51 protein-coding genes, 1 tRNA gene and 1 pseudogene (2 of these 53 cut by a window edge) are annotated in these 57671 nt (G+C 62.9%); 30 read left to right on the top strand and 23 right to left on the bottom strand.

What is annotated here, in order from left to right:
- The 5 genes from ROS217_RS10230 to ROS217_RS10210 form a co-directional block, all read right to left on the bottom strand.
- Positions 1-1327, bottom strand: partial view of an acyltransferase family protein gene (locus ROS217_RS10230; RefSeq protein WP_009817653.1) — the 5' portion only. The gene continues 671 nt to the left of window position 1, outside the view; the window shows 1327 of its 1998 coding nt (coding positions 1-1327); the start codon lies at positions 1325-1327; its stop codon lies beyond the left edge, outside the window.
- Positions 1324-2613: a glycosyltransferase family 4 protein gene (locus ROS217_RS10225; RefSeq protein ID WP_009817652.1), complete on the bottom strand. Its 1290-nt coding sequence runs from the start codon at positions 2611-2613 to the stop codon at positions 1324-1326. Before ROS217_RS10225 ends, ROS217_RS10230 begins: the two co-directional genes overlap by 4 nt.
- 10 nt (positions 2614-2623) lie before the next feature.
- Positions 2624-4018, bottom strand: coding sequence for a membrane protein (locus ROS217_RS10220; RefSeq protein ID WP_009817651.1), 1395 nt, complete (start codon positions 4016-4018; stop codon positions 2624-2626).
- 224 nt (positions 4019-4242) lie between these two features.
- The gene (locus ROS217_RS10215; RefSeq protein ID WP_009817650.1) at positions 4243-4932 is read right to left on the bottom strand and encodes a sugar transferase; all 690 of its coding nucleotides are present in this window, start codon (positions 4930-4932) and stop codon (positions 4243-4245) included.
- An 857-nt stretch (positions 4933-5789) separates the two neighbouring features.
- Positions 5790-6656: a branched-chain amino acid aminotransferase gene (locus tag ROS217_RS10210; protein WP_009817649.1), complete on the bottom strand. Its 867-nt coding sequence runs from the start codon at positions 6654-6656 to the stop codon at positions 5790-5792.
- A 166-nt stretch (positions 6657-6822) separates the two neighbouring features.
- On the opposite strand from ROS217_RS10210, the gene ROS217_RS10205 reads away from it, so the two are divergent.
- The 4 genes from ROS217_RS10205 to leuC all read left to right on the top strand — a co-directional run bounded on the left by ROS217_RS10205 (position 6823) and on the right by leuC (position 10365).
- Positions 6823-7320, top strand: a complete 498-nt coding sequence (locus ROS217_RS10205) for a MarR family winged helix-turn-helix transcriptional regulator (RefSeq protein ID WP_009817648.1) — start codon at positions 6823-6825, stop codon at positions 7318-7320.
- Positions 7317-8018: a response regulator gene (locus tag ROS217_RS10200; RefSeq protein ID WP_009817647.1), complete on the top strand. Its 702-nt coding sequence runs from the start codon at positions 7317-7319 to the stop codon at positions 8016-8018. The genes ROS217_RS10205 and ROS217_RS10200 overlap by 4 nt, the downstream gene beginning before the upstream one ends.
- Before the next feature lie 159 nt (positions 8019-8177).
- The gene (locus tag ROS217_RS10195) at positions 8178-8684 is read left to right on the top strand and encodes a hypothetical protein (RefSeq protein ID WP_009817646.1); all 507 of its coding nucleotides are present in this window, start codon (positions 8178-8180) and stop codon (positions 8682-8684) included.
- Between the two features lie 277 nt (positions 8685-8961).
- Entirely contained in the window at positions 8962-10365 is a 1404-nt protein-coding gene (gene leuC / locus ROS217_RS10190; protein WP_009817645.1) for a 3-isopropylmalate dehydratase large subunit, read from the top strand.
- Between the two features lie 50 nt (positions 10366-10415).
- Here leuC and ROS217_RS10185 read toward each other — a convergent pair whose 3' ends face one another.
- Positions 10416-11024, bottom strand: coding sequence for an isopropylmalate isomerase (locus tag ROS217_RS10185; protein WP_217623014.1), 609 nt, complete (start codon positions 11022-11024; stop codon positions 10416-10418).
- A gap of 87 nt (positions 11025-11111) precedes the next feature.
- On the opposite strand from ROS217_RS10185, the gene leuD reads away from it, so the two are divergent.
- From leuD to leuB, 4 genes are all read left to right on the top strand, one after another.
- A complete protein-coding gene (gene leuD, locus ROS217_RS10180) occupies positions 11112-11717 on the top strand; it encodes a 3-isopropylmalate dehydratase small subunit (protein WP_009817643.1) in 606 nt (201 codons plus the stop codon).
- Between the two features lie 370 nt (positions 11718-12087).
- Positions 12088-12900: a hypothetical protein gene (locus tag ROS217_RS10175; RefSeq protein ID WP_009817642.1), complete on the top strand. Its 813-nt coding sequence runs from the start codon at positions 12088-12090 to the stop codon at positions 12898-12900.
- 8 nt (positions 12901-12908) lie between these two features.
- Positions 12909-13955: an endonuclease/exonuclease/phosphatase family protein gene (locus ROS217_RS10170; protein WP_009817641.1), complete on the top strand. Its 1047-nt coding sequence runs from the start codon at positions 12909-12911 to the stop codon at positions 13953-13955.
- 78 nt (positions 13956-14033) lie between these two features.
- Entirely contained in the window at positions 14034-15140 is a 1107-nt protein-coding gene (leuB, locus tag ROS217_RS10165) for a 3-isopropylmalate dehydrogenase (protein WP_009817640.1), read from the top strand.
- Between the two features lie 405 nt (positions 15141-15545).
- Here the strand turns inward: leuB and adh are convergent, their stop codons facing one another.
- Positions 15546-17066 (bottom strand): aldehyde dehydrogenase, encoded by a 1521-nt coding sequence (gene adh, locus ROS217_RS10160; protein WP_009817639.1) that lies wholly within the window; start codon positions 17064-17066, stop codon positions 15546-15548.
- A 122-nt stretch (positions 17067-17188) separates the two neighbouring features.
- On the bottom strand, positions 17189-18055 hold the full coding sequence (locus ROS217_RS10155; RefSeq protein ID WP_009817638.1) for a GAF domain-containing protein: 867 nt from the start codon (positions 18053-18055) through the stop codon (positions 17189-17191).
- A 262-nt stretch (positions 18056-18317) separates the two neighbouring features.
- On the opposite strand from ROS217_RS10155, the gene ROS217_RS10150 reads away from it, so the two are divergent.
- Positions 18318-18394: transfer RNA gene (locus ROS217_RS10150), tRNA-Pro, on the top strand.
- A 121-nt stretch (positions 18395-18515) separates the two neighbouring features.
- On the opposite strand, the gene ROS217_RS10145 is transcribed toward ROS217_RS10150, so the two are convergent.
- From ROS217_RS10145 to ROS217_RS10135, 3 genes are all read right to left on the bottom strand, one after another.
- On the bottom strand, positions 18516-20867 hold the full coding sequence (locus ROS217_RS10145; protein WP_009817637.1) for a DUF6851 domain-containing protein: 2352 nt from the start codon (positions 20865-20867) through the stop codon (positions 18516-18518).
- A 347-nt stretch (positions 20868-21214) separates the two neighbouring features.
- Positions 21215-23980 carry a [protein-PII] uridylyltransferase gene (locus ROS217_RS10140; protein WP_009817636.1) on the bottom strand — a complete coding sequence of 922 codons (2766 nt, stop codon included), beginning with the start codon at positions 23978-23980 and terminating at the stop codon, positions 21215-21217.
- Positions 23981-24026: 46 nt separating this feature from the next.
- Positions 24027-25202, bottom strand: coding sequence for a penicillin-binding protein activator (locus ROS217_RS10135; protein ID WP_009817635.1), 1176 nt, complete (start codon positions 25200-25202; stop codon positions 24027-24029).
- Positions 25203-25287: 85 nt separating this feature from the next.
- Between ROS217_RS10135 and rsmI the strand changes: the two genes are divergently transcribed.
- The 4 genes from rsmI to ROS217_RS10115 are packed head-to-tail and all read left to right on the top strand — an operon-like array spanning position 25288 to position 28476.
- Complete coding sequence (rsmI, locus tag ROS217_RS10130; protein ID WP_009817634.1) at positions 25288-26166, top strand: 16S rRNA (cytidine(1402)-2'-O)-methyltransferase; 879 nt, start codon at positions 25288-25290, stop codon at positions 26164-26166.
- A gap of 3 nt (positions 26167-26169) precedes the next feature.
- A complete protein-coding gene (locus ROS217_RS10125) occupies positions 26170-26604 on the top strand; it encodes a YraN family protein (protein WP_009817633.1) in 435 nt (144 codons plus the stop codon).
- A gap of 58 nt (positions 26605-26662) precedes the next feature.
- Positions 26663-27601 (top strand): glutathione synthase, encoded by a 939-nt coding sequence (gene gshB, locus ROS217_RS10120; protein ID WP_009817632.1) that lies wholly within the window; start codon positions 26663-26665, stop codon positions 27599-27601.
- Positions 27598-28476 (top strand): alpha/beta hydrolase fold domain-containing protein, encoded by an 879-nt coding sequence (locus ROS217_RS10115; RefSeq protein ID WP_009817631.1) that lies wholly within the window; start codon positions 27598-27600, stop codon positions 28474-28476. Before gshB ends, ROS217_RS10115 begins: the two co-directional genes overlap by 4 nt.
- On the opposite strand, the gene ROS217_RS10110 is transcribed toward ROS217_RS10115, so the two are convergent.
- Positions 28463-29977 (bottom strand): YifB family Mg chelatase-like AAA ATPase, encoded by a 1515-nt coding sequence (locus tag ROS217_RS10110; RefSeq protein WP_009817630.1) that lies wholly within the window; start codon positions 29975-29977, stop codon positions 28463-28465. The genes ROS217_RS10115 and ROS217_RS10110 overlap by 14 nt on opposite strands.
- 155 nt (positions 29978-30132) lie before the next feature.
- On the opposite strand from ROS217_RS10110, the gene rpiA reads away from it, so the two are divergent.
- The 8 genes and pseudogenes from rpiA (at position 30133) to ROS217_RS10070 (ending at position 38919) form a co-directional block, all read left to right on the top strand.
- Entirely contained in the window at positions 30133-30921 is a 789-nt protein-coding gene (rpiA, locus tag ROS217_RS10105) for a ribose-5-phosphate isomerase RpiA (RefSeq protein WP_040650512.1), read from the top strand.
- A gap of 9 nt (positions 30922-30930) precedes the next feature.
- A pseudogene (gene gor, locus ROS217_RS10100) lies at positions 30931-32287 on the top strand (glutathione-disulfide reductase).
- Between the two features lie 69 nt (positions 32288-32356).
- Positions 32357-33505: an FtsH protease activity modulator HflK gene (gene hflK, locus ROS217_RS10095; protein WP_009817626.1), complete on the top strand. Its 1149-nt coding sequence runs from the start codon at positions 32357-32359 to the stop codon at positions 33503-33505.
- Between the two features lie 4 nt (positions 33506-33509).
- Positions 33510-34388: a protease modulator HflC gene (gene hflC / locus ROS217_RS10090; protein ID WP_009817625.1), complete on the top strand. Its 879-nt coding sequence runs from the start codon at positions 33510-33512 to the stop codon at positions 34386-34388.
- Complete coding sequence (locus ROS217_RS10085) at positions 34385-34582, top strand: DUF2065 domain-containing protein (protein WP_009817624.1); 198 nt, start codon at positions 34385-34387, stop codon at positions 34580-34582. Before hflC ends, ROS217_RS10085 begins: the two co-directional genes overlap by 4 nt.
- 198 nt (positions 34583-34780) lie before the next feature.
- Positions 34781-36190, top strand: coding sequence for a Do family serine endopeptidase (locus ROS217_RS10080; RefSeq protein ID WP_157046682.1), 1410 nt, complete (start codon positions 34781-34783; stop codon positions 36188-36190).
- 216 nt (positions 36191-36406) lie between these two features.
- A complete protein-coding gene (locus ROS217_RS10075; RefSeq protein WP_009817622.1) occupies positions 36407-37750 on the top strand; it encodes a mechanosensitive ion channel family protein in 1344 nt (447 codons plus the stop codon).
- The gene (locus tag ROS217_RS10070; protein WP_009817621.1) at positions 37747-38919 is read left to right on the top strand and encodes a TIGR03862 family flavoprotein; all 1173 of its coding nucleotides are present in this window, start codon (positions 37747-37749) and stop codon (positions 38917-38919) included. The genes ROS217_RS10075 and ROS217_RS10070 overlap by 4 nt, the downstream gene beginning before the upstream one ends.
- On the opposite strand, the gene ROS217_RS10065 is transcribed toward ROS217_RS10070, so the two are convergent.
- From ROS217_RS10065 to leuS, 4 genes are all read right to left on the bottom strand, one after another.
- Positions 38895-39482, bottom strand: coding sequence for a glutathione S-transferase family protein (locus tag ROS217_RS10065; RefSeq protein WP_040651310.1), 588 nt, complete (start codon positions 39480-39482; stop codon positions 38895-38897). The two genes, ROS217_RS10070 and ROS217_RS10065, sit on opposite strands and share 25 nt — an antisense overlap.
- A 218-nt stretch (positions 39483-39700) precedes the next feature.
- Positions 39701-40729 (bottom strand): DNA polymerase III subunit delta, encoded by a 1029-nt coding sequence (holA, locus tag ROS217_RS10060; protein ID WP_009817619.1) that lies wholly within the window; start codon positions 40727-40729, stop codon positions 39701-39703.
- Positions 40726-41229 (bottom strand): LPS assembly lipoprotein LptE, encoded by a 504-nt coding sequence (gene lptE / locus ROS217_RS10055; protein WP_009817618.1) that lies wholly within the window; start codon positions 41227-41229, stop codon positions 40726-40728. The genes holA and lptE overlap by 4 nt, the downstream gene beginning before the upstream one ends.
- Positions 41216-43885, bottom strand: a complete 2670-nt coding sequence (leuS, locus tag ROS217_RS10050) for a leucine--tRNA ligase (RefSeq protein ID WP_009817617.1) — start codon at positions 43883-43885, stop codon at positions 41216-41218. The genes lptE and leuS overlap by 14 nt, the downstream gene beginning before the upstream one ends.
- Before the next feature lie 149 nt (positions 43886-44034).
- Between leuS and ROS217_RS10045 the strand changes: the two genes are divergently transcribed.
- The gene (locus ROS217_RS10045; protein ID WP_009817616.1) at positions 44035-45276 is read left to right on the top strand and encodes a glycosyltransferase; all 1242 of its coding nucleotides are present in this window, start codon (positions 44035-44037) and stop codon (positions 45274-45276) included.
- Here ROS217_RS10045 and ROS217_RS10040 read toward each other — a convergent pair.
- Positions 45237-45689: a MerR family transcriptional regulator gene (locus tag ROS217_RS10040; RefSeq protein ID WP_009817615.1), complete on the bottom strand. Its 453-nt coding sequence runs from the start codon at positions 45687-45689 to the stop codon at positions 45237-45239. The genes ROS217_RS10045 and ROS217_RS10040 overlap by 40 nt on opposite strands.
- A gap of 73 nt (positions 45690-45762) precedes the next feature.
- On the opposite strand from ROS217_RS10040, the gene ROS217_RS10035 reads away from it, so the two are divergent.
- Positions 45763-46401, top strand: a complete 639-nt coding sequence (locus ROS217_RS10035) for a cation transporter (protein WP_040650510.1) — start codon at positions 45763-45765, stop codon at positions 46399-46401.
- Here the strand turns inward: ROS217_RS10035 and ROS217_RS10030 are convergent.
- The gene (locus tag ROS217_RS10030) at positions 46382-46885 is read right to left on the bottom strand and encodes a DUF3576 domain-containing protein (protein ID WP_009817613.1); all 504 of its coding nucleotides are present in this window, start codon (positions 46883-46885) and stop codon (positions 46382-46384) included. The two genes, ROS217_RS10035 and ROS217_RS10030, sit on opposite strands and share 20 nt — an antisense overlap.
- A 112-nt stretch (positions 46886-46997) precedes the next feature.
- On the opposite strand from ROS217_RS10030, the gene ROS217_RS10025 reads away from it, so the two are divergent.
- Complete coding sequence (locus ROS217_RS10025) at positions 46998-47651, top strand: YggS family pyridoxal phosphate-dependent enzyme (protein WP_009817612.1); 654 nt, start codon at positions 46998-47000, stop codon at positions 47649-47651.
- Here ROS217_RS10025 and ROS217_RS10020 read toward each other — a convergent pair.
- Positions 47642-48145 (bottom strand): L,D-transpeptidase family protein, encoded by a 504-nt coding sequence (locus ROS217_RS10020; RefSeq protein ID WP_009817611.1) that lies wholly within the window; start codon positions 48143-48145, stop codon positions 47642-47644. The two genes, ROS217_RS10025 and ROS217_RS10020, sit on opposite strands and share 10 nt — an antisense overlap.
- 167 nt (positions 48146-48312) lie before the next feature.
- Between ROS217_RS10020 and ROS217_RS10015 the strand changes: the two genes are divergently transcribed.
- Entirely contained in the window at positions 48313-51171 is a 2859-nt protein-coding gene (locus ROS217_RS10015; RefSeq protein ID WP_009817610.1) for a type I secretion protein, read from the top strand.
- 57 nt (positions 51172-51228) lie between these two features.
- Here the strand turns inward: ROS217_RS10015 and ROS217_RS10010 are convergent, their stop codons facing one another.
- Positions 51229-52128 (bottom strand): alpha/beta fold hydrolase, encoded by a 900-nt coding sequence (locus ROS217_RS10010; protein WP_254656400.1) that lies wholly within the window; start codon positions 52126-52128, stop codon positions 51229-51231.
- A complete protein-coding gene (locus ROS217_RS10005) occupies positions 52049-52648 on the bottom strand; it encodes a 2-hydroxychromene-2-carboxylate isomerase (protein ID WP_040651304.1) in 600 nt (199 codons plus the stop codon). Before ROS217_RS10005 ends, ROS217_RS10010 begins: the two co-directional genes overlap by 80 nt.
- A 101-nt stretch (positions 52649-52749) precedes the next feature.
- Here ROS217_RS10005 and ROS217_RS10000 point away from each other — a divergent pair, with 101 nt between their 5' ends.
- The gene (locus tag ROS217_RS10000; protein WP_009817607.1) at positions 52750-53766 is read left to right on the top strand and encodes a ribose-phosphate pyrophosphokinase; all 1017 of its coding nucleotides are present in this window, start codon (positions 52750-52752) and stop codon (positions 53764-53766) included.
- Between the two features lie 36 nt (positions 53767-53802).
- Positions 53803-54705, top strand: coding sequence for a DMT family transporter (locus ROS217_RS09995; protein WP_040651302.1), 903 nt, complete (start codon positions 53803-53805; stop codon positions 54703-54705).
- A 217-nt stretch (positions 54706-54922) separates the two neighbouring features.
- On the opposite strand, the gene ROS217_RS09990 is transcribed toward ROS217_RS09995, so the two are convergent.
- Positions 54923-55615 (bottom strand): NUDIX hydrolase, encoded by a 693-nt coding sequence (locus ROS217_RS09990; RefSeq protein ID WP_009817605.1) that lies wholly within the window; start codon positions 55613-55615, stop codon positions 54923-54925.
- Between the two features lie 21 nt (positions 55616-55636).
- A complete protein-coding gene (locus tag ROS217_RS09985) occupies positions 55637-56026 on the bottom strand; it encodes a DUF983 domain-containing protein (RefSeq protein WP_009817604.1) in 390 nt (129 codons plus the stop codon).
- A 223-nt stretch (positions 56027-56249) separates the two neighbouring features.
- On the opposite strand from ROS217_RS09985, the gene ROS217_RS09980 reads away from it, so the two are divergent.
- The 3 genes from ROS217_RS09980 to ROS217_RS09970 form a co-directional block, all read left to right on the top strand.
- Positions 56250-56726 (top strand): EF-hand domain-containing protein, encoded by a 477-nt coding sequence (locus ROS217_RS09980; RefSeq protein WP_009817603.1) that lies wholly within the window; start codon positions 56250-56252, stop codon positions 56724-56726.
- Positions 56727-56799: 73 nt separating this feature from the next.
- Positions 56800-57393 carry an RNA polymerase sigma factor gene (locus ROS217_RS09975; RefSeq protein ID WP_009817602.1) on the top strand — a complete coding sequence of 198 codons (594 nt, stop codon included), beginning with the start codon at positions 56800-56802 and terminating at the stop codon, positions 57391-57393.
- Positions 57377-57671: the 5' portion of a hypothetical protein gene (locus ROS217_RS09970; RefSeq protein WP_254656399.1), read on the top strand. It continues 68 nt past the right edge of the window; 295 of the gene's 363 nt are visible here — the first part of the coding sequence; the start codon lies at positions 57377-57379; its stop codon lies off the right edge, out of view. Before ROS217_RS09975 ends, ROS217_RS09970 begins: the two co-directional genes overlap by 17 nt.

Here is a 57671-nt window from a genome sequence, read left to right as displayed (position 1 = left end):
GGCGGTTCGCGGCGTGGGCGGCGGTCTCCAGCCCTTCCTTGATGGCGCGCAGGTGGCTGTCGCCCCAGATCAGCACCTCGGGCGCGCCATCGGGGCCGATGGGACAGGTTTCCACCCCGGCAAGGGGGCCGGTGGTGGGGACGGTGCAACGCGACCAGTCCTGATTGAAATCACCGGAGGCGGCGATATGGGTGCGCAATTCGGGGGCAAAGCGGGCGGGCAAGCCATCGCCGCGCCAAAGCAACAGGCCGACGGCCAGCAGCGCCAGTGAGGCCAGCGCTGTGCCCGAGACGAGCGCGCGGGTGCCGGCCTGTGTCTGGCGCACCGGGCGTTCGATATAGCGCCATGAGAGGGTGGAAAGGGCAAAGGCGAGGGTAAGCCAAGCCCCAGCCTCGACGGGGCCAGAATAGCCATCGCGCCAGTAGGAGGAGAGCACGAAGACCGGCCAATGCCAGAGGTAGAGCGAATAGGAGATGAGGCCGATGAACACCGGCGCGGGGCGGGTCAAGGCGCGGTTGACGGGGTTGGCATCGCGTCCATTCATCAGGATCAGGAGCGTGCCTGCGACGGGCAGGATCGCCTGCCAGCCGGGAAATCCCTCGGCGCCGATCAGGGACACGGCGGTGAGGATCAGCGCCAGACCGGCCCATGAGAGCGCCGGGTGGAGGGCAAAGCGCCAGCCCCGTTCCTGCCCCGCAATGGCGAGAAGAACGCCTGCCAAAAGCTCCCACGCGCGGAAGGGGAAGAGGTAAAAGGCGCCTGAGGGCGAGCGGGGCGTGAGCCAGAGGCAGGCGGCGAACGAGAGCGCGGCGAGGGTCGCAAGGATCACCGGCAGCGTGGGCCGCCAGCGGGCGAGGGTGAGCAAAAGGAAGGGCAGGACGATGTAGAACTGTTCCTCGACCGCCAGCGACCATGTGTGCAAGAGCGGCTTTTCCTCGGATATGCCGTCGAAATACCCGGCTTCGCGGTAGAAATGGATATTCGAGAGATAGACCGTGGCGGCGATGAGGGATTTGCCGAATTCGCGGAATTCGAACGGCAAGAGGATGAGCCAGCCCATGATCAGCGTCGCCGCCGCCATGGCGAAATAGGCGGGGGCCAAGCGGCGCAGACGGCGCAGGTAGAACCGGGCAAGGCGGATGCGCCCGGTTTCGCGCAGGTCCGTCCAGAGGATGCCACCGATCAGAAAGCCGGAAATCACAAAGAAGATATCCACGCCGACAAAGCCGCCGGGGATGCCGGGCAGCCCGAAGTGGTAGAGCACGACCGACAGCACCGCGATGGCACGCAGACCGTCGATTTCGGGGCGATAGGCGGCGGCGCTCATGCGGCAAAGACCTCTGGCAGCGGGGTCTTGGCCAGCAGGGCGTCATAGACGGTGCGGACCTGCCGCGCCTTGGCGGCCCAAGTGGCGTGCTCCAGCACCCAATCGCGGCCCGCCTGCCCCATGGCGGCCAATGTGGCGCGGTCTTGGGAGAGCGCATCCAGCGCCGTGGCAAAGCCTGCGATGATCTCGGTCCGGCTGCCCAAGGGCACCTTGACCCCGCGCGATGCTGTGACCAATTCGCCGGGGCCTGCGTAATCGACGATGAGCGGCGGCACGCCCAAGGCCATCGCCTCGAGCACCACGCCGCCGCCGAATTCACGGATCGAGGGGAAGACGAAGAGGTGGCAGGTGGCCAGCACATCCTGCACACGGGCATGGTCCAACCAGCCGTGAAAGGTAATGTGCCCGGCCACGCCCAAGCTGTCGGCCTGCGCGCGCAGGGTGGGCATCATCGGCCCGTCGCCCACCAGATCAAGATGCAGACGCCCGGCGCGCAGGAGGGGCGCTGCGGCCTCGATCAGCATGTCCGGGCCTTTGTAGGGTACCAACCGCCCGACGAAGGCCGCATGCAGGGGACCATCCGGCGCAGGCGTGGCGATGTGGGAAAAGCGGATGGGATCAATCGCGTTTTCGGGCAGATAGACGGTTTTGGCGCGGGCAAAGCTGGGCATTTCGCCTTGGGTATGGCGCGAGCCTGCGAGGATGGCAGCGGCGTGGCGCAGGGTTGCGGTGCGGCCCGGCAGTGCCTTGTAGGCGCTGCGCAGGTAGCTGAGATATTCGCGCTCGCGCCGCCGCTCGGCGTCAAAGCCAGCGGGCCACGGCACGCCGCCATTCAGCGGCCCAAGCACAAAGGGGGCGCCCGCGCGGGCGCATTTGCCCGCCAGCGACGAGGAAATCGTCGGGCTGAGCGGGGTGATGCGGTGGACGATGTCATAGCGCCCGGAGCGGATGGCATCGCCAAACTGTCGCCACACAAGATGCTCGAACCACGGATAGCTCATGGCGTTGATCACTTGCAGCGTCGTCCAGCCCCTGCCCTGCCCCATGCGCAGCCGCTCGCCAAGCGCCCAGAGGGGGCGGGCAATCGCCTCGGAATCGATGGCGGTGAAGTCCTGCCCCTCGATCAGCCCCGCGCGCAGGAATGCGTCGCGGTTGCGAACCTGCGTGACGATATGCACCTCGGCCACCTCGCGCAGCGCGGTGGCCAGAGACCAGCCCACCAGCGGCACGCTGACCCATTCGGGATTGGCGGCCTCGGCAATGGCCAGCACGCGGGGGCGGGTCATCAGGGGTGTCTCACATGATCGGGCGCCAGCCCAGCGGGCGGCGGCGAGCTGTCACGGGGTGCTGGTGGCGCGCCGCCTCGGCCAGCCCCAGCACCGCCCCGGCAAAAAGCCATGTCAGCGGCGTGAGCGTGGCATTGGGCAGCATGTCGATCAGATTGATCGCGAGCAAGAGCGCCACTGGCCCGATCAGACGCACATGGGCGGCATTGCCCAGACGGCGGCTATAGTGCCACAGCATCAGGACAGGCAGGGTGATGAGACCGAATTCGGCCAGATAGCCGACCCAGCCGAAAATACCGATGAGGATGATCCAGCGCCCGTCCGTTACGGTCTCGATCACGCCGGTGACGGGATTGAGGATATGGTTGCGTCCCCAACTGCCCCAGCCAAACAGCGGCTTTTCAAGGGCGCGTTCCATCAGAATATCCTCGTTATCGAGACGGAATCGCAGGGAATTGGCGCGTTCAGGGTCAACTTTGCCTGCCTGTTCGAGAATCCAGTCGACCGGGATCAATCCCGCCCCCTTGAGCACCGGATAGCTGATGGCCATCACGGCCATGACCCCTGCAATGCGGATTTGCATCCGGGGGGGTAGGAACAGCGCCAGCGGAGCCAGATAGACCCCGTAAAGCAGGGAGCCCAGCGATTTGCAGAGCACAAGAACCACCCCGAGATAGAGCGCCGCCACCAGGAAGAGGACACGCCGCCTCGCATCCGCTTCGCGCGCCAGCGCGAGCGCGCAGGTCATCGCCATGACGGTGAAAAACGCGACCCAAAGACCATGATACATAAAGACGATGGGCCGGAACCCGCCCGAGCGCATCATCTGCTCGAAACTGTGCTGGAAATAGCCATAGATCCAGATGTTGAGCTGTGGCGAGAGCCGGACCTCAAGCAACATGGGCAGAGAATAGATCAGCCCACCCAGCATCAGCGCCATCACCAATTCACGAAGCCCATTTGGCGTAGCCAGATGCTGCCGCGCGAGGAGAAATGGCAAGAGGAGGATGAATTGCAAGAGGACGAGCGCCACCATGTCCTTGAGCCCCAGCGAAGGCAGGCCGATGCGCCCATAGAACACCGGGTCGCCATTGGTGAGGACCGTGGCCACGGGGCTGAGGACGAAGAGCGCGACGAGGACACGCCCCGGCAAGCTCTGCGGCAGGAGCGGCGCACGGCGGCCCGCGTGAATGAGGCAAATGACAAAGGTGGCAAGGCTGGGCAGCGATTCCTTGGTCAAGGGCGGCATCAGGGGGAAATCAAAGGCGGCGGGCGGCGGCGGCAGGACCATATAGGCGCCCAGGAGCGACCAGATCAAAGCGCGCTCGATCGGCCACCACCGGAACATCGCCAGCGTGATCAGCGGCCAAGCCGCAAGCATCAGATAGGCCGTAGCATTGGGCATGACGCGCCGGGCACCTCGTTGACTGTTTCGCCGGTCTTGCCGCAGAGTGCGGCACGACCCTCAGGGGCCGCCTAGCAGGGCCAGCCTAAGTGCCAAAGCCCATGAATTTCAACAATTTCGCGATTTTACGACGGGATTTTGGCCGCGAGGTGCATCAATGCGCCAGTCCGGGGCCAATTGTCCCGCGCGAGAGCAGTTCCCGCGCGGGCAATCGGTGCAGTCGCTTAACAGCCGGTGCCGGTGAGAACCACGCGGAAGGTGCAAGCCATGACGCGCAGGTCAGTCCAGAGCGACAACTCGGTCAGATACTTTGTATCAAATTGCGCGCGGGCAGCAAAACTGCTCTCGTTGCGCACGGAAATCTGCCAGTAGCCCGTGATGCCAGGGCGCAGGGCATAGTAGCCGCGACCGGGATAGAGCGCCTTTTGGCAGGGCATCATCGGGCGCGGGCCGACGATGGACATATCGCCAATCAGCACGTTCCACAGTTGCGGCAACTCATCAAACGATGTCTTGCGGATCAGCCGACCGATCCGGGTGATCCGCGGGTCGTGACGCAGTTTCTGATGTTGGTCCCACTCCAAACGACGCGCAGGATTGGCTGCGAGATAGCTCTCGAGGAGCGCGTCGGCGTTGACGACCATGCTGCGGAGCTTCCACATCCGAAAGATGCGTCCATTCTTGCCAACACGGTCTTGGGCGTAGAACGGCGACGCCCCATCACGGGCGATGAGAACCGCCAAAATCGCCACGATAATCAGCACGGGTGGTGCGACGATCAGAACAATAGCGACGTCCAACACACCCTTGAAAATGACCGAATAGATCTGAGATCGTTTCGGTGTGATTGAAGAACTTTGAATAAAGTCCGCGTCCTTCTGGCGCAATGGCACCGGAACTGTTTGAAACGACATGGCAGCACTCCCCAGAAGCTCTAAACCCAACTAACCGTTTAAACGTCACACATGAGCCCGTTATTTTTCAGTTCGCCGCATCGAGTGACAAACCAGTCTCAAATATGCCCGAAATGTGGCACAACTCGTGCAACATTTCGGCATGCTCGGATACACGTAATCCAACACACTATGCATATGACTTCGGTCAGGCTTACTCACCCCATGAAGATAACAGGCCAATGCCCCCACTGCCTGTCAGCCCAAGATTTTATAGGTATTAAGCTAACTTGATTGAAAATGCTCTCTTGTCTTGAGCAAGTCAATGACCTCAGGAAAATACAACCCTGACGTGTAATGCCCTTAGAGGGTAGCCTGTCGCTGATTGCAATCAGACCGTGAGTGTCCAAATTCTGCCGCAAAGACCCACGTCATCTTTCGTCACCTGTGGCCACTTTTGGCCACATTTTAACCACAAATCCAACCCTCCACTCTTGGCATCACACGAAGAGAACCAGGGCTCTTTCAGGCGCATTGTCCCGACACCCGAAACAACGCTTCGATATGAAGACGATTGCCATCCATCTCGGGCAAAATGCCGGACTCGGTCGCAGGGGAATATCGCGAGATGGGATACGACCTCGCCCCACTCGCGGGAAATGCGTCGGGAGCGGCCAGACGACGGGGGTCAAACAGAGCTCCGCCACAATTATGACACGTTTAAGGAGAGCGGCCTTGCCCGCTCGACGTGACGATCGCGGTGGCTACGCGTCATTTGCCACCGAATCACTCAAAGAATCGCCGGCCAGAGTCGCGCATTTGACAGAAAAATGCCGCCCGGCGGAACCGGACGGCGGATCGTTGAGACTATATGTAAATCAGGCGCGCACGAGCGCCTCATAGGCCTGAGAGACCTCTTGGGTCATCGCACCCACGTCGAACGTGTACGCCCCGATCTGACCCACAGGCGTCACCTCGGCGGCAGAGCCAGTGAGCCAGCACTGTTCGAACCCTTCAAGTTCCTCGGGCATGATGTGGCGTTCATGCACCTTGATCTGACGGTCCTTGAGCATGCCGATCACGGTCTGACGGGTGAGGCCGTTTAGGATCGCGTCGGGCAGCGGTGTGTGCACCTCGCCATCCTTGACGAAGAAGATGTTGGCCCCCGTCGCCTCGGCGACATAGCCGCGATAGTCGAGGAACATGGCATCCGAACAGCCCTTGGCCTCGGCGGCGTGTTTGGACATGGTGCAGATCATGTAGAGACCGGCGGCCTTGGCAGCGACGGGGATTGTCTCGGGGCTGGGGCGCTTCCATTTGGCGATGTCGAGCTTTGCGCCTTTCATCTTGGCATCCCCATAGTAATTGCCCCATTCCCACGCGGTCACAGCCATGCGAATTGGATTGCGCGCGGCGGCCACGCCCATGTCGGGGCCAGCACCGCGAAAGGCGACGACGCGCACATAGGCATTGGTTAACCCATTTGCGTCGAGGACCGCACGCTTGGCGGCTTCGATTTCATCCACCGAATAGGGGATTGCCATATCCATAAGTTCGCCCGATTTCAGCAGGCGTTCGGAATGGGCGCGGCTCTTGAATACTTTGCCGTCATAGCAGCGCTCGCCTTCAAAGACCGAACTGGCATAATGGAGCGCATGTGTCAGGATATGCACATTGGCGTCGCGCCATTCCACAAGTTTGCCATCCATCCAGATTTTGCCGTCACGATCATCATAGCCAGACATTTTCTGCTTCCTCTTAGCATGGTTTGCATTTATTGCGCAAAATATGTCCACCTCGGACATAAAATTGCGCAAAAACTGACATTCGCTAGCAGTTTGATCTTGGAATGTCAACAAAGCTGACTTAATGTGAAATACAAGGCGCGTAGATTGTGAACGGAGCGTGGGCATGGCCGAAATGCATGGCGGCGAAAACCTGTTGTTTCTCACGGATGAGCAGCTGCGTCAGGGCATTGAGGCAATGTTTTTTGCCTATCGCGGGTTCACCGCCGATCCCGACCGCATTCTGGCAACGATGGCCTATGGCCGGGCGCATCATCGGGCGATTCATTTCATCGCCCGCAGCCCCGGAACCACGGTGAACAACCTTCTCGCAATCCTTGGTGTGACCAAGCAATCGCTCAACCGGGTGTTGCGGACGCTTATCGAGGACGGGCTGGTCGAGAGCCGCGTCGGCACCACCGACAAGCGCGAGCGTCACCTGACGCTGACTGAGTCTGGGGCCGCTCTGGAACGTAAACTGTCGGATGCACAGCGCGCACGGATGCGCGCCGCCTATCGCGCTGCCGGGCCACAGGCCGTTGCGGGATTTCGTCAAGTGCTTGAGGCAATGATGGAACCTGACCTGCGCCGCCGCTATCACGCCATTCGGGAGACTGACACATGACCGAGCCCGCCCCGCACCTGCTGATTGTCGATGACGACGAGCGTATTCGCGGCCTCTTGCGCAAATTTCTGATGCGGCATGGATTTCTGGTGTCGGTCGCGCGGGATGCGGGGCATGCCCGCCGGGTGCTGGCGGGGTTGGATTTCGACCTCATCGTGATGGATGTGATGATGCCGGGCGAGAGCGGGGTCGAGTTGACCCGCGCTCTGCGCGAGACGCATACGACACCCATCCTGCTGTTGACCGCCAAGGGCGAAACGCCCGACCGGATTGAAGGGCTGGAGGCGGGGGCGGATGATTACCTGCCCAAACCGTTCGAGCCGAAGGAGTTGTTGCTCAGGATCAATGCAATCCTGCGACGCATGCCCGAGCCGGAGCCGGAGCAGACACAACCTAAGATCGTGCATATGGGCCCCGTGCGCTATGATATCGAGCGCGCCGAATTGAGCCGTAGCGGCCTGCCGGTCCGTCTGACCGCCACCGAAGTGCAGTTGATGCGGATCTTTGCCGAGAACCTGCGCAAGCCGGTGAGCCGTACCAAGCTGGTTGAGGATTTGGGCCGTGATGGCGGACAGGCACAGGAGCGTGCGGTCGATGTGCAGATCACCCGGTTGCGCCGCAAGATCGAGAGCGACCCCAAGCAGCCGCGCTATCTGCAAACCGTGCGCGGAGAGGGCTATATGCTCGCGTGCGACTGAGGGGTGGGGCGCGCGACACATTCCGAAATCACGATGTTTGCACGCATAAGTGACTGGATGAAACCAAACAACCGTTGAGTGTGTGGCACCTGCGTGAAAGGCTCTGGCTGTTGGCACCGGCAACCGGGCAACAGAGGTATTTTCGCAGGAGAACCGCACATGATCTTTACCCAGAAGGCAAGAGGCCTGGCCGCGCTGACCGCCACCGCTCTGATGCTGACAGGCGGGGCGATGGCCGCGCCCGTGGCTGTCACCGCCGTGATGGATCCGCAAGAGCAAATGCGTTTCGAGATGGGCGACGGCACGCCGCATTTCGTCCTCGCCGTGCGTCGCGAAGGCGTGTCCGAGGGCGAGGGTGTGCTGGCCGGGGCCAAGGTCACGGAATTCGGCTGGCATGACATTCAGCCGCCCTTGGGGGGCGATCCACGCGGCTATCTGCGGTTCGAGGCCGAGAACGGCGATGTGGCGATTATCAAGTTCACCGTGCGCGCGGTATTCATGAAAGGTGCGGACAAGCCCGCCTTGCATGATGACGGATTTTGGGAGTTGGTCAGCGGCACCGGGCAATTCGCGGACAAGCGCGGGGTTGGCGCGCTCAAGATCGAACCGGCGGGCGATCCCAAGCGGCTTTTCTCCCTGACGGGCGAGATTGGCGAGAAGCCCTGAGCGAACAGAGGCGTAGGGGGCACGCCCCCCTCTGCCCCAAGGTGTTTTGGTCAAAGCTCGCCGGGGCCAAGTGGCCTTGCGGCACGTGACCCTCTTGATAGAGCGGCTGCGGCACTGTATCTGCGGTGCATGACACGGGTTTTCGACATGGATGATCGCGCGCGCCTGCCCTGGAGGTTTTTCGGGGCGATGTGCAGCATAACCGCGCGCCTATGAGGCGCGCCGCCTTTTCGTGACGTCTCTTAGCCAATCCAACCAGCAAAACGGGAGAGGACGCATGTCCCCCAAGACACTCTATGACAAGATATGGGATGCCCATGTGGCCCATGAGGCCGAAGATGGCACCTGCCTTCTGTATATTGACCGTCACCTCGTGCATGAGGTGACGAGCCCACAAGCCTTTGAAGGGTTGCGTATGGCGGGGCGCGCGGTACATGCGCCCGACAAGACCATTGCCGTGCCGGATCACAACGTGCCGACCACGCTGGACCGCGCCAAGGGAATCGAGAATGAAGAAAGCCGCATTCAGGTCGAGGCGCTGGACAAGAATGCCAAGGATTTTGGTATTCATTACTACCCGGTGTCGGATGTGCGGCAGGGGATCGTGCATATTGTCGGGCCTGAGCAAGGCTGGACCCTGCCCGGCATGACCGTGGTTTGCGGCGACAGCCACACTGCCACGCATGGTGCCTTTGGCGCGCTCGCGCATGGCATCGGCACGTCTGAGGTCGAGCATGTGCTGGCGACGCAGACGCTCATTCAGCGCAAGGGCAAGAACATGAAGGTCGAGATCACCGGCAAGCTGCGCCCCGGTGTAACCGCCAAGGACATCACCCTGTCGGTGATCGGAGAGACCGGCACCGCAGGCGGCACCGGCTATGTGATCGAGTATTGTGGCGAGGCCATTCGCGATCTGAGCATGGAAGGCCGCATGACGGTCTGCAACATGGCGATTGAGGGTGGTGCGCGCGCAGGTCTGATCGCGCCGGATGAAAAGACGTTTGAGTATGTCAAAGGTCGTCCGCATGCGCCCAAGGGCGCGCAGTGGGAAGCGGCGCTCAACTGGTGGAAAACGCTCTATTCCGATGATGACGCGCATTGGGACAAGGTGGTGACACTCAAGGGCGAGGATATTGCCCCTGTGGTCACATGGGGCACCAGCCCCGAGGACGTTTTGCCGATCACCGCAAGCGTGCCTGCGCCTGAGGATTTCAAGGGTGGCAAGGTCGATGCGGTCAAGCGCGCGTTGGAGTATATGGGCCTCAAACCCGGTCAAAAGCTGAGTGATGTGGAGATCGACACGGTCTTTATCGGCTCCTGCACCAATGGCCGGATCGAGGATCTGCGCGCGGCGGCGGCAATCCTGAAGGGCAAGAAGGTCAAGGCGGGCTTGCGCGCCATGATCGTGCCGGGCTCTGGCCTTGTGCGTGCTCAGGCCGAGGAAGAGGGGCTGGCGGATATCTTTATCGAGGCCGGATTTGAATGGCGTCTTGCTGGGTGTTCGATGTGTCTGGCGATGAACCCGGATCAGTTGTCACCGGGTGAGCGCTGTGCGGCAACATCGAACCGCAATTTCGAGGGTCGTCAGGGCCGCGGCGGGCGTACCCATCTGATGAGCCCGGCCATGGCGGCGGCGGCGGCAATCACCGGCAAGCTGACAGATGTCCGGGAGATGATGTGATGGCAGGAAACTGGCCGATAAGGTCAGATCTCGTGCCGCATGTTACACGTTCAAGGCTTCGATCCCTGCGAGCCATCCGGCTTCAGGGATCGCAAGTGCTGACGCGATCCATAGGCCCAAATGGCATTCACAAAGATCAAAGCAATCCCAGACAGTTCGAGCGCCCAGTTCATGCGGACGTTTGCCACGGTCATGCCGATGATCCTGTCGAAATGGTGAAATCCAACTGCGCGGATGGCGATGAAGGTCAGCAGAATTCCAAGGCCGCACAGCGCTATGCCGATACGACCGAGATGGCGACGCAATCTGACGAGAGCGATCACCATGATTGCGACGCTAGCGGCCAGCAGTGCGAGGATGAAGCCAAACTGGACCGAGCCTCGGTTTTCGTACCACCCTTGCATTTGGGAAACACAGCGGCCCGTGGCCGTGAGTGCGGATTGCAGATCAAGCTGTTTGTTCACAGCGAGAAAGAGCAAGACAATGGACAGAATTGTCCAGAACCGACGGTCCTGCACACGGACCCGCGCAGTTGCAAAGCAAAGAAATCCCGTAACCGCGTAACCGCCAACAGTAATCCAACCCATGACGGATGGGTCGCCAATGCGCGGCGACCAGCGATGCGAGATGCAATCATAAAGCGTCGCGATGTCAATCATGTCCATGGGATGAGGTTACACATGTCTGCTTGTTTGCCAATAACGGAAAGCCGGATCGACGGGCTTGGCCGAGGATAGGAGAATAGAATGGAAAAGTTTGAGAAACTCAGCGGTATTGCCGCCCCCCTGCCCCTGATCAATGTCGATACCGATATGATCATCCCCAAGCAGTTTCTGAAGACCATCAAGCGGTCCGGTTTGGGCGTCAACCTCTTTGATGAGATGCGCTATGATGATGACGGCAAGGAGATCCCTGAGTTCGTGCTGAACAAGCCGCAGTATCGCGACGCGCAAATTCTGGTCGCAGGCGATAATTTCGGCTGTGGATCAAGCCGCGAGCATGCGCCTTGGGCGATCAAGGACTTTGGTATCCGCTGCGTCATTGCGCCGAGCTATGCCGACATCTTTTACAACAACTGCTTCAAGAACGGCATCCTGCCCATTGCCCTACCGCAGGATCAGGTCGATGTGCTGATGAAAGAGGCCGAGAAGGGCGCCAATGCGCGCATCGAGGTCGATCTCGAGGCGCAGACGGTGTCGACATCGGAGGGGGTGGTATTCGCCTTTGAAGTCGATGCGTTCAAGAAACACTGCTTGCTCGAAGGGTTGGACGATATCGGTCTGACACTCGAAAAGGCGAGTGCCATTGAAGCGTTTGAATCGAGCGCAGCACAGGCGCGCCCCTGGGTCTGACCAAGACTGGGGAAGACATTGAAGCGTCGCGGGCTTGCTCGCGGCGCTTTCTCTTTGACCAGCCCCTCTTGTGGTGCCTTGGGTGAAATCCACAAGATACAGTGTTTACAGCATCTTAGGTCACAAAGCTGCTGCAAGTTTGATGCAATCCTGCACCAGTTGCACCCTCAATCGGCCTTAAATCTTTCTTCTTATTAACCAAAGGCTTGTGGTGAAGGGTGAAAGAAGGCAAAAATTGGGCAAGATTGAGGCAGCCCGCCACAAAGCGCGGGACCAAGTTGGCACAAGGGCGCGGCACTGTACCGCGACCGACCAAGTTGTAGGGGAACGGGCAGTGTTTTCACTGATTCCAGGCGCGCTTGCGCGGGCGATGCTTATTGTAATTCTGGTGGCAACACCCTCTCTTGTCGTGCCATCGACAGGGGCGGACACGGCGCAGATCGTGATCGTCTTGTCGTTACTCGCGGGGTTCATGACCTTTATCGAATATTACGGCAAGTATCCCAGCATCATCGAATTCCGCTTTGCGCCCCCGTTAAACCGGTGCAAGTTCTTTGCCTTGGCGACCATTCTGTTTTCACTGTCGATGATCGTGCGCGGAACGACCGATCCGACTGGATGGACTGACGGGTTGACGCAGTTTGGACGTGGGTTGGGCGAAGCGATTGATTTTCCCTATTCCCCCGTGCGTCTGGTTGTACTGATGATGCCAGCCAATGCCGATGTCGCCCTGATCGACATGGTGCGGATTGCCTCGGGTATTTCCTATACGTTCTCGCTGGCGATGATCCTCTATTTCGTGACGCTGGTGCGGTTTTTGGGATGGCCTGCGCGTTCGGGTGCATTCAACGTCTGGGTCAACCTGCCGCTGTTTGACCCCACTGGAGGTGGCGATGTGCTGCACCGCTTGCGCCGGGATGCGGGTCTTAACATTGTATTAGGATCTTTGCTGCCATTCTTGATCCCGGCGGCGGTCCGTGCCGCCTCGAACGCGATAGACCCGATCTCCATCGCGAACCCGCAAACCTTGATCTGGACGATGACCGCATGGGCCTTTCTTCCTGCCAGCATGTTCATGCGCGGGATCGCGATGAGCCGGATCGCCGATATGATCGAGGACAAGCGCCGCCGTGCCTATGCCGAAGGCGATGCAATGACGGGCAAAGGGTTGCAAAGCGCCTGATTGCGGCGGTGCTGGTGCTGGCGTTCTGCACCCTGCCCGCGCACTCTGAGACCCTGCGTCTTGCAAGTTGGAATGTGAAACTGGACCGCGCCGGACCGGGGCTGCTCTTGCGGGATATTCTGTCAGGGAGCGATCCGCAGATCGAGGCCGTGGCAGGGGTGCTGTTGGTCGTTCGGCCCGACATTCTAGTGTTGCAAGGTGTCGATCACGACCTTGATTTGCTTGCCGTCAAAGCATTGCGGGACCGGATCGCGCAGGGCGGCGGGCCGCGATATGATCATCTCTTTGCGCCCCGCCCCAATAGTGGGATGGCAACGGCGCTCGATATGGATGGCGACGGGCGACGTGGCGGGCCACGCGATGCGCAGGGGTATGGCGACTTTGCGGGTCAGGGCGGCATGGCGCTCTTGTCGCGCTATCCTGTGGATCAGACTGAAGCGCAGGATTTCAGCACGCTCTTATGGCGCGACCTACCCGGCGCGCTCTTGCCGGTGCGGGATGGCCTGCCGTTTCCCTCAGAGGCCGCGCAGGCGGTGCAACGGTTGTCATCCAATGGACATTGGATAGTGCCGGTGATGCTCGCGTCGGGACCGATGCTTGTGATGACATTTCACGCCACACCGCCGGTGTTTGACGGGCCGGAGGATTTGAACGGGCGGCGCAACCATGATGAAATCCGGTTCTGGCAGCTATACTTTGATGGGGTGTTCGGGCCGCCGCCACAGGGGCGCTTTGTGCTGATGGGCGATGCCAACCTGGACCCCGAGGCCAGTGACGGGCAGCACCAAGCGATCCATGATCTGCTGGCCGATCCACGCCTGCAAGATCCGCGCCCGATGCGCCCCGAACCGGGGCCGGATGCCATGCGCCTGCACACCGTCCATTGGCCACCGCCCGGCCCTGGCGCACGGCGGGTGTCCTATATCCTGCCCTCTCGTGATCTCAACGTGGCAGGCGCGGGCGTGCATTGGCCGCCCGAGGACACGCCAGAGGGGGATTTGGCGGCCACGGCCAGCCCTCATCGTTTGGTGTGGGTCGATCTGAGTCTGCCGTAACTTCGGGGTTTCTTGACCATTCCAGGGCTTGCGTATAGGCCAACGGGCAACAGCAAATGCAACCCGAGGAAACGCCCCATGAGCAACCCATCGCTTCTTATTCTGCCCGGTGACGGGATCGGCCCCGAGGTCATGACCGAAGTGGTCAAGATCATCGACTGGTACGGGGCCAAGCGGGGGCTGGCGTTTGACGTGTCCGAGGATCTGGTGGGCGGGGCCGCCTATGACAAGCACGGGGTCCCGCTGCATGACGACACGATGGCGAAGGCGCAAGAGGTCGATGCCGTGCTCTTGGGCGCCGTGGGCGGGCCGAAATACGACAGCCTCGATTTCAGCGTCAAGCCAGAGCGCGGCCTCTTGCGGCTGCGCAAGGAAATGGACCTCTTTGCCAACTTGCGCCCGGCGCAATGCTTTGACGCGTTGGCGGATTTTTCCAGCCTCAAGCGCGATGTGGTGGCCGGTCTCGACATCATGATCGTGCGCGAATTGACGTCTGGCATCTATTTCGGCGAGCCGCGCGGCATCTTCACCGAAGGCAACGAGCGCGTGGGCATCAACACGCAGCGCTACACCGAGAGCGAGATCGACCGCGTGGCGCGCGCTGCGTTCGAGCTGGCGCGCAAGCGGGGCAACCGGGTCTGCTCGATGGAAAAGGCCAATGTGATGGAATCCGGCGTGCTCTGGCGCGAGGTCGTGCAAAAGGTGCATGACGCGGATTACCCCGATGTGGAGCTGAGCCACATGTATGCTGACAACGGGGCCATGCAGCTTGTCCGCGCGCCCAAGCAATTCGACGTGATCGTGACCGACAACCTCTTTGGTGACGTGCTCAGCGACTGCGCGGCGATGCTGACCGGCTCTTTGGGCATGCTGCCCTCGGCCTCGCTTGGTCTGCCGATGGCCAATGGTCGGCCCAAGGCGCTCTATGAGCCGGTGCATGGCTCTGCCCCCGATATTGCCGGTCAGGGCAAGGCCAATCCGATCGCCTGTATCCTGAGCTTTGCCATGGCGCTGCGCTATTCCTTTGATCAGGGGGATGAAGCGACGCGGTTGGAGAAGGCCGTGGAACAGGTGCTCGCCGATGGGCTGCGCACCGCTGACCTCTTGGGCGAAGAGGGTGTGACGCCGGTGTCTACCTCGCAAATGGGCGATGCGATTGTGGCGGCGCTTGACGCGAGTCTCTGAGGCAAAGTTTCGTTAAAGCCCGAAAGGCCCGCCAATTGCGCGGGCCTTTTTCGTTGGAGGGGGGCGCAGGTTTGGTTAGGTGGGCGTAGCGTTCTTTGGTCAAACGCGACGCAAATGACATGATTTGCCTGATGCTGACCTTGGCCACAATCGGTGAGCTGCGCGGTCGCTGGGCCGGGGACGAGCGATGCGACGGTGGGAACTGTCGCTTTATCCCTGCAAAGTCCGTATGACGCCAAAGTGTTACATGCCCCATCAAAATCGCTAGGCCGCGGGACGGCCCAGCGATCGCGCGGCGCCCTTCGGGCTTGTTCCGCGCGTGGACGCTTTGGGTAAGCGTCCGCCCCACAAAACAAAACCGCCGGGGAAGACCCCGGCGGCTTGCGCTCTTTAACCTGCGAACCCTCAGAAAAACCCGAGCTTGTTGGGGTTGTAGCTGACCAGCATGTTCTTGGTTTGCTGGTAGTGATCCAACATCATTTTGTGGTTTTCACGCCCAATGCCCGACTGTTTGTAGCCGCCAAAGGCGGCGTGAGCCGGGTAGGCGTGGTAGTTGTTGACCCAGACGCGGCCCGCCTCGACTGCGCGGCCAAAGCGGTAGGCCCGTGTGCCATCGCGGGTCCAGACACCGGCACCAAGGCCGTACATCGTGTCATTGGCGATGGCGAGCGCTTCGGCCTCATCCTTGAAGGTGGTCACAGAGACCACGGGGCCAAAGATTTCCTCCTGGAACACACGCATCTTGTTGTGACCCTTGAGGATAGTGGGCTGGATGTAATAGCCGCCCGCAATCTCGCCATTGAAGCGTGCGGCGTCGCCGCCCACCAGCACTTCGGCCCCCTCTTCCACCCCGATGGTGAAATAGGACATGATCTTGTCGAATTGCTGTTGGCTGGCCTGTGCGCCGACCATCGTGTTCATCTCGCGCGGGTCGCCCTGCTGGATCGCCTTCACGCGGGCGATGCAGCGCGCGATGAATTCCTCGTAGATGTCTTCTTGAATCAGCGCGCGGCTGGGGCAGGTGCAGACCTCGCCCTGATTGAAGGCAAAGAGAACAAAGCCCTCGACCGCCTTGTCGAGAAAGGCGTCATCGGCGGCCATCACATCCGAAAAGAAGATATTGGGGGATTTGCCGCCCAGTTCCAGCGTGACGGGAATGAGGTTTTCAGTGGCGGCCTGCATGATCTTGCGGCCCGTCGCGGTCGAGCCGGTAAAGGCGATCTTGGCGATCCGGGTTGAGCGGGCAAGCGGCGAGCCCACTTCGGCCCCCATGCCGTTGACGATGTTGAGCACGCCAGCGGGCAGCAGATCGGCGATGAGTTCAGCCAGCACCATGATCGCGGCGGGCGTTTGCTCGGCCGGTTTCAGCACGATGCAATTGCCTGCGGCGAGGGCCGGGGCAAGTTTCCAGGCCGCCATCAGGATCGAGAAGTTCCACGGGATGATCTGGCCCACAACGCCCAAGGGTTCGTGGAAATGATAGGCGACCGTGTCATTGTCGATCTCGGACATGGTGCCCTCTTGCCCGCGCAGGACACCCGCGAAATAGCGGAAATGGTCGATGGCAAGCGGGATGTCGGCAAATGTGGTCTCGCGGATGGGCTTGCCATTGTCCCAAGTCTCGGCCTGCGCCAGAAGGTCGAGATTGGCCTCGAGCACATCGGCGATCTTGAGCAGGGTGTTGGAGCGCTCGGTTGCAGAGGTACGCCCCCACGCTTCGCGCGCGGCATGGGCGGCATCAAGCGCCAGTTCCACATCCATCGCGTCAGAGCGGGCGACCTCGCAGACCACTTCGCCGGTGATGGGTGTGACATTGTCAAAATAGCGCCCATTCACGGGGGGCACAAATGTGCCGCCGATGAAATTGTCATAGCGCGTCTTGAAGGGCGAGGCATAGCTGCCCGCGACTTGGGTCATCTCGTTCATTGGGGTTCCTCCGTTGCCCCCGGTCCTCCGCCGGGAATAACCAGAGAATGCGCCCTGCCCCATGTGCCGTCACCGGGGGGGCGCGCGGTGCATGAGGCAACCTGTCTCAGGACTGAGACACATCAATGCAGATTTTCACCGATCCCCAGCCGTTTCATCCGGCGATAGAGTGTGGCGCGCCCGATACCCAAGGCGCGGGCGGCCTCGGACACATTGCCAGAGGCCCGGGCAAGGGCGCGAATCACCGCTGCCCGTTCAGCGCGTTCAAAGCCGCTGGGGCCGTCGTCGCGGCCAAAGATATCAGAGGCGGGAATGAGGCGGATCGGCCCGATGGCCCCCAGATTGAACGCCTTGCGCGCGGCACGCGTGGCACCTACGACGATGTCATCGGCATCGACCGCCAGCAGCATTGCCGCCTCGGTCTCGTCATGGTCGGCGTAGAGAATGCGGGCGCGTGGATGGGCGGCGCGGAAATTGTCGGCCTCGATCTGGCGGGCGGTCTGGGCCACCATCGCAGCAATCAGGCGGTTGAACGCCTCGGTCTGATCGACGCGGGCCGAGGACACATCGAGCGCACCGATGATGCGCCCGTCGGCGCCATAGATCGGCGCATCCATACAGCTCATCGCGGTGTTGCGGGCGAGAAAATGCTCATCGCGGTGGATGATCACGCGACGATCCTCGGCGATGCAGGTGCCGATCCCATTGGTGCCCTCTGCCGCCTCGGACCAATCGGCCCCTTGCCAGAGTCCCCAGTCCTGAAAGATCGCGGCGTCACCCTGAGCGCAGCGTTGATCGAGCACGACACCTTCGGCATCGGTCAAGAGCACGGCGCAGCCGGAATGCCCGACGAGACCGAAGAGCTGGTCGAGTTTGGGGGCGGCCACCTGAAGGAATTGCGCATGGTCGCTCTGCCGAACCAGAAGATTGCGGGCATCGACCCGCTCAGGCGCGCGGTGCTCTGCCGGGTCCAGCCCATGTTTGAGCATGGAGCGCCGCCATGAGGCGACGATGCGCGAGCGTGCCGGGGCGGAGCCAGACTGCGATTCCGCGAGAACCTTATCGACATGGGTGCGGCGATGGGTGATTTGGGGCCTCCGGAGCCTGCAACACTGTGGTTTCAGGACACCTTAGACGCCCTGCCCACCCGCCCTGTCAATCCGACCTTCGGACCGGTTGGCAGGTCCGGGCGAAAGACCGCGAAACCCCTTGCAATGCACCGCCTCGCGGTATAATCGCCTGTCTCACGGTCGGGCTGTAGCGCAGCCTGGTAGCGCACCTGCTTCGGGAGCAGGGGGTCGGAGGTTCGAATCCTCTCAGCCCGACCAGTGACTTCGCTAAGACGATAGCCGCATGCAAAAGGCCCCTTTCGGGGCCTTTGGTTTGTCTGCTGTGATCCGCGTTTCGCTGGGTCAGAGGGGGGCCGCCTGCGCCGCCCCACGCCCATGATCAGAGGAAGCTAAAGCTGTCGATCGTGAGATCCGCCGCGAGCACGGACTCGAGCAGCACGTCGTTGCCATTGACGTTGAACTGGGCACCCGCGAACGTGTCAACGATGCCGAGAGCATCAAAGAAGCCCTGAAGCCCGTTGCCGCCGTTGTCGAGATCGTTGACGCGAATCAGGACGCTGTCGACGCCTACTTCGAAATCGGTGATGACATCGACATCGCCCGCGACGAACTCGTTAAACACAAAGAGTTCCACACCGTCACCGCCGGTCATCACGTCATTGCCTGCGCCGCCATTGATCGTGTCGTTTCCGGCACCACCGTCGATGAGATCGTCACGCCCGCCACCAGCGAGGAAATCGTCGCCGTCACCGCCAAAGAGATCGTCATCGCCTTCTCCGGCACCGACCTGATCATTGCCAGCACCGCCCAGGATCGTGTCCTGTCCGGTGCCGCCGCCGATGAGGTCGTCGCCATCGCCACCGTCGATGCTGTCGTTGCCAAAGCTGCCAGAGATCGAGTCATTGTCAGCGCCACCGCCCAGCGTGTCGCTGCCGGCACCACCGCTGACCACGTCATTGCCGTCACCGCCTGCGGCGATGTCATCGCCTTGGCCCGCGCCGATCACGTCATCGCCGGTGCCACCGTCGATCGTGTCATTGCCCAGACCGCCACCGATCCGGTCATTGCCATCCCCACCGAGAACGCTGTCATTGCCATCGCTGGCAGCCAGCACGTCATCGCCAGCACCGCCTTCGATCGTGTCGTCACCAGCACCGCCGACGACGCTGTCATTGCCAGCGCCCTCAAGGGCAAGGGCTCCGTCATCGGAGAGGGTAGTGAAATCCGACCCGCCGTTGCTGAAAAGCGCGCTCCACCGGACTTCGGCGTTGGCGGCGACGTTTTCACCGACCTCAAGGCCACGCAGGTTGCCATCCTGAATGTGGATGCCGCCAAAAATACGCGACATGCCTGCTTCTTGGGCCGCTTCGGTGAGGGTTTCCCACCGCAGCACAACCGGGTCGCCGCCTGCAACAAAATCCTCGAAGGCGAGATCGCTTGTGACAAATTCACCAATCACATCAACACCTTCGACCCCATCAAGATCGTAATTGCTGAGGCTGGTTCCGTCGTAATAGGTGTCACTGCCGAGATAAGCGGAAAGGGTACGCGCGGCGGCCATCGAAAAGGTCGAGTGACCCGAGACGAATTCCGGGAAGGGCGGCGTAGGTGCCGTCACATTCTGATACGGTAGCCAGTTCTGTCCAAGGATCGTCTGCGTGCCCTGATTCGGGCCACCCCAGGCCTGAATCTCTTGATCGAAGAAGAGATCGCGAATGGCCGAGTAGGGGCGGATGTAGGTATAGGTGTATTTCGCTTCCCAAGTTGCGATCCCGGCATCGAGGATGGCCGTGCTCAGGGCAAAGAACATCTCGGCATCCTGGTCGATCCCATGACCTTCGCGCAGGGCGAGATCCTGGGCGATCTGGAACCAATGCCCCGGAGGGGTCTCGCCACGCGGACCATTGGCCCAATATTCGGCAATCACCTTTTGTTCATCGGTGAGGTTGGCGGAAATCTCAAGCACTTGAGCGATCTGGTCCCGGTAGGCCTGATCGCCTGTCGTCACATTGCCAAGCCCATCTGTATACTCGGAAAAATCGCCCAAGAGTGGCGGAGGAGCCGGGCGGAACTGGTCGCCTGAGGTCAGGGCAAAACCCTCGACGCCGCCCCAATGCGGGGTCAGGGCCACCTGATCCTTAAAGGTGCTGGGGTCGTCATTGTCAAAGATCGGAATGCCGTTCACATCCGTCAGCGTGCCATTTGCCTCGCGCAGTGGCTGCCACAGGTTGGGATCGAAATTCTCACCACCGGGCGCGCGGTCGGAGGTCGGGTCGGCCTCGTTCACCGGAACAAAGCCCGTTGTGTCGGCAAACCCGTTTTCTGCGTTGGAGCCGTCGGTTTCGCGGGCGGTGAAGACGTTTTGGGCGGCTAGGGTGCCGAGACCTGCGGGGGTTTCGGGATCGGTCGATGCGGTAGCGGGATCGTAACCCAGGTCTTGCATCAGCGCGTCGAAATCGGCGGTCCGCTCAGGATAGAGCGCGACGAGCGCGGTGTAGGCTGCGAAACTGACCGCTTCGGCCTTGTTTTCTTCGGTATTTGCGAGCGATGTCGCGATCTCGGAGTAATGACCGGAGGCGCTTGGGGACAGGGCGGCATAGGCGTCATAGACGGCAGCGCTGACGATATGGAGTTGATAGGTTGTCGGTGTGGGGGCCGGGCCACCCTCGCGGATGACTTGAAGTTGAAGCTCGTTCCACTGGGCAACGACAGATTGTTCAATGTTTTCCATGAATTTGTCCTATTTATATATGCGTTTCGCCGGTTTTCACACGACGTCACGTAGCGTCACGTTTGCGTGTAAACGTCATTTTGATCAAGTAATTTATGATCAAATTCACCGATCAGAGCAGGTTTTTAGGGATTGTCGCCTCGTTCAGGCGCAAGCACCGCTTAACGCGAGCTACAAGGCGCATAACCGCGCCGTACGGTTGTGCGGTGAAAACGTACGTCGGCGTCGGGCCGTATCAGGCCGAAGGACTTGCGTGGCGCAAGAGGCGAGTCCCCGCGCGGCAAACGCCGCGCGTTTTTGGGCGCGGCATGACATTTGCCCTTTCGTTGCCCCCGTCCCCGCCCCGGTCAGGTGGTGGCGCGCTCCACGCCTTCGGCGATGGCCGCGCGGAGTTTGCGTTCCAGGGCGGCGCGTTTGCTCTCGGAGTGGAATTTCAGCCCGAACATATCCTTGACATAGAAGGTATCGACCACCTGTTCGCCAAAGGTCGCGATCACGGCGGAGGCGATATAGACGTTGTTGGCCGCGAGCGTGCGGGTGAGGTCATAGAGCAGGCCGGGACGGTCGCGTGTATCGACCTCGATGATGGTGTAGATTTCGGACCCGTCATTATCGAAGGTGATATGGGTGGGCACGCGAAAGGCGCGCTCGCGCTTCTTGAGCTTGTCGCGGGATTTGATGGCCTCGCGGGGGACCACCTCGCCCTTCAATGTCTTTTGGATCATGTTGCGCAGGCGCGGCAGGCGGTCGGATTCGAACGGGTGGCCATCGGCATCCTGTATCCAGAACACAGCCGTGGCAAAGCCGTCCTTGGAGGTATAGGTGCGCGCGTCCACCACATTGGCCCCAACGAGGGCCAGGGCCCCGGCCAGCCGTGAGAAGATGCCCGGATGATCGGCCAGCGCGAAACAGGCGCGGGTGGCGTCGCGGTCCTCGTCAATTGCCAGATCAATGGCAATCTCGTCCTCGGTCAGGTTGTGCAGGAGGCGGGCAAAGACCACATGCGCGGTGACATGCAGCCCCTGCCAATAGGGCGGATAGTGGCGCGAGGTCTCGTGTTTGAGATCCTTGGCGTCCCAACCGGGCAGCGCCTCGCGCAGATTGCGCTTGGCGTCCGAGCCGCGCTGTTCGCGGTTGAGATCCTCAAGCCCGCCTTCCATGGCGCGGCGGGTCTGACGGTAGAGGGCGCGCAGGAGCGAGGCCTTCCAATTGTTCCAAGTGCCGGGGCCGACGCCGCGAATGTCACAGACGGTGAGCAAGAGCAGCAGGTCAAGCCGCTCGCGGGTCTGCACTGCCTTGGCAAAATCGCGCACGGTGCGCGGATCGGCGATGTCGCGTTTCTGGGCCATGTCGGACATCAGGAGGTGATAGCGCACCAGCCATTCAACGGTGTCCACCTCGCGCGGCTTCAATCCCAGACGGGGCCCGACGCGGCGGGCGATGCGCGCGCCCAGGATGGCGTGGTCCTCTTCGCGCCCTTTGCCGATGTCATGCAGGAGGAGCGCCACGTAAAGCACGCGGCGGTTGATCCCCTCCTTGAGGATGGAGGAAGACACCGGGAGTTCCTCGATCAACTCGCGGCGTTCGATTTGAGCCAGATGCGAGATACATTGGATGATGTGTTCATCCACCGTGTAGTGGTGATACATGTTGAATTGCATCATCGCCACGATGGGTTCGAATTCCGGGATAAAGGCAGAGAGCACGCCCAGTTCATTCATGCGTCTGAGGGCGCGTTCGGGGTTGCCGTGTTTCAGCAGCAGGTCGAGAAACAGTTTTTGCGCGGCGGGGTCGTTGCGCATGCGCTCGTCGATCAGCCGGATATTGGCGGAGACCAAGAGCATCGCGTCAGGGTGGATCAAAAGGCCGGTGCGCAGCCCCTCTTCAAACAGCCGCAAAAGATTGAGCGGGTCCGCTAGAAAGGTTTTGGGATCAGCTATGCCAAGACGCCCATGCACCTCAACATAGCCTTGTTTCAGCGTCTTGCGGCGGCGCAGAAGCCGTTGCAACAGCGGTTGGGATTTGACTTGTGTCGCCTCAAGTTTGGTCAGGAAGATGCGCGTCAGGTCGCCCACCGAGGTGGCATGGCGGAAATACTCCTGCATGAAGATTTCGACCCCGCGCCGGGCGGCGGTGTCGGCATAGCCCATGCGCTGCGCCACCTCGACCTGCATGTCAAAGGTCAACTGGTCATTGGGCCGCCCGATGATCAGGTGCAGATGGCAGCGCACCGCCCAGAGGAAATTCTCGGCCTTGGCGAAGGTCGAGAATTCCTCGGGGGTGAACATGCCCAGCGCCACAAGGTCACTGACGTCGCGGACGCGGTGCAGGTATTTGGCGATCCAGAACAGCGATTGCAGGTCGCGCAATCCGCCCTTGCCCTCTTTGACATTGGGCTCGACCATATAGCGCTCGCCCTGCTTTTCATGGCGGGCGTCGCGTTCTTCCAGCTTGGCCTCGGTAAAGGCGCGCTCGGTGCCCTTGAAGAGATCGTCCCAGAGGCGTTGGTTGAGTTTCTCGGCCAGCGGCGCCTCGCCCGCCAGAAAGCGGTTTTCCAAGAGCGCCGTGCGGATGGTGTAATCATCCCCGCCCAAGCGCAGGCAGTCGCGGATGGTGCGGCTGGCATGGCCCACCTTGAGGCGCAAATCCCAGAGCATGTAGAGCATCGATTCGATGACACTCTCGGCCCAGGGGGTGATTTTGTAGGGCGTGAGAAAGAGCAGATCGACATCGGAATGTGGTGCCATTTCACCACGCCCATAGCCGCCCACGGCAAAGACGGCGATACGCTCGGCCTCGGTCGGGTTGGGCAGTGGGTGCATGATGCGGGTGGCGATGTCGAGCGTGGTCAGGATCACGCAATCGGTGAGCCAGCAATAGGCGCGGGTCGTCGGGCGGGCCTCGAAGGGATGCGCCGCAAGCCCTGTGGCAATGGCGTCGCGGCCCTGTTTGATTTGCGCCGCAAGGCAGGTGACGACGGCACGGCGCAGCGCGACCATATCGCCGCCCGCCGCAGCCACCGCGCGGTCAATCTCCGCCGCGACGGCGGGGATGTCGAAAATCGTCTCGGCCGGACAGATCAGATCGTCCCGCGCTGATATGGCCTGCCTCATGCTATGCGTTTCGCACCCGTTTCAGAGGCCGAGAGAAAGGCGTGGTTCAAAATCCGGCCCCGCCAAAGCTCTGGGGGGCGGGCGACAGGATGGTCACACGCTTGTCGCTGATGGTGGCGACGGCAAGGCCGCGTTCATTGCTGCCATCGGGACGCAGGCGAAAGACGCCACTGACACCCTGAAACCCGGCCGATTGGGTCAGCGCATTGCGACCCAGCGCCTCGCGGCTGCCGGATTTCACCAACGCCCCCACGGCGGCGATGCCGTCATAGGCGAGGCTGGCGATGGGATGCGGCGTGTTGCCATAAGCGGCGCTGAAGCGTCCGGTGAACTGGTTGGCGCGGGCCGGGTCCGGCAGGGCGAACCAGCCGCCCTGCACGCCCGGCAGATCGAGCGTCTGCGGCGGGGTATCCCAGCGCGACAGGCCGATATACTGCACCCGGTCGGGACCAAGCCCGTTCTCCGGCAGCATCTGGGTAAAGAGCGGCAGGGCACCGGCAGAGTTGGCGGTGAGGAAAATGGCGTCGGCGGAATTGGTTTCGGCGGCGGTCTTGATCTTGGGGATGGCGTCGATCACGCCGGTTTGGGAAAACTCATAGCCGACGCTACCCGCCAACGTCGCCCCGTTGTCGCGCACCGCCTGTTCGATGGCGGCGCGGCCAAGTTGCCCTGCGAGATTGTCGGAATAGACGGCCATGATGCGGGATTTCCCCTGACGGGTGGCGAAATTCGCGAGCCGGTTGGCGGTGTTCTGGAAGGTCTGACCGAGGATGAAGAGATTGCCGCCCGCGATGGTTGGGTTGTTGGAAAAGGCCAGCACGTTGATGTTGCGCGGGGCCATGGCGACCGCCACGGCATTGGCCGATTCGGCATGCAGCGGCCCGATGATGATGCGCGCGCCATCTGCGGCGGCGTTGAGGGCGGCCTGCTGCGCCTGTCCAGCCTGACCGGCCGTGCCATAGACGCGCAGGTCGATCTGAACGCCTGCGAGGTCCGAGACGGCGAGCCGCGCCGCGTTTTCCAGATCGCGCGCCAACTGCGCCTCTTGGGCGTCACCGCTGCCATGTGGCACGAGGAGCGCCACGGGCACAGAGCCGGAGGGCGCGGTGCCGCCGCCGGGTGTGGCGACCGAAATCGGTTGGCAAGCCGCCAGCACGAGAGCGGCCAGAACCAGGAGAGGGCGGGCGAACGGCTTGCGGATCGTTTGTAAAACGGCGAACATGGTCAGGTCTCACTCCCTTTTTTGCGGTTTGCCTGTGGCCAGACGCGATTGCGGGCAATCATAACGGTCATACGGAGCGGGTCCAGTGGTGAATCCCATAGAGCAGAAACTGGCCGGTGGTCTTTACCTTATCGCGACCCCGATCGGGGCGGCGCGCGACATCACGCTGCGCGCGCTCGACATTCTCGCCTCGGCGGATGTGTTGGTGGCCGAAGACACGCGGAGCCTGCGCCGGCTGATGGAAATTCATGGCGTCCCGCTCCGGGATCGCCCGATGTGGGCCTATCATGACCACAATGGCGGGCGCATGCGGCCCAAGATCCTTGAGGCGCTGGACGCGGGGCAATCGGTGGTCTACGCCTCTGAGGCCGGGACGCCGATGGTCGCGGACCCGGGGTTTGATCTGGGACGCGCGGCGGTGGCGGAGGGCTATACCCTCATCTCGGCCCCCGGACCCTCGGCGGTGATCACGGCGTTGACGCTCGCCGGATTGCCGACCGATCGGTTTCTCTTTGCCGGGTTCCTGCCCAACACCGCTTCGAAGCGCAAGGCGGTGCTGAAGGAGTTGGCCGGGGTGCCCGCAACCCTGGCCTTTTACGAATCACCCAAGCGGGTGGCGGGCATGCTGCGCGATGCCGCCGAGGTGCTGGGCGGGACACGATCCGCCGCAGTCTGCCGCGAGCTGACCAAGAAATTCGAGGAGGTCCGGCGCGGAACGCTGGAGGAATTGGCGCAGATCTGGGCCGATGCGCCGCCAAAGGGCGAAATTGTCGTGATTATTGATCGCGGAAGTTTGGAGAAAATTAGGGAAGTTGATTTAGACCAGATGGTGTTGGAGGCGCTGCAAGGGCATTCTGTGCGCGATGCGGCGGATCTGGTGGCGACAGAGACGGGCACGCCGCGGCGTGAGGTCTATCAACGCGCCTTGCTTTTGGCAAAGGGCAGGCAAGAAGAGACGGAGTAAGAGATGCGACAACTGGCATTTGACTTTGAGGCGGTTGGCGTGGCGGCGATTGTGCTGGCCCCAGATGTCTTGCGCCGTCAGGACCGGGGGCGGCGGGCCTATCTCTCGGGTCAGGCGGCGGAAGCGAGTGTTTTGCGCGCCTATGAGCGGCGGGGGGCATCCCTCTTGCATCAGCGCTGGCGCGGGCAAAGCGGTGAGATCGACATGATCCTGCGTGCGCCCGATACCTATGTGTTCTGCGAGGTCAAGCAAGCGGCCAGTTTTGATCTGGCATTGCAGCGATTGCATCAGGGGCAAATGCGGCGGATCTATACGGCGGCGTCGGAATATCTGGGCCTTTTGCCCGAGGGGCAAAAGGCCCCTGTCCGCTTTGATCTGGGGATCGTCGATGGCCGGGGCGATGTGCGCATACTCGAGAATGCCTTTGGCCATTTCTGAATTGCGTGCCCGCCCGTCATGCCGCATGTAAGCGGGAGACCGAAAAAAGGGGCAGGACATGAAAATCGCCTTTCAGATGGACCCGATCGGGCCGATCAATATCAACGGAGACAGCACCTTTCGCCTCGCGGAAGAGGCGCAGGCGCGGGGGCATGAGCTGTTTTATTACACGCCCGACCGGCTGGCCTATGACGAGGGGCGGGTCACGGCACGGGGGTGGCCGCTGACGGTGCAGCGGGTTCAGGGCGACCATTTCAGGCTGGGCGAGGAACAGACGGTCGATCTGGCAGAGTTCGATGTGGTCTGGCTCCGGCAGGATCCGCCGTTTGACATGTTCTACATCACCACGACGCATATATTGCAGCGTCTGAGCCCCGGAACATTGGTGGTCAATGATCCGTTCTGGGTGCGGAACTATCCCGAGAAGCTGCTGATTCTCGATTTTCCAGACCTGATGCCCCCCACCGCGATTGCCCGCGATCTGGACACGATCCGGGCGTTTCGGGCGCGGCATGGCGATGTGATCCTCAAGCCGCTCTATGGCAATGGCGGCGCGGGCGTGTTCCACCTGCCCGAGAGCGACCGCAATCTCGCCAGCCTGCATGAGATGTTCACCGGGTTCAGCCGCGAGCCTCTTATTGTCCAGAAATACCTGCCTGCCGTGAGCAAGGGCGACAAGCGGGTGATTCTGGTGGATGGAGAAGCCGTCGGCGCGATCAACCGCGTGCCCGCCCAAGGCGAGACGCGGTCCAACATGCATGTGGGCGGACGCGCCGAGAAGGTTGCACTCACCGAGCGGGATCTGGAAATCTGCGCCGCGATTGGTCCGCTCTTGCGCGAAAAGGGACAGGTTTTCGTGGGGATTGACGTGATTGGTCATTACCTGACCGAGATCAACGTGACCTCGCCCACCGGCATTCAAGAGCTGGAGCGGTTCGACGGGGTGAACATCGCGACCAAGGTCTGGGAGGCGATCGAGGCGCGGCGGCGGGCATGAGTTGGCAGCTTCGGCTTTTGAACCGCCACCTGCGCTGGTTCGAGAAACCGGCGCTGGCGCGCCATGACAAGGACCGCCTCCGGCGGTCCTTTGCGTTCAAGTCGCGGCTCTATTTTCATGCCCCCTTCGGCACTATGTTTCAGCGCGACATGCTGGGCGGGGTGCCGGTGCAATGGGCGCAGGCCCGTGGTGCGCGGCCTGCGCCCGTGCTCCTCTATTTCCATGGCGGGGCCTATGTCTTTGGCACCTCGACCACCCATCGGGCGATGCTGGCCAAGCTGTCGGCGTTGACAGGCCTGCCCGCTTGCCTGCCTGATTATCGCTTGGCGCCCGAGCATCCCTTTCCGGCGCAGATCGAGGATGCGCTGGCCGCGTACCGTGCGCTCCGGGCCGCGCAGGATGTGATCATCGGCGGGGATAGTGCAGGCGGCGGGCTGGCGCTGGCGCTGTTGCATGAGATTCTGGCGCAAGATCTCGCCCCGCCCTTGGGCGTCTTTGCCTTTTCGCCGCTCACGGATATGACCTATTCCGGGGCCTCGGTGATCGAGAATGACACGCGCGATTGTGTGCTCTCCGCAGGTCGAATCGGCGAGATGCTGGAGATGTTTCTGGGCACAGATGACCCGCGCGATCCGCGCGCCTCGCCGCTCTTTGGCCGTTTCACCGGCGCACCGCCGGTGTGGATGACGGTGGGCGATACGGAAATCCTGCGCGATGATGCCCTGCGGATGCAGGCCGCGCTGGAGGTGCAGGGCGTGCAAAGCGTACTCTCGGTCAAGCCCGATCATCCGCATGTCTGGCCCCTCTTTCACAATGTCCTGCCCGAAGCGGGGGCGAGCCTGCGCGATCTGGCGGGGTGGATCAGGTCTCTTTGAGACCGGCCACGCGAAAGCTGACCGCCTCGGCGACATGCGGCAGGCGGACATCCACAGAGCCGTCGAGATCGGCGATGGTGCGCGCGACGCGAAGGACGCGGTGATAGCCACGCGCGGTGAGGCCAAAGCGGGTGGCGACGCGGGTGATGAGCGCGCGACCTTCGGGATCGGGGGTGGCGATGTCGTCAAGCACCGCCCCTTCGGCATCGGCGTTGAGGCGCATATGGGCGTGGCCGGCAAAGCGCGCCGCCTGCACCGCCCGCCCCCCCGCGACCCGGCCTGCGACCGTGCTCGAGGCATCGCCGGAGGCGGGCAGATCGAGATCGGAGAAGGCGACGGGGGGCACCTCGACGCGCAGATCGAAGCGGTCCATCAGGGGGCCGGAGATGCGGCCGATGTAATCCTCGCCGCAGTTGGGCGCGCGCGAGCAGGCGCGATTCGGGTCCGAGAGATAGCCGCATTTGCAGGGGTTGGCGGCGGCTACAAGCATGAAACGGCAGGGATATTTCACATGCGCATTGGCGCGGGCAACCATGACCTCGCCGGTCTCGATCGGCTGGCGCAGGGTTTCGAGCACGGTGCGGGGGAATTCGGGGAATTCATCCATGAAGAGCACGCCATTATGCGCGAGGCTGATTTCGCCGGGCTTGGCGCTGCGCCCGCCACCGACGATGGCGGCCATCGAGGCGGTGTGATGCGGCTCGCGAAAGGGGCGCGCACGGTTGATGCCGCCCTCGGTCAGCAGCCCCGCGAGGGAATGGATCATCGAGGTTTCGAGCGCCTCGGGCGCGGAGAGCGGCGGCAGGATGCCGGGCAGGCGCGCCGCGAGCATGGATTTGCCGGAGCCGGGCGTGCCGATCATCATCAGGTGGTGACGCCCGGCGGCGGCAATCTCGAGCGCGCGTTTGGCGCGCTCCTGCCCCTTGACGTCGCGCAGGTCGCGGGTGGCGGGGGCGGCGATCACCTCGCCGGGGTTCGCGGCAGCAATGAGCGCCTGTCCGGTGTAGTGGCGCACGACATCGGTGAGCGAGGCGGCGGCGATCACCTGCACCGCGCCGACCCATGCCGCCTCGGGGCCGCAGGATTTGGGGCAAAGCAGGATGCGGTTTTCCTCGGCGGCGGCCATGGCGGCGGGGAGCGCGCCGATCACCGCGATGAGTGTGCCGTCGAGCGACAGTTCTCCGAGGGCCGTGGTGCCCTCTGCCGCGTCATGCGGGATGATTTCGAGGGCGGCCAAGAGGGCGAGCGCGATGGGCAGATCGAAATGGCTGCCCTCTTTGGGCATATCGGCGGGCGAGAGATTGATGGTGATGCGTTTGGACGGCAGGGCGATGGCCATGGCGGAGAGCGCCGCGCGCACCCGGTCGCGGGCCTCGGACACCGCCTTGTCGGGCAGGCCCACGAGCGAGAAGGCCGGCACGCCTGCGGTGATGGCACATTGCACCTCGACTGGCCGCGCCTCGACCCCCTCAAAAGCCACGGTATAGGCGTGCGCGACCATGCGGTCCCCTATGGTTGATGCCGGATTAATGCCTAGCGCGGCAGGGGTTTAAGAATGGTTATCGGGCGCAGGGCGGACAACCGGGGCGAATTCGGTCTCGCACCTGCGCCGCATCTCTCATATAACCCCTGCGAAACATGCTGGGAGTCGCTGCCATGACCGGAGAATTGTCGCCGATCGACAAGGCCAAGTTTGTCGCCGCCAAGCGGTCGGTGGATTTCGTCGAAGACGGGATGCGCGTGGGTCTTGGCACCGGATCGACCGCCGCCTGGATGGTGCGCTGTTTGGGCGAGATGGTGCGCGAGGGCGGGTTGCGCATTCGCGGCGTACCGACATCGACGCGCACAGCGGAATTGGCGCGGGAAGTCGGCATTGAGGTGATCAGTCTGGATGAGGCCAAGTGGCTGGATCTCACGATTGACGGGGCGGACGAGTTCGACAGCAATCTCAACCTGATCAAAGGTGGCGGCGGTGCGCTCTTGCAGGAAAAGATCGTAGCGACAGCCTCGGATCAGATGATCGTGATTGCCGATGTCGGCAAGGAAGTGGAGACGCTGGGCGCGTTTCCCCTTCCGGTTGAGGTGATCCCGTTTGGCTGGCAGACCACAAAATCGCTGGTCGAGGAATTGCTGATCAATATGGATGTGCTCGGACGCAACACCTCGCTGCGGATGAATGGCGCGCGGCCGTTTATCACCGATGAGGGCAATTATATCCTCGATCTGCATCTGGGCCGGATTGGTGCTGCGCATCAACTGTCGATGGCGCTCAACCAGATGCCGGGGGTGGTGGAGAACGGGCTGTTCCTTGATATTTGTGATGTGGTCATTCTGGGCTATGGCGATGGGCGGGTCGAGACACGCGACATCAACGAGGGCACGGTCGAGGAAGATCGGCTCGATTTCGTCGAGACCGACAATCTCTTTCGTGATCTGACGGACTGAGGGAGCGACATGGCGTTTGACTATGATCTTTTCGTAATTGGCGGCGGTTCTGGCGGGGTGCGCGCGGCGCGGGTCGCAGCACAGAGCGGCGCGCGCGTGGCCTTGGCCGAAGAGGACCGTTACGGCGGCACCTGTGTCATTCGCGGCTGTGTGCCGAAAAAGCTGATGGTGTTTGCCTCGGAATATCGCGGCGCGATGGCCGATGCGCAGGCCTATGGCTGGACGGTGCATGCGGGCGGGTTCGACTGGCCCACGTTCCGGGACAAGCTGCATGCCGAGTTGGACCGGCTGGAAGGGGTCTATCGCGGCGTTCTCAAGACGAACGGGGTCGAGACCTATGACTGCCGCGCCGCGCTGGTCGATCCGCATACGGTGGAATTGGCCGACGGCACGCGGCTGAGCGCCAAGCATATCCTCATTGCCACCGGCGGGCGACCCGTGAAACCCGATCTGCCGGGGGCAGAGCATGCGATCACCAGCAATGAGATTTTCCATCTGGAGAAGCTGCCAAGGTCGATATTGATCATTGGCGGCGGCTATATCGCCTGTGAGTTTGCCTGTGTCCTCAACGGGTTGGGGGTGCAGGTCACGCAGTTCTATCGCGGCGCGCAAGTCCTGCGCGGTTTTGACGACGAGGCGCGCGGCCTCGTGTCGGAGGAGATGATCGCCTCTGGGATAAAATTGCATCTGGGCACCAATATCGAGGCGATGGACGTGGTTGAGGGCGGCTATCGCGTGACCGGCACCAACGGCAGCGAGGCGGTGTTCGAGCAGGTGATGTTTGCCACCGGGCGCACGCCCAACACGGAAAATCTGGGCCTCGAGGCCACGGGCGTGGCGGTCGGGCGCAAGGGTGAGATCCTGGTCGATAGCTATAGCCAGACCGGCGTGCCGTCGGTCTATGCGATTGGCGATGTGACCGACCGGGTCAACCTGACGCCGGTGGCGATCCGCGAGGGAATAGCCTTTGTCGAGACGGTGTTCAAGGGCAACCCGACACCGGTCGATCACCACCCTCATCCCCACGGCGGTTTTCACTCAGCCCGAGATGGGCACGGTGGGGCTGAGCGAGGAAGAGGCGCGCGACCAAGAGGCGATCGAGGTTTATGCCACCTCGTTCCGGCCCATGCAGACCGCCTTTGCCGGACGGCCCGACCGGGTGCTGATGAAACTGATCGTCAGTCAGGCCACCCGCAAAGTGCTGGGGTGTCATATCGTAGCACCCGGTGCGGGGGAATTGATCCAGCTTGCCGGCATTGCCGTCAAGATGGGGGCAACAAAAGAGGATTTTGACCGCACCGTGGCGGTGCATCCGACCATGTCGGAAGAACTGGTGACGATGAAAACGCCTGTGCGCACCGCTTGATTTTTCACCTGTGCTGCACAGGTAATGAACCAAGCCGGGAGCGGCAGGACAACAAGGGAAGACATACGTATGGCTGGAAACTCTGGCGGCCCGTGGGGCGGCGGCGGAAATTCGGGCGGTGGCGGCGATGACCGCGACCGCAACACAGGGGGTGGAAAGCGCCCCCCCGAGGGAGGACCGCAACTGCCTGAAATCGACGCATTGGTGCGCAAGGGTCAGGATCAGCTTCGCGTTCTGATGGGCGGGCGTGGCGGCGGCAACCGGGGCAACGGCACCGGCGACGGGCCACAATTCGGCAAGGGCACGGTTGGTCTGGCTGTGTTGGGGGCTGTGGCGCTCTGGGTCTTTGCCAGCGTTTACACGGTCAAGCCGGAGGAGCAATCGGTCGAATTGTTTCTGGGTGAATATTACAAGACCGGCAATCCGGGTCTGAACTTTGCCCCTTGGCCGCTGGTCACGGCAGAGATCGTCAATGTGACGTCGGAACGGACCGAAGACGTTGGCCGCAGCACCGGCGCGCGCGAAGAGGGTCTCATGCTGACGACGGATGCCAATATCGTCGATATCGGGTTTCAGGTGGTGTGGAATATCTCTGATCCCGGCAAGCTGTTGTTCAATATCCGCGATCCGCAACTGACGGTGCAGGCCGTGTCGGAATCGGTGATGCGCGAGATCATCGCCGCGTCGAACCTTGCGCCGATCCTCAACCGGGATCGTGGGATCATCGCGGATACGGCGATGCAGAACATTCAGGAATCCTTGGATGAATATGACAGCGGTATCCGGATCGTTCGGGTCAACCTCGACAAGGCGGATCCGCCGAACGAGGTGATTGACAGCTTCCGCGAGGTGCAGGCCGCCGAGCAGGAGCGCGACAGGCTGCAACGGCAGGCGGATGCCTACGCCAACCGGGCCCTCGCCGAAGCGCGTGGTCAGGCCGCGCAAATTCTTGAGGATTCAGAGGGCTACCGCGCCCGCGTGGTCAACGAAGCGCAGGGTGACGCGAGCCGGTTCACGTCGGTTCTGACGGAATATTCCAAAGCACAGGACGTCACGCGCAAGCGTCTCTATCTCGAGACGATGGAGCGGGTTCTGGGCGATATCGACAAGACCATCCTCGACAGTTCGATCGTGGGGACCGAAGGCGGCGGCAATGGCGTCGTGCCCTATCTGCCGCTGAACGAGCTGCGCCGCAATACCACCAGCGAGGGGAACTGAGATCATGGGCAATACAAAATTTCTAATCCCCGTTGTGGTCATCCTGGGCTTTTTGGGTCTGTCCTCGGTCTTTGTGGTGGATGAGCGCGAAAAGGCATTGGTGCTGCAATTCGGTCAGATCAAATCCGTGAAGGAAGAGCCGGGCCTGTCGTTCAAGATCCCGTTCATTCAGGAGGTCGTGCGCTATGACGACCGGATTCTGTCGCTCGATACCGACACGATCGAGGTGACGCCCTCGGATGACCGCCGGCTGGTGGTCGATGCCTTTGCCCGCTACCGCATCCGCGATGTAGTGCAGTTCCGGCAGGCGGTCGGCGTGGGCGGTATCCGCGTGGCCGAGGACCGGCTGTCGTCGATCCTGAACGCGCAGATTCGTGAAGTTCTGGGTGCCGATCAGGTGACGTCGGACACCATCCTCTCAGAGGATCGCCGCGAGTTGATGCGCCGCATTCAACGGCAGGCGCAGCGCAGCGCCGAGGGGCTGGGTCTTGACGTGGTGGACGTGCGTCTCAAGCAGACCAACCTGCCCGAGCAGAACCTGGAGGCGACCTTTGCCCGGATGCGGGCCGAGCGCGAGCGCGAAGCCGCCGATGAGATCGCCCGTGGTAATGAGGCGGCGCAGCGGGTGCGCGCCCTGGCGGATCGGACTGTGACCGAAACGCTGTCGGATGCCGAGCGCGAAGCGCAGGTGATCCGAGGCGAGGCAGATGCGGAACGCAGCGCAATCTATGCCGAGGCCTATGGTCAGGACCCCGAGTTCTACGCCTTTTACCGCTCGCTCGAAGCCTATGAAAAGGCGCTGACCGGGGGCAATTCGTCGATGGTTATGACACCGGACAGCGAATTCTTTGACTATCTGCGGTCAGGGACTGCGCCGGAATGATCGAAACCGCGCTTCTTGCGCTGGGACTTGTGCTGATTGTGGAGGGGCTGGTCTATGCGCTGGCCCCCTCACTCATCGAACAGATGCTGGTGGCGCTGAGCGCGCTACCGGCTGAGGCGCAGCGGTTGATGGGCGCGATTGCGCTGGTGCTGGGATTGATCCTTGTCTGGGCCGCCAAGACGCTTGGCGCTTGATTTCGACGGGGCAAAGGGGTCACATGACCGTGACCTGCTATTGCAGCCTTGGCGATCCAGTGCCGGAGACCTACATTCAACAGCAAGAGTGGCACGCGCGTGCCGCCAGTTGCACGAACCAAAGGAGACATTGGTGTGAACACCCAAACGATTTCCGAAACACGATCCAGCGCGCTCAGCCTGCGCGCGCTCTGGGCCATGGCGCTGATGGTGGGTCTGTTGCTGGCGCAGGCACTGGCCGCGCAGGCGCGGCCCGACAGCTTTGCCGATCTGGCCGACAAGATCAGCCCGGCGGTGGTCAATATCACGACCTCGACCGTGGTCGAGCGGGGCACCGGCCCGGCGCCAATCGTCCCTGAGGGATCTCCGTTCGAGGATTTCTTTGAACAGTTTCGCGACCGTCTGGGCGAAGGCGACCGGCCACAACGATCATCGGCACTCGGCTCTGGTTTCGTGATTTCCGAGGATGGCTTTGTGGTGACGAACAACCACGTCATCGAGAGCGCCGACGAGATCATCATCGAGTTCTTTTCCGGCGAAACCCTGCCCGCCGAAGTGATCGGCACCGATCCCAAGACCGACATCGCGCTGCTCAAGGTCAAGGCCGACAAGCCGCTGCCATTCGTCAGCTTTGGCGATAGCGACACGGCGCGCGTTGGCGATTGGGTTCTGGCCATGGGCAACCCGCTGGGTCAGGGATTCTCGCTTTCGGCGGGGATCGTTTCGGCCCGGAACCGCGCGCTGAGCGGCACCTATGACGATTACATCCAGACCGATGCGGCGATCAACCGGGGCAACTCTGGCGGGCCGCTGTTCAATCTCGACGGACAGGTTGTGGGCGTGAATACAGCGATCCTGAGCCCGACCGGCGGGTCGATCGGGATCGGCTTTTCCATGGCCTCGAACGTGGTCAAGCGCGTGGTCGATCAGTTGCAGCAATTCGGCGAGACCCGGCGCGGCTGGCTGGGTGTGCGCATTCAGGACGTGACCGAGGATGTGGCCGAGGCAATGGGGCTGGAAAAAGCCGCAGGCGCGTTGGTCACGGATGTTCCAGAAGGTCCGGCCGCCGAGTCCGGCATGTTGGCGGGGGACGTCATCGTTTCGTTCGACGGTCAGGACGTGACCGATACGCGCAGCCTTGTGCGCACTGTCGGCAATACCGAGGTCGGCAAGACCGTGCGCGTCGTCGTGTTCCGCGAGGGCAAGACTGTCACGCTCAAGATCACGCTGGGCCGCCGCGAAGAAGCGGAAGGCGCCATTCCCGTAGCGCAGCCCGGTGAGGATGCCCCCGAGGCACAGGTCGAAAAGACCATACTCGGTCTGACAGTGACCCCGCTGAACGATGAGTTACGCGGCCAGCTCGAGCTCGACAGCAGCGCGACCGGACTGGTCGTGGTGAATATCGACGAGTTGTCGGAAGCCTTTGAAAAGGGCATGCGGGCGGGCGATGTGATCACCGAAGCCGGTCAGCAAAAGGTGGCGAGCATTGCCGATCTGGACGACCGGATCGCGGAGGCCAAGGAGGCGGGACGCAAATCGCTGCTGCTCTTGGTGCGCAGTTCCGGTGATCCGCGATTTGTGGCGCTGTCCATCGAGGACGCCAAGTAAAAGGCGCTGACGAAGGCAGAGAAGGCACCCCAAACTGGGGTGCCTTTTGCATTTGAGACGGTGATGAAGGCCTGAAGGTGACAGTTGCCCCGCGCCCTGCGCGGAATGGGCGCTGTCAGAGCGGGCAAAGAGCGGTTTCCGACAGTTTGACTTGATCCTTGTGCCGCCTGCGGGCAAGAGGATGGCGCGGTTGGGTCAAAGAACAAGGGGTGTGTGATGGACGTGCAGCCGGAGATTGTCGGGCAGGTTCTGGGGTACGCGATACAGGGATGGGATCTGGCCAAGGGCTGGCTCCTGAGCCCCGCCGCCTGGTCACAATTCGGGGTGCTGGTGGTGGCCTGGCTCTTGGCGGTGATGATCACGCGCCGTTTGCGTCCGGCAGTTGCACGCCTTCTGACGCCGCCTGCGGGTCAAGATACTATGATTGCCTCGACGCGGCGCTTTGTCCTCATGTTCCTGCCGCTCTTGATGCCGCTCCTGGCCTATGGCCTGACTGGCATGGGCGAAGGCGTCACACGTCAGATCTTTGGGTCGGGCGATGTGATCGCCTTTGGCAAGCGTCTGTTTCTGGTTCTGGCGGCCCGGCTCTTTGTGCGCGAAATCCTGACCGATCCGTTCCTGCGGATGTTGGGGCGCTATGTGCTGATGCCGGTCATGCTGCTCTATCTCTTTGACCTGCTGGGGCTGGCCAACGCGCGGTTGGCCGCGATTTCGGTCGATCTGGGCAATATCAGCTTTTCGGCGCTGGCGCTCCTGCGCGGCGCGGTCTCGGCGGCGCTCTTGTTCTGGCTGGGCCGGTGGTCCAACAGCCAATCCGAGGATTTCATCAAGCGCCAGCAGGAATTGCGCCCCGCCACCCGCGAACTCGCGATGAAGGCCAGCCAAATCGTGATCTTTGGTGCGGCGTTTCTCTTGCTCATGTCGATCATGGGCATAGACCTCACGGCGATTGCCGTCTTGGGGGGTGCGCTCGGCGTGGGCATCGGCCTTGGTCTGCAACAGATCGCGGCCAATTTCGTGTCGGGCGTGATCCTGCTCTTGGAGGGGCAAACGACGGTGGGCGATTACGTCGTGCTCGATGACGGATCCGAGGGAACCATCGTCAAGATGACCGCCCGCGCCGCCATTCTGGAAACGGTGGACGGGCGCTGGATCGTGGTGCCCAACGAGGATTTCATCACCAGCCGCGTCGTCAACTACTCTGACGCAGGCAAGCGGCACCGCTATGAGGCGGCATTTTCCGTGAGCTACGACACCGATATCACCCTGATCCCGGCGATGGTGGAACCGGCAGTCGCGGCGGTGGATGCAGTGTTGGCCGAAGGGAAATTCGCGCCGGAATGCGAATTGAAAGCCTTTGGCGAAAGCGGCGTTGATTTCTCGGTGGAATACTGGGTCGACGGGATCGAGGACGTGACCGGCAAATATCAGTCCGACGTGCTCTTTGCGATCTGGAGCGTGCTGCGCGCCCGCGGCGTTGAGATGCCCTATCCGCAGCGCGTGGTGCATCACCGGGGGTTGGCATTGGACCCGAACCTGAGCTTGGCCCCGGTCGCATGACCGACGCTCTCGTCATCGGGGCCGGGCCTGCGGGTCTCATGGCGGCGCGGGAGATGGCGCGCGCCGGGTTGCGTGTCACTTTGGCCGAGGCCAAACCCTCGGTCGGGCGCAAGTTTCTGATGGCGGGCAAATCGGGGTTGAACCTGACCAAGGCTGAAGAGTTCGACGCGTTCATGGCGGCCTACGGCCCCCGCGCCGACACCCTGCGCCCGATGATCGCGGCGTTCGGACCGGAGGCGGTACAGGATTGGGCGCGCGCGCTGGGGCAAGAGGTCTTTGTCGGATCGACCGGCCGGGTCTTTCCGAAGCTGATGAAAGCCTCGCCGCTTCTGCGCAGTTTCCTTGTGGAATTGACGGGGGTTGGGGTAGAGATTCGCACCCGTTGGCGCTGGCGCGGCTGGGACAATGGCGCGGTATTCGACACGCCGATGGGCGTGCAGCGCCTACACCCCACCGTCACGGTGCTGGCCTGCGGCGGCGCAAGCTGGGCGCGGCTCGGCTCGGACGGGGCATGGGCGGCGCATCTCGATCCCACGGCGCTGGCACCGTTCCGCCCCACCAACATGGGCTTTCTGGTCGACTGGTCGCCGCATATGGCGGCGCAGTTCGGACAGCCGGTCAAGGGCGTGGAATTGCACGCGGGGGCCCTGCGCTCGCGCGGGGAGTTCGTGATTTCCTCCCAAGGGGTAGAGGGCGGCGGCATCTATGAGGTGAGTGCGGCGCTGCGCGATGGCACGCCGCTCACGCTCGATCTTTTGCCCGACCTCAGCGTGACGCAGGTCACGGACCGCCTGAGCCAGAGCAAGACCAGCGACAGCCTCAAGAACCGGCTGCGCAAGGCATTCCGGCTGGATCCTGTGAAACTGGCGCTGGTGATGGAATTTGGGCGGGGTGCTGCGGATTTACCTCGCTTTCTCAAGCGTTTGACTGTGCCCCTCACCGGGCCGCGCCCGATGGATGAGGCGATCTCGACCGCAGGCGGTCTGCGGTTCGAGGCGCTTGATCCGGGGTTGATGCTGCGCGCATGCCCCGGCGTGTTTGCCGCCGGGGAAATGCTCGATTGGGAGACGACGACGGGCGGCTATCTGCTGACCGCTTGTCTTGCCACGGGACATTGGGCGGGACGGCACGCCGCCGCCCATGCTCAGGAGAGTGCCGAGGCGCGCTGATACGCGGGACGGCCGGACATCATCCCAAGGTAAGCGTTGAGTTTTTCCCCGGGATCCGAAAACCCGGCCTTGCCCGCCCATATCAGGCAATGGGCCAGCAGGATGTCGGCGATGGTCATGGTCTCGCCTTGCAGAAAAGGACCGGCCAGCGCGTCGGAGAGGCGCGCGATATTGCGGGCATATTCCCATTTGAGCGAGTCCTTGACCGCCGGCACACGGTGCTCTTCGGGCAGAAAAAAGCTGTGGCGCGCGGCGGTCCAGAGCGTGCCGTCGATCTCATCGAGAATCTGATGGGTCAGCGCATCCTGACGCGCGCGGGCAACGGTGCCGGGGGCATGGGTGAATTGCCCGTGCTTGTCGGCGAGATAGGTCATGATCGCGGTGGAATCTGTCAGCACCGCCTCGCCATCGCGCAGCGCCGGGATCTTACCCGACGGATTCGCCGCGAGCGCCTCGGGAGAGCCGGATGCAACGGCCAAGTGAGTGTATTGGATACCCATTTCCTCTGCGAGCCAGAGCACGCGAAAGGCGCGGCTGGCACGTGAGCCGATGACGTCATACATGGAATTGTCCTTGTTGAGGTGGTTCATGCGCAGCTTTGCTGCAAAGCGGGACCGCGCGCAATGGGCAAGGGTTTAACGATTTATCAACAGACTGTGCTTAGGCTGAGCGAGACGGAGTCGCGCCGGGGCGCGGCATGTGTCGAAAGGGGCGTGGCATGAGGTGGCTCTGGGCGATGATCAAACGGCATGTGGCCCTGCGCCGCACGGGGCCGCCCGGATCACCGCGCGCTGGCGAGCATGGCAAGGCGAATGAGCGCCCGCTCCACCAGCGCCATCTCCGGCGCGCGTTGGGCGGCGGAGCGCAGGGTGAGGTCCGTATCCGTCAGGATTGTCAGCGCCTGTTGCAACCGTTCCGCGCCCCAGCCCTGCGCCTGTCGCAGCATGCGGTCGCGACGCGGCCCGAAAATCGGCGGGCGCATGCGCGCGATGCCCTGCGCCGCCCCTCCGGGGTCAGAGGCCGCGGTATAGAGCGCCCGAAAATGCCGCGTGGCCCCGATGCAGAGGCCGACTGGCTGGGTGCCCTGCGCCTTCAACCGCCGCATGACCGGGCCGATTTCGGACGATCGCCCCTCGGCGACGATATTGAGGATATCGTCCAGATCCGCCTCGGTCGAGGCGGGTGCGCAGGCGGCAATATCAGACGCGTTGAGCGGCGTTGCATCGCCCAGTTTATAGAGCGCCAGTTTCTCGACGGTCTGGCGAAAATCACCGGGGTCGAGATCCCGCGCGAGTGCGGTCAGATCAGCCATGACCGGGCCCGGCACGTCACGCAGACCGGCACGGGTGAGCGCCGCCTCGATCTCTTCGCGGCTCGGAGGGTCGTCATAGAGGCCGACGGCATAGGCATTGGGATGGCTTTCAAACGCCTTGCGGATTTTCGACGTCGACTTGAGCGCGCCTGCGGTCACGACGATCTGCGCATCCCCTGCCCGCCAATCGCTGAGCGCCGCCAGAATGGCATCGGCGGCGGTGTCATTGGCATCCTCGACAAAGGCGGCGCGCGGGCCGGGAAAGAAGCCTTGGGCCTTGACCGCATCCATCAGCGCGGCAGGATCCTTGCGCAGGTCCGCCGCAGGCATCCGGGTGAGGCGCATTTCGGCATCCGCCGTGGGGCCGAGCAGTGCGGCCAGCATTTCCTGCCGTTTGAGCGCCACGCGCATCGCGTCCGCCCCATAGATCAGGAGCCCGGTGCGCTGCGCCTCGGGCTTGGCGAAATAGCGGATGGCATCGCGGGGCGAGAGCTTCATTCCGGCGGCGGCAGGTCTGCGGCCAGAAGGCGGGTCAGCAGTTGATCGGCCAGAATGGACATGAGCCGCGTTTCGGCGTCGCGCTCGGAGGCCTGCACAGCCACGGTGCTGCCGGTCGAGGAATAGCCGGTAAAGCTGTTGACGTCGCCGGAGGTGACAATCGCGCCGGTCTCGAGATCGCGCAGGCTGTAGGCAACGCTGCCCAAGAGGTTAAAGCGCGAGGCCACGTTGTTGCGGTTGATGGCCATGGCCTGGGTGTCGAGGGTGATCGTGTGGCTGAGGGCGTAACGCGGTTGGGGTGCGCGGCCAAGGCGCGTCTCGATTTCCTGCGTGAGCAGATAGCCCGCGCGGGTGTTGGGGGCGTCAACCTCGACCCGCCCCATCAGGGCCGTCCCGGCCCCGCCCGGCCCATAGGCGGGCGCAAAACCACAGGCTGCCACTGCGCCAAGACCAAAGGCCAGGCCCGAGAGCAGAAGGAGGCGACGGTTAAACGACGACATTCACGATCCGTCCGGGGACAACGATGATTTTCTTGGGCTGGGCCCCATCCAGCGCCTTGAGCACAGCATTGTGGGCCAGCGCCAGTTTTTCAACCTCGGATTTCGGCATATCGGCGGGAACGGTGATTTCGCCGCGCCGTTTGCCGTTGATCTGAATGGGCAGAATGACCGTGTCGTCGATCAGCATCTCCGGGTCAGCGAGAGGCCAAGGCGCGGTTGTGACCAGCCCCTCGCCGCCCAACATGGCCCAGATATCCTCGGCCAGATGCGGGGTCATAGGCGACATGAGCTGCGCCAAGGCGCGCGCGGCGGTGGTTTTTGCGCCCTGCCCCGCCTGCGATTTGGCGAGCGTGTTGGTGAAGGCATAGAGCCGCGCAATGGCGGCGTTGAACCCGAAGCTGTCGATGCCCTTGGTCACCTCGTCGATGCATTTGTGCATCTCGCGCAAGAGCGTGTCATCGTCCAGCGTGGCGGGGGCGTCGCTCGCGGCAATCTCGGCGGCGATGCGCCAGACCCGGCTCAGGTGGCGATGCGCGGCCTCGGCCCCGGATGCGGTCCATTCGACGTCGCGCTCGGGCGGGCTATCGCTGAGAACGAACCAGCGGGCGGTATCGGCGCCATATTGCGCGATGATGGTGGAAGGATCGACGACGTTCTTCTTGGATTTCGACATCTTTACAGATGGTATGACGTCGACTTTCCGTTCATCATCATTTTTTACCGCTTCGTATTTTTCGGCAAACGAGAGGCTTTCATTAAACTCATTCCTCAACACACCTACACGCTTCCCGTCGTACTCCCCGATGAGAACCTCTTCAGGAAACCGAAAAACTGCTTGTGTAACTCCAGCTTCAGCCGTCTTGCCCTCGACTTCGATTTCTCGCCGGAATATTTTTCTCGTATAGTATACTTCATGCGTCACCATCCCTTGCGTGAAGAGCGCATCGAACGGCTCGATCGCCTTTTGGGGCAGGTGCCCGCAGACCTGCATCGCGCGGGCGAAGAACCGCGAATACAAGAGATGCAGGATCGCGTGTTCGATGCCGCCGATATATTGGTCGACGTTCATCCAGTACTCGGCCTCGGCCATGTCGGTGGGCGTGGCGGCGTGGGGCGCGGTGAAGCGGGCGTAATACCAGCTTGAATCGACGAAGGTGTCCATCGTGTCGGTCTCACGCCGCGCGGGCGCAGCGCAGCGCGGGCAGGTGCAGTCGCGCCATGTCGGATGGCGGTCCAGCGGGTTGCCGGGGGCATCAAAGGTGACATCGTCAGGCAGGCGGATGGGCAGGTTTTCCTTGCGCTCGGGCACCACGCCGCAGGTGTCGCAATGCACGACCGGAATCGGGCAACCCCAGTAGCGTTGGCGTGAGAGACCCCAATCGCGCAGGCGGAATTTGGTGACGCCCTGCCCTACGCCGTTGGTTTCGCAGAACTCAATCGCGGCATTGACGCCCGCCTCGCCGCTCTGGATTTCCTCGCCCGCGACAAGCCGCGTGTAGCGCACGCGCTCGGATTTGAGCGGCACATAGGGCGCGGCCTGAATGTCGTGATCGCCCTCGAGCGGCAGAAAGGTATCGAGGATCGGCAGGTCATATTTGCGCGCGAACTCATGGTCGCGCTGATCGTGGCCCGGACAGCCGAAAATCGCGCCTGTGCCGTAATCCATCAAGATGAAATTGGCGATATAGACCGGCAATTCGCAAGCGGTGTCAAAGGGATGGCGCACGCGCAGGCCGGTATCAAAGCCCAGCTTCTCGGCCTTCTCAATCGCCTCGGCGGTGGTGCCGCCCTTGCGCGCGTCGGCGCAGAACGCCGCCACGTCGGCGCGCTCGCGTTCAAGCGTCTTGGCCAGCGGGTGATCGGGCGAAATGCCGACAAAACTGGCGCCCATCAGGGTGTCGGGGCGGGTGGTGTATACCTCCACCCGGTCATGTCCTTCTGGCCCGTCGATGAGGCCAAAGGCGAATTGCAGCCCGCGCGATTTGCCGATCCAGTTTTCCTGCATCAACCGCACCTTGGCGGGCCAGTTGTCGAGCCTGTCCAGCGCCTCGAGCAGGTCTTCGGCAAAGTCGGAGATGCGAAAGAACCACTGCGTGAGTTCGCGCCGCTCCACCTCCGCGCCCGAGCGCCAGCCCTTGCCGTCGATCACCTGTTCATTGGCCAGAACGGTCATATCGACCGGGTCCCAGTTCACCACGGCGTTTTTGCGGTAAACGAGGCCATGTTCCAGAAAGTCGAGGAAGAGCGCCTGTTGCTGGCCGTAATATTCGGGATCGCAGGTGGCGAATTCGCGGCTCCAGTCGATCGAGAGGCCAAGCGGCTTCATCTGGGCGCGCATGTCGGCGATGTTGCTGTAGGTCCAGTCCTTGGGGTGGCCGCCGCTGGCCATGGCCGCGTTTTCGGCGGGCATGCCGAACGCGTCCCAGCCCATCGGGTGCAGCACGTTATGCCCCGTCGCGATCTTGTAGCGCGCCACCACGTCGCCCATCGTATAGTTGCGCACATGGCCCATGTGGATGCGTCCCGACGGATAGGGGAACATTTCCAGCACGTAATATTTCGGGCGCGTCTCGTCGCGACGAGCGCGGAAAACCTCGGCCGCGTCCCACGCGGATTGCCATTTCGCTTCGACGTCACTGGCTGAATAGCGCGACATGGGGCGAGCCTCTTGCTGATAGGGTTGTTGCAGGGGGTGATAGGCGGTTGGGGCGCGCGGGTCCAGTGGGCGCGCGCAAAAATGCGGGGGGTTTGCGTGGGCGGATGCGCTGATTATAACGGCTGAGGGCAGAACGAGTACGGATAGACATGAAAATCCTTTTCATCCATCAGAATTTTCCCGGCCAATACAAACATCTGGCCCCGCTTTTGGCGCGGCAGGGGCATGAGTGCGTGGCGCTGACGCTGCGGGTCAAGGAGGCGACCAATTGGCAAGGGGTGCAGGTGATCCCCTATGCCCTGCCCAAGCGGGATGGGCAAAAGCTGCACCCTTGGCTGGTCGATCTCGACACCAAGGTCACGCGCGGCGAGGCGTGCTGGCGGGCGGCGGTCGCCCTGCGGAACCAGGGCTATACGCCCGATGTCATTCTGGCCCATCCGGGTTGGGGTGAATCGCTCTTTCTGCGGGATGTCTGGCCTGAGGCGCGGTTGGGGCTCTATTGCGAACTGTATCATCTCGCGGGCTATCCACATCTGAATTTCGATCCCGAATTCGCCAGCACGGATATCGAGGCCGAAACGCTGCGCATCCGGATGAAGAACATCAACAACCACCTGCATTTCGAGCAGGGGCACGCGGGCATCAGCCCGACGCGGTTTCAGGCGGATACCTTTCCCAGTCCGTTTCGCGAGCGGATCACGGTCAGCCATGACGGGGTCGATACGATTCAGGCCTGCCCCATGCCCGATGTGCGGCTGACGATCGAGGGGCAATGCGACGTGACCCGCGCCAATGAGGTGATCACCTTTGTGAACCGCAATCTGGAGCCCTATCGCGGCTATCATGTGTTCATGCGCGCGCTGCCGCGCCTCTTGCGCGAGCGGCCCAATGCCACGGTGCTGATCGTGGGCGGCGACGAGGTGAGCTATGGTGCGCGCCCCCCCAAGGGCCGGACCTGGAAGCAGATGTTCATTGACGAGGTGCGCGGCCGCATTTCCACGCCCGACTGGCAGAGGGTGCAGTTTCTGGGGCGCATTCCCTATGATCAGTTCCTGCGGCTGTTGCAGGTGAGCCGCGTGCATGTCTACCTGACCTATCCCTTTGTCCTGAGTTGGTCGCTGTTGGAGGCGATGTCCTGCGAGGCGGCGATTGTCGCAGGCGATACCGCCCCGGTGCGCGAGGTCATCACGGATCGAGAGACCGGACGGCTGGTGGATTTCTTTGACCGCGATGCGCTGGTGGGTGAGGTTTGTGCGCTCTTGGAGGACGCAGAGGAGCGGGCGCGATTGGGGGCCAATGCGCGCGACCTGATCCGCGCGCAGTATGATTTGCGCACGATCTGCCTGCCGCGTCAGGTGAGTTGGGTCGAGGGGCTGGTGTCGCGCGCATGATCCTGAACGCAGAGATCGTGATCCGCCAGTGACGCCAGCACGTAGCAATCGCGCGCGGCGCCGTCGCCCGTGCAGCCCTCTGCGATTCGCGCCAATTCCGACTCGAGCGCGCGCAACCGGCGGATTTTCTCGCGGACCGCGTCCAGTTGGCCTTGCGCGATCCGGGTAGCGCTGGTGCAGGCGCGGTCGGGGTGGTCCTGCAACTCGATCAGCGCAGAGATGGCCTCGAGCGAGAACCCCAGATCGCGGGCGTGCCGGATAAAGCCCAGACGCTCCAACTCGGCATGCCCGTAGCGACGCTGATTGCCCGAACTGCGCAGCGGGGCCGAGAGCAGGCCACGGGATTCGTAATAGCGGATGGTGGGCACCTTGACGCCAGTGCGCGCCGCCAGATCGCCAATCGAGAAAAACATGCAACACCCTCTTGAAGCTCTAGTCACTAGAGAGATTACATTGCCTGTGACGCAAATGCAAAGGAGGCTCGCAATGGCGGGATGTTGTGGCCATGAGGCGCGGTTCGACGGTGTGTCAGCGGTGTACCGGCGGAGGTTGTGGATGGTGATCGCCATCAACGCGACGATGTTCGGGGTGGAAATGGTCGCAGGGCAAGCGGCGCAGTCGCAGGCGCTCAAGGCGGATGCGCTGGATTTTCTGGGCGATGCGCTGACCTATGGGCTGTCCTTGGCCGTGATCGGCATGTCGATGCGGGTGCGGGCCACGGCGGCGCTCTTCAAGGGGCTCAGCCTCATGGCGATGGGGCTCTGGGTGCTGGGCACAACCGTCTACCGCGTGTTCTATCTGGGTGTGCCAGAGGCCGGGATCATGGGCAGCATCGGGTTTCTGGCACTGGCCGCGAATGTAGCGAGCGTGCTCCTGCTCATGGCCTATAAGGATGGCGACGCCAATGTCCGCTCGGTCTGGCTGTGTTCGCGCAACGATGCGATCGGCAATGTCGCGGTGATGGTCGCGGCGCTGGCGGTCTGGGGGGCCGGTTCTGGCTGGCCCGACCTGATCGTGGCGGGGCTTATGGCCTCGCTCTTTGTCAATTCGGCGCAACAGATTATCCGGCAGGCGCTAGACGAGCGCCGCCATGCCGATGGATTGGTCAGAAGCGCGCCGCATTGATCCGCAATTGCCGGGCGCGGTTGAGGATCGCATCTTCGACCGCGCGTTCAGTGGCGGCATTGACCGCCCCCCCTCGCGTTTGCAGGGCGACGTTGAGCGAGCGGGCGTCAAGCGCCGGGTCGCTGATGAGAATCGTGGCACGGTAGGACTGTCCGCCGCCCGGCGGGGTGCCATAGCCGGTGGAAATCACGCCGGTAAAGGGATCGGCGGCCTCGATGGGAAGAAAATCGAGAACTTGAAGCGAGGCGGTCCAGAGAAAGCGGTTGACCTTGACTGTGTCCTTGGCGCCGCGAAAGCCATCGAGGATCGAGCCGTCTCCCGCCGCGACCTGTCGCTCGCGCCCGCCCTTCACGCGCATCGCCTCTTCGTCGAGCGTGGCGTTCTTGAACCCGCCGCACCCGCTCAGAAGCACGAGACAGGTCGCAGTGAGGCCGAGGATCTTGAGACGCGAATGGGTCATGGCACCGTCCGAGATTGTTTCCATCCCTACTATCCAAGCCGGGGCGGAGGGGCAAGCCGTTTGACGGTTTGTCGCGCACTTGTGCCGGGCCCGTGGGCTGTGGCATGCAAGGCACAGGCAATATGAGGGAGCGGTCATGGGGCTGAGCGAAATCAAGGCACGGATGGACAAGGCCTGCGTCGCGGCGGGGCGCGCACCGGAGGATGTGGACTTGATCGCAGTCTCCAAGGTGCAACCTGAGGAGCGCGTTGCCGCCGTGCTCGATCAGGGCCACCGCGTCTTTGGCGAAAACCGGGTGCAAGAGGCCGCTGGCCGCTGGCCGGCCTTTCAAGAGCGTTATGCCGGGATCGTTCTGCATCTCATCGGCCCCTTGCAGAGCAACAAGGCACGGCAGGCGATGGAGATGTTTCAGGCCATCCATTCCGTGGACCGGCCCAAGATCGCGCAGGCGATTGCACGTCTGGCCCAGGAAATGGGGCGCTGCCCTGACCTCTTTCTGCAGGTCAACACCGGCGCAGAGCCGCAAAAGGCGGGTGTGCTGCCCGAGGCCGTGGATGGGTTCGTGGCCGAGTGTCGCGCGCTCGATCTGCCCGTCAAGGGGCTGATGTGCATCCCGCCGGTCGAAGAGGAGCCGAGCCTACATTTCGCGCTCTTGGCGAAAATGGCGGCGCGCAACGGGCTCTCAGGCCTGTCGATGGGCATGAGCAGCGATTTCGAGAGCGCGATTGCGCAGGGGGCGACGCATATCCGCGTGGGCTCTGCCATTTTCGGCGACCGCGATTACGGCTGAGGCGGCACGATCAATCGCGCGCCATAGGTGATCTGGCGCGCGATGCGCAGCAGGTGATCCGGGCGCAACCCGATACAGCCCGCCGTGGGAAACCCCGGTCGCCGCCAGCGATGAACAAAGATACACGATCCGCGCCCGCGCACCGCCTGCGGCCAGTTCCAATCGGTGATCAGCACCAGATCATAGAGCGGATCGGCCCGGCGCAGCACCTCATGGCTATGCGGATAGGGCGCGCGCACCATGAGGTTGTAATCCTCATGGCTCGCATCATCCGACCACAGATCACCGGGCCGGATCGGCACCGCCCAATCGGTGGGCCGCGTCATGCGGTCGGGGCGATAGAGCAGGCCGACGATGCGGTGACTGCCAACCGGCGTCGCCCCATCCCCCTCGCGTTTGCGCGCCGACACGCCGCCGCGCCCGAGGGTGCAGGGATAGCGCTGCCCGCGGAATCGCAGACCAAGAGGGGTGAGAACCAGATCATCAGGCGTCATCCCCTCCTTTTGCCCGATCCCCCTGCGCGGGCAAAGGAGGAAGTGCAGGCCCCTGCTTTTTCTTGGTGAAAATACTCAAGAATCCCCGTCTCGCCGCATGGCACCGCAGAGAGTGGCAAGACGCGCGTCCCGCCTCTATATTGGGGAAAAGACAGGGGGAACGGACCGTGCGACATCTGATTGGCCTCATCGGGGCGCTTTTCATTCTGGGCACGGCCCCGGTGCAGGCCGAGCGCGCAGCGCTCAGCGCGCATGTGTTCGGCAATTCGCTGGTGCATCACCTCAGCGACGATCCGGCCACCAATGTGCCCTATTGGCTGGCGCGATTGGCGCAGGCGGGGGGGCGCGATCTGGCGCTCTCGGGGCAATGGGGATTTCTGCGCGATTTCGCGGCGCAAGGCGTCGCCCCGAACTGGTCCTTCGAGGGCGTGACCGCGCGGCGCGGTGCGGCTGATACCGTGCTGATCACGCCTGCGAATTTCATTCAATATCAAGCGCCTGATGCGGAGTTCGAGGGTGACAATCCCGGCAATGCCAGCCCGGTCTCGGTGACACTCGACGTGATCGACCGCGCCATCGCCGACTGGCCCGGCGCGCGCATCGTGATCTACGAAGGCTGGCCTGACATGGGCGGCTTCACCCGAGGTTTTCCGCCCTCAGCGCGCAATCTGAGCCGCTGGCATGGCTATGCGCTCAGCGATTATCACGACTGGTTCCGCGACTATGTGGCGGGTTTGCAAGCCGCGCGCCCCGAGGTCGAGATCACGCTTTTGCCGGTCTCATCCGTGCTCTCTGGCCTGCAAACCGGCCTATTGGAGGATATCCCGGTCGAGGCGCTCTATTCCGATGACGCGCCGCACGGCACCGCCACGCTCTATTTTCTGGCGGCGCTCATCACCTATTCCGGGCTGTTCGAGACCCCTGCCCCGTCGGCATTTCAACTGCCCGACAGCCTGCACCCGCTGGTGCGTGAGACCTATATGCGCCTGACCGAAGAGATCGCGCAGGGATTGGGGCTGCGCGACGCGGCGCAGGTCACGGCGCCGGGGCAAGCGGCAGAGGCCGCCCACGGCGTGGGTCTGGCCAACCCCAGCCTTGGCATGGGGCTGAACGGGATTGCGGATTGGTCGAGCCAGCACCCCTTTGTCGATGTGATGAAGACTGCGCGCCCTTGGGTGGGTCATACCGCCGATCAATGGGGTGCCTTTTCGACCGAGGCCTTGCGGGCAGGCGGCTATCTCGACGCCTTCGGCTGGCCGCTGGCGCTGCCCGACGGGGCCAAGGCGTTGGAGGCGTTCATCCTGACCGATCAGCCTGAGGCGGCGAGCCATCTGAGCGGGCGGTATCTGCTGCGCTACACCGGCACCGGCGTGATCCGGGTCGTGGGGCGCGCTGATAACGTGCGCTATGACTATGGCAAGCGCGAGGTGCGGTTCGATGTGACGCCCGGCGAAGGGCCGGTGGCGCTCAGCCTCTTGGAGACCGATGCCGCCGACCCGCTGCGCGACATCACCGTGGTGCGCGAGGATCAGGTGGCGCTGCATGAGTTGGGCGTGATCTTTAACCCGCTCTGGATCGACAAGGTGGCCGATCTGCGCGTGATCCGCTTCATGGACTGGATGTTCACCAATGGCGCGCCGCAGGTCACATGGGACGACCGCCCGGTGCCAGAAGATGCCACCTATATCTGGCGCGGCGTGCCGGTCGAGGTGATGGTGGATCTCGCCAACCAGATCGGTGCCGACCCTTGGGTGAACATGCCACATATGGCCGATGACGGCTATATCCGGGGCTTTGCCACCTATCTGCGCGACCATTTGGACTCTGCCCTCAAAGCGCATGTGGAATATTCCAACGAGGTCTGGAATTTCATGTTTCCCCAGACCGCTTGGGTCCGCGATCAGGCGCTGGCGCTCTGGGGTGACGACGCGGGCGACGATGCCTGGATGCAATTCGCGGGGCTGCGTGCGGCGCAGATGGCGGATATCTGGCGGGCGGAATTTGCCGGCCAAGAGGACCGCTTGCAGGTCGTCGTCGGCACCCATACCGGCTGGCCGGGGCTGGAAGAGCCGCTCTTGATGGCCCCTCTCGCCCTGCAGCACGGACAGTTGACCGAACCGCCCGTCACCCGCTTTGATGCCTATGCCGTGACCGGGTATTTCGGCTATGAGCTGGGCGGTGAGGATAAGGTGGCTGCGGTGCTGGGCTGGATTGCCGCAAGCGAGGCGGTGGCCCGCGCCAAGGCGGTCGAGACCGGCGCTGATCCCGAGGCATATCTGGCCGCGCATCGCTATGATCTGGCCTATGATCTGGCCGCCGAGGCGCTGCGGCAGGGCTCCTTGAGCGCGTTGCTGCGCGATACCCTGCCCTATCACGCCAGGGTCGCGGCCCGGCATGGGCTTCGGCTGGTGATGTATGAGGGTGGCACGCATGTGGTGGGTCAAGGGGCCGTGGTCGAGAATGACGCGCTGACCGAGTTCTTTGTCGGGTTCAATTACGGTCCGCAGATGGGCGTGCTCTATGACGAATTGCTGCGCGGCTGGACGGCGGCGGGCGGCACGCTTTTCAACGCTTTTGTCGATGTGGCTGCGTCCTCGAAATGGGGCAGTTGGGGCGCACTCCGGCATCTCGACGATATGACGCCTCGCTGGGAGGCTTTGATGCGCGCGAATGCGGTGACGTCGGATTGGGATGCAGGGCGCGCGGAGGGCGTTTTCCTGCATGGTGTAACGCAGCGCGCCGGACCGGATGGCGCGCGGCTTGAGGGCACGGCCAAGGCGGATATTCTGCTGGGCGCTGCCGGGGACGATGTCTTGGTCGGTTCCGGCGGGAATGACCGGATGCACGGCGGCGCGGGCCGCGACCTAGCGATTCTGCCGGGGGCGCGGGAGGCATACGGAATCGGGCGCGAGGGCACGCGGGTGATTCTTGAGGGGCCGCAGGGGGCGGTCGTGCTGGTCGATGTCGAAGCGGTGGAGTTCGCAGATGCGCCCGGTCAACCGGTGGCGCTCAGCGATCTGATGTAGCCCCCCGCGCGGAGCAAGGCGCGGAGCGCCGCCGCGCGATCTCTGGGCCGTCTCGCGTTAATCCTCCTTCATCCCTCCGAGAAACCCCCGAATCTCCTCCGCCACAACGCGCGCATGGCTGATCGGCCCCATATGCCCCGCGCCCTGCACCACAACGCGGCGCGCATCGGGTATCCGCGCGGCAAGCCCCGCATTGATCGCCGCGATGATCTCGGGCGAGGCGCTGCCCTCCATCAGCAAAACCGGCACGCCGATCCGCTCCAAGGCACCGCTCGACAGCATCCTGCCTGCGTCCTCATAGAGCGCAGCGGTCGCCGCCTCGATCAGCGGCATCTGGGCCGCCATCGCGGCGCGCGCGCCCTCAGGCAGGGCCGTCCATCCGCGCCGGTCGCCCCAAACGCCGGTAAACCCCTCGGCGGCGCGCAGAAAATCGCCCACCGCCATGCCCGCCGCATACTCCGCCATTTCCGCCACATGGCCCGCCCGCAAGCCGGGCTGATCGTGCAGACCCACGGCGAAGAACACCGGCTCGTAGAGGATCAGCGAGCGCACCAGATCCGGGCGCTCGACCGCCAACCGCAACGCCACCGTCGCGCCAAAGGAATGGCCGATGATATCGGTGGGTGCGTCGAGAAAATCGGCGGCCATCGCGGTGCTGACCGCCTGAATCTCGTCCGCGCCGGACCAAGCCCCGCTTTGCCCATGCCCCGGCAGATCAAACGCCGTCAGCCGCAGCGCGCCGCTCACCTCGCGCGCCAAGGGCCCCCAACTGCCGCTATGCGACAGAGAGCAATGGATCGCCAAAGCGCGGCGCGGGCCAGCGCCCAGCTCTGTCCAATGGGTCGGAAACCCGCCCCTCAGCCCCTCTGGCATCGGATCAGAGCTTGCCCGCCAGATGCAGGTCGAGATCCTCGAGCCGGTCTTGACCCCAGAAATTCTGGCCGCTGTCCACGACATAGAAGGGGGCGCCAAAGACGCCTGCGGCCACCGCCTCTTCAAGATTGGTGGCATAGGTTTCCGCGCCGCTCAAAAGCCCCGTGTCGGCCAATGCCGGGTCAAATCCGGCGCGTTTGAGGCAATCGCGGATCACCTCATCCTCGGCGATGTTGCGCTCCTCCGCCCAGCAGGCGCGCAGGATGGACTGCACCAGCCCGCCCAGATCACCACCACCCGCGCTCTGCGCGGCGATGATGGCATAGGACGAGGGCGCGGGATTGGTGGGCCAGAACGCCGGTTTCAGCGTCAGGGCCATGCCGCGCCGTTTCGCCTGACGCGGCAATTCCTGATTGCGATAGGCGGTGCGCGACGGGTGGCGATCCGCCGGGGCAGCGCCGCCGGTGCGCGCAAAGAGCGCCATGATGTCGAGCGGCTTGTAGGTGATGCTCGCGCCATGGCGCGCCGCGCTCTCCTCCAGCCCCGCGCCCGACAGATAGGCATAGGGAGAGAGGGTCGAGAAATAATAGTCAATATGGGCCATTTCGGCGCGTTCCTTTGCTGCATCGCTTTGCCTGAGCATGACCACATGCTAAGCGGTGTCAACATCACGAATCTGTCACACTGTGCAGCCGGGGACACATCATGCCAGCCACATCGCAACCGAAGCTCATTTCGGGCAATGCCAACATGCCGCTTGCCACGGCCATTTCCCGGCGAATGTCGATGCACCGCGGCGTCAACGTCGGACTGGTCGACGCACGGGTCGAACGGTTCAACGATCAGGAAATCTTTGTTGAGGTCTACGAAAATGTGCGCGGCGAGGATATGTTCATCATCCAGCCCACGTCGAACCCGGCCAATGACAACCTGATGGAACTGCTTATCATGGCCGACGCGCTGCGCCGGTCTTCGGCGGCGCGCATCACCGCCGTGATTCCCTATTTCGGCTATGCGCGGCAGGATCGCCGTTCCAAGGCACGGACGCCCATTTCGGCAAAACTTGTCGCCAATATGATTGTCGAGGCCGGGGTTGAGCGAGTGCTGACCATGGACCTGCACGCCGCACAAATTCAGGGCTTTTTCGACATTCCGGTGGACAACCTTTACGCCTCGCCAATCTTTGCGCTGGATATCATGACGCAATTTAAGGGTCGGACGCAGGATGTGATGGTGGTTTCGCCGGACGTGGGCGGCGTGGCGCGGGCACGCGAACTGGCCAAGCGGATCACCGCTCCGCTGTCGATTGTCGACAAGCGCCGGGAGAAGGCGGGCGAGGTTGCGGAAATGACCGTGATCGGCGATGTGACGGACAAGATCTGTATCATCGTCGATGACATGTGCGACACGGCGGGCACCATGTGCAAGGCTGCCGAAGTGCTGATGGAAAACGGCGCGCGCGAGGTGCATGCCTATACCACCCATGGCGTCATGTCCGGCCCGGCGGTCGAGCGCATCACCAAATCCGTTCTGAAATCCATGGTGATCACGGACACGATCCTGCCCACAGAGGCGGTCAAGGCGACGCCAAACATCCGCATCATCCCGACCGCCCCGGTCTTTGCCCAAGCCATTCTCAACATCTGGAGCGGCACCAGCGTGTCGTCGCTCTTTGACACGCCGACCCTGGAACCGGTCTATGAGGGCCAGTTTGGCGGCTGATCCCGGTTTTGCGCCACTGCGGGGCGCATGATCGGCATGGAGCCTTGGATCTTTCTCTCGATTGCGGCGGCGGCGTTTCAAACGCTGCGCTTCATGCTGCAAAAGCATCTGAGCATGGGCGCGCTCAGCGCAGGCGGCGCGACCCTGGCGCGGTTCTTCTATTCCGCGCCCTTCGTTGTGGCGCTGTCGCTGGGGTATCTGGCCGCAACCGGCGCGGATTGGCCGGGGTACACGCCGCTTTTCTGGGCCTATGCCGTCGTGGGCGGGCTGACGCAGATTCTGGCGACATGGTGTGTGGTGGCGCTCTTTGCAGAGCGTAATTTCGCCGTTGGCATCACCTTCAAGAAAACCGAGGTGGTGCAGACCGCCCTCGTGGGCCTTGTGATTCTGGGTGACCGGATCACATGGCTGGGCCTCGGTGCGATCCTGTTGGGGCTGATCGGCGTGCTGATCCTGTCCGAAACACCGGGATTTGAAGGCCGTTGGTGGCGGCGTTTCGGCAATCGGGCGGCAGCGCTTGGGCTGGCCTCGGGGGCGTTTTTTGCAGTCTCTGCCGTGGGCTATCGCGGCGCTACGCTGGAGATTGCGAGTGACGACCCGCTGCTGCGCGCAGGTCTGTCGCTGATGGTGGTGACGGTGATGCAGGCGGTGGCGCTCACGCTCTGGCTGATGTGGCGCGAACCGGGTCAGGTGGGGCGTGTGATCGCAGCGCGGCGCACGGCGGTCTGGATGGGGCTGACGGGCATGGCGGGCAGTCTCTGCTGGTTCACGGCCTTTACGCTGCAAAACGCGGCGATGGTGTTTGCGGTGGGACAGGTCGAGGTGATCTTTTCGCTTTTCGCCTCGGTGCTGTTTTTCGGCGAGCGGATTTCCCGGCGGGAGGGCTGGGGGATTGCGCTCATCACGCTCTCGGTGATCGCGGTGGTGGCGCTAAGGTAAGGCGGGTGTGGCATCAAGGGCTGAGCCGCGCGGTCGCTGGGCTGGGGACTAGCGAAGCAACACCCGTGGCTGCCACTTTATGCCGGCAAAATCAGCGGAACCTCTCAAAGATGCGCTCCCTCTCAAAATCGCTAGGCCGCGGGACGGCCCAGCGATCCGCGCGGCGGTGCCTGCGGCACCTTGGTTCCGCGCAAGGGGGACGCGCGGAGTCCCCCTGTCACCCAGCCGCCGCGCCCTTCAATCGCAAAAACAGGCTCTCCTCGTCATCATTGCGGAAGAACGGCACCGACACGGGCGGGTTGCGGTCATGTGCGCGCGCCGTGACCTCGGCCAGCACCACCTCGGTAATAAACGGCAGGTCAAAGCGGCGCGCCTCTTCCAAGGGAATCCACTGCAAATGGCTCAATTCCTCGCAGGCGGCGGAAAAATCGTCCGGGTCTCCGGCCAATGCCTCGGCATGCACCAGAAAGAACCGCGCATCAAAGCGGCGCGGGCGGCCCGGCGGGGTGATGGCGCGAAACACGAATTGCAGCGGATCAGCCACCGGCACCAGACCGCGCGCGGCAAAGCCCGCCCAATCGCCGGGCACCGCCCCCGGCCATGCGCCGGGCATCCCAAGCGCCAGCCCGGTTTCCTCCCACAGTTCCCGAATGGCGGCGGCGGCAATCGCGTGGCTCAGATCGCGGTCGCAATCCTCGGTCAGCCGCGTGGCGCAGAGCGGCGGCAGAGGGCGTGCCAGCGGAATACCCGCGTCCCCCGCATCGACCGCCCCACCGGGAAAGACGAATTTGTTGGGCATGAACGCGGCGGTCGCCCCGCGCTGCCCCATAAGCACATGCGGGCGGTCCGGATCGCGCAATACGATCACGGTCGCGGCGTCGCGAATGGCGGTCTTGTCGATTGCGGTCATGCCTGCCCCTTTGCGGCGGGGCTAGTGGCTCATCTTGAACCCATGCATCAGCCGCGCCCATTGAAAGGCCACAATGGCCCCCTTCAACCGTGGCAAAAGGTAGAGCGACAGCGCGATGGTGCCAATAGCGAATATGGTAAAGAGCACCAGAGGTTCGGGCCGGAACTGCACAAAGGCGATATGCAGCAGCGGGGCCATCAGATGCCCGACAATCAGAATCGTCAGATAGGCCGGGCCATCGTCGGCGCGCGCATGGCTCAAATCCTCGCGGCAGACCGGGCAGGTGTCGCGCAGTTTGAGATAGCTGCTGAGAATCGGACCGCTGCCGCAATTCGGGCATTTGCGGGAAAAGCCACGGCGCAGCGCAGGCCACAGGGCCCGGTCGGTTTGGGGTATCGTTGTGTCGCGCATCGTGGCCTCGCTTTGGGTTTACGCAAATATGGCGCATGCCGGTTCTAGAGAAAAGGTGACAGACCGTCCTTGCGGCGCGATGTCGCAAAAACCGCGGCTGTCCGCAATTAATTTCATCTCCTGCGACGGAGCGGGCAGCACCCCGCGTTAGAGACCTTAGAAACGCCCCGAAGAGCGGGGCGCTTCGCGAGATGACATCAAATCCCTGAGGGAGATCAAGACGATGAAAAAGACAGCGTTGATGGTGGGTCTGACGACTGCGATTCTGGCCGGTGGGCTGAGTGTGGCACAGGCCGACAGCCACAAGGGCAAGATGGGCATGGGCATGCGCCACAGCTTTGAAGAGCTGGATGCCGATGCAGATGGCAAGATCACACCCGAGGAAATGACCGCCCATATGCAGGCCCGTTTCGAGGGGGCCGATAGCGATGGCGATGGGGCCCTGTCCAAGGACGAGTTGGTCGCGCGCATGACCGAGCGTCAGGCCGAGCGCATGGCCGCCTATGCCGATCACATGATCGAGCGGCACGATGCCAACAGCGATGGCAAGCTCAGCCCCGACGAAATGCAGGCCCGCAACAAGGGCAAGATGTTCGAAAAGATCGACGCCGATGGCGATGGCGCGATTTCCAAGGAAGAGTTCTCCGAGATGCGCGGCAAGCATCACGGCATGATGAAGGACAAGAAGGCAAGCGAGTAACATTTGCCGGCGCGGGGCACCCCCGCGCCGGGCCTCTGGTCAGGGGCCGATCCGAAGGATACGCTGGAGGGCGATGCGCATGCCATTCGACGCCATGGAGGATTTGCCCGACGACGCGCTCTTGGCGCGGTTCGCGGAGGGTGACGCCATGGCCGCGCGCATCCTGACACTGCGCCTCACACCGCGTGTCATGGCGCATGGCTACCGCCTCTTGGGCAACCGCACAGAGGCCGAGGATGTGGCGCAAGAGGCGCTCTTGCGGCTCTGGCGGCAGGCCCCCGAGTGGCGCCCCGGCGAGGCCAAGGTCAGCACCTGGCTCTACCGCGTGGTGGCCAATCTCTGCATCGACCGGCGCAGACGGGCGCGCGGCGGCAATCTGCCGCTTGAGGCGATCCCCGAGCCCGAGGATGGGCAAGCCAGCGCCGCCGAGCAGATGCAGGACCGCGCCCGCGCCGATGCGCTGCAATCCGCGCTGGATCAGTTGCCCGAACGGCAGCGGCAAGCGGTGGTTCTGCGCCATATCGAAGGGTTGGCGAACCCGGATATCGCCGACATCATGGACGTGACCGTCGAGGCGGTCGAAAGTCTGACCTCACGCGGCAAGCGCGCACTCAGTGCGCTTCTGGCGGGGCGACAAGAGGAGTTGGGATATGTCGATGAGCGATAAGGATCAGGATTTTGCCGGGCTTGGCGCGTTCTTTGACGCCGCCCGCGCCCATCCACCCGCGCCCTCGGCGGAGTTGCTGGCGCGCGTCCTCAGCGATGCCGAGGCCGAACAGGTCTGGATCACCCGCCGGGCAGAGACCGCCCGCGCCGCGCCGCGCGCTGGTCTCTTGGAACAACTCTATCGCCTCTTGGGCGGTTGGCCCGCGATGGCGGGGCTGACAACCGCCGTTGTGGCGGGCGTCTGGATTGGGACCGCGCTGCCCGAGGGGCTATCCGGCA

It is taken from the genome of Roseovarius sp. 217, assembly GCF_000152845.1.
Classification (GTDB): domain Bacteria; phylum Pseudomonadota; class Alphaproteobacteria; order Rhodobacterales; family Rhodobacteraceae; genus Roseovarius.
Note: the sequence above shows the minus strand (reverse complement) of the source record. Positions and strands in the feature narration are given on the sequence as shown.

Coding starts and splice junctions, on each gene's coding strand:
- ROS217_RS10225 (WP_009817652.1), bottom strand. CDS start 2,613: ATGACCCGCCCCCGCGTGCTGGCCATTGCCGAGGCCGCCAATCCCGAA.
- ROS217_RS10220 (WP_009817651.1), bottom strand. CDS start 4,018: ATGCCCAATGCTACGGCCTATCTGATGCTTGCGGCTTGGCCGCTGATC.
- ROS217_RS10215 (WP_009817650.1), bottom strand. CDS start 4,932: ATGTCGTTTCAAACAGTTCCGGTGCCATTGCGCCAGAAGGACGCGGAC.
- ROS217_RS10210 (WP_009817649.1), bottom strand. CDS start 6,656: ATGTCTGGCTATGATGATCGTGACGGCAAAATCTGGATGGATGGCAAA.
- ROS217_RS10205 (WP_009817648.1), top strand. CDS start 6,823: ATGGCCGAAATGCATGGCGGCGAAAACCTGTTGTTTCTCACGGATGAG.
- ROS217_RS10200 (WP_009817647.1), top strand. CDS start 7,317: ATGACCGAGCCCGCCCCGCACCTGCTGATTGTCGATGACGACGAGCGT.
- ROS217_RS10195 (WP_009817646.1), top strand. CDS start 8,178: ATGATCTTTACCCAGAAGGCAAGAGGCCTGGCCGCGCTGACCGCCACC.
- leuC (WP_009817645.1), top strand. CDS start 8,962: ATGTCCCCCAAGACACTCTATGACAAGATATGGGATGCCCATGTGGCC.
- ROS217_RS10185 (WP_217623014.1), bottom strand. CDS start 11,024: ATGATTGACATCGCGACGCTTTATGATTGCATCTCGCATCGCTGGTCG.
- leuD (WP_009817643.1), top strand. CDS start 11,112: ATGGAAAAGTTTGAGAAACTCAGCGGTATTGCCGCCCCCCTGCCCCTG.
- ROS217_RS10175 (WP_009817642.1), top strand. CDS start 12,088: ATGCTTATTGTAATTCTGGTGGCAACACCCTCTCTTGTCGTGCCATCG.
- leuB (WP_009817640.1), top strand. CDS start 14,034: ATGAGCAACCCATCGCTTCTTATTCTGCCCGGTGACGGGATCGGCCCC.
- adh (WP_009817639.1), bottom strand. CDS start 17,066: ATGAACGAGATGACCCAAGTCGCGGGCAGCTATGCCTCGCCCTTCAAG.
- ROS217_RS10155 (WP_009817638.1), bottom strand. CDS start 18,055: ATGCTCAAACATGGGCTGGACCCGGCAGAGCACCGCGCGCCTGAGCGG.
- ROS217_RS10145 (WP_009817637.1), bottom strand. CDS start 20,867: ATGGAAAACATTGAACAATCTGTCGTTGCCCAGTGGAACGAGCTTCAA.
- ROS217_RS10140 (WP_009817636.1), bottom strand. CDS start 23,980: ATGAGGCAGGCCATATCAGCGCGGGACGATCTGATCTGTCCGGCCGAG.
- ROS217_RS10135 (WP_009817635.1), bottom strand. CDS start 25,202: ATGTTCGCCGTTTTACAAACGATCCGCAAGCCGTTCGCCCGCCCTCTC.
- ROS217_RS10125 (WP_009817633.1), top strand. CDS start 26,170: ATGCGACAACTGGCATTTGACTTTGAGGCGGTTGGCGTGGCGGCGATT.
- gshB (WP_009817632.1), top strand. CDS start 26,663: ATGAAAATCGCCTTTCAGATGGACCCGATCGGGCCGATCAATATCAAC.
- ROS217_RS10115 (WP_009817631.1), top strand. CDS start 27,598: ATGAGTTGGCAGCTTCGGCTTTTGAACCGCCACCTGCGCTGGTTCGAG.
- ROS217_RS10110 (WP_009817630.1), bottom strand. CDS start 29,977: ATGGTCGCGCACGCCTATACCGTGGCTTTTGAGGGGGTCGAGGCGCGG.
- rpiA (WP_040650512.1), top strand. CDS start 30,133: ATGACCGGAGAATTGTCGCCGATCGACAAGGCCAAGTTTGTCGCCGCC.
- hflK (WP_009817626.1), top strand. CDS start 32,357: ATGGCTGGAAACTCTGGCGGCCCGTGGGGCGGCGGCGGAAATTCGGGC.
- hflC (WP_009817625.1), top strand. CDS start 33,510: ATGGGCAATACAAAATTTCTAATCCCCGTTGTGGTCATCCTGGGCTTT.
- ROS217_RS10085 (WP_009817624.1), top strand. CDS start 34,385: ATGATCGAAACCGCGCTTCTTGCGCTGGGACTTGTGCTGATTGTGGAG.
- ROS217_RS10080 (WP_157046682.1), top strand. CDS start 34,781: ATGGCGCTGATGGTGGGTCTGTTGCTGGCGCAGGCACTGGCCGCGCAG.
- ROS217_RS10075 (WP_009817622.1), top strand. CDS start 36,407: ATGGACGTGCAGCCGGAGATTGTCGGGCAGGTTCTGGGGTACGCGATA.
- ROS217_RS10070 (WP_009817621.1), top strand. CDS start 37,747: ATGACCGACGCTCTCGTCATCGGGGCCGGGCCTGCGGGTCTCATGGCG.
- ROS217_RS10065 (WP_040651310.1), bottom strand. CDS start 39,482: ATGTATGACGTCATCGGCTCACGTGCCAGCCGCGCCTTTCGCGTGCTC.
- holA (WP_009817619.1), bottom strand. CDS start 40,729: ATGAAGCTCTCGCCCCGCGATGCCATCCGCTATTTCGCCAAGCCCGAG.
- lptE (WP_009817618.1), bottom strand. CDS start 41,229: ATGTCGTCGTTTAACCGTCGCCTCCTTCTGCTCTCGGGCCTGGCCTTT.
- leuS (WP_009817617.1), bottom strand. CDS start 43,885: ATGTCGCGCTATTCAGCCAGTGACGTCGAAGCGAAATGGCAATCCGCG.
- ROS217_RS10045 (WP_009817616.1), top strand. CDS start 44,035: ATGAAAATCCTTTTCATCCATCAGAATTTTCCCGGCCAATACAAACAT.
- ROS217_RS10040 (WP_009817615.1), bottom strand. CDS start 45,689: ATGTTTTTCTCGATTGGCGATCTGGCGGCGCGCACTGGCGTCAAGGTG.
- ROS217_RS10035 (WP_040650510.1), top strand. CDS start 45,763: ATGGCGGGATGTTGTGGCCATGAGGCGCGGTTCGACGGTGTGTCAGCG.
- ROS217_RS10030 (WP_009817613.1), bottom strand. CDS start 46,885: ATGGAAACAATCTCGGACGGTGCCATGACCCATTCGCGTCTCAAGATC.
- ROS217_RS10025 (WP_009817612.1), top strand. CDS start 46,998: ATGGGGCTGAGCGAAATCAAGGCACGGATGGACAAGGCCTGCGTCGCG.
- ROS217_RS10020 (WP_009817611.1), bottom strand. CDS start 48,145: ATGACGCCTGATGATCTGGTTCTCACCCCTCTTGGTCTGCGATTCCGC.
- ROS217_RS10010 (WP_254656400.1), bottom strand. CDS start 52,128: ATGTCGTGGACAGCGGCCAGAATTTCTGGGGTCAAGACCGGCTCGAGG.
- ROS217_RS10005 (WP_040651304.1), bottom strand. CDS start 52,648: ATGGCCCATATTGACTATTATTTCTCGACCCTCTCTCCCTATGCCTAT.
- ROS217_RS10000 (WP_009817607.1), top strand. CDS start 52,750: ATGCCAGCCACATCGCAACCGAAGCTCATTTCGGGCAATGCCAACATG.
- ROS217_RS09995 (WP_040651302.1), top strand. CDS start 53,803: ATGGAGCCTTGGATCTTTCTCTCGATTGCGGCGGCGGCGTTTCAAACG.
- ROS217_RS09990 (WP_009817605.1), bottom strand. CDS start 55,615: ATGACCGCAATCGACAAGACCGCCATTCGCGACGCCGCGACCGTGATC.
- ROS217_RS09985 (WP_009817604.1), bottom strand. CDS start 56,026: ATGCGCGACACAACGATACCCCAAACCGACCGGGCCCTGTGGCCTGCG.
- ROS217_RS09980 (WP_009817603.1), top strand. CDS start 56,250: ATGAAAAAGACAGCGTTGATGGTGGGTCTGACGACTGCGATTCTGGCC.
- ROS217_RS09975 (WP_009817602.1), top strand. CDS start 56,800: ATGCGCATGCCATTCGACGCCATGGAGGATTTGCCCGACGACGCGCTC.